Genomic DNA, 57671 nt, shown 5'->3' on the forward strand with positions numbered 1-57671 from the left:
CTCCACAGCTATAACAACTACCTGTCGCCAATAGCTATGGAGCAACAGGCAGCGTGATCACCGTAATCGGTGTCCGGCAAAACTTGACCAGAACACCTTGTGTCGCGAAAGGGGCGCAAAGCGCCCCCCGCCATCACTCAATATTCGCTCAGCGAGAACTCGGTCAGACAGAAGGTCGGCACCCCTGCCGCCTGCAGCCGGCGCGACCCATCCAGCTCGGGCAGATCAATGATCGCCGCCGCCTCGAACACCTGAGCCCCAGTGCGACGCACCAGGTTCGCCGCAGCCAGCAACGTACCGCCAGTGGCAATCAGGTCATCGAAGATCAGCACCGAATCCCCTTCGCACAGGCTGTCGGCATGCACTTCCAGGAAGGCCTCGCCGTACTCGGTCTGATACCCCTCCGACAACACGTCGGCCGGCAGCTTGCCCTGCTTGCGGAACAGGATCAGCGGCTTGTTCAACTGGTGGGCGATGATCGAGCCGATCAGGAAGCCCCGCGCGTCCATGGCGCCGATGTGGCTGAATTCAGCCTCAACGTAACGCTCGATGAACTGGTCGGCTACATAGCGCAGCCCGCGTGGCGACTGGAATAGCGGGGTAATGTCGCGGAAGATCACGCCCGGTTTGGGAAAGTCCACTACCGGGCGGATCAGGGCTTTGAGGTCGAAAGCGTCGCTGTGCATCATTGCGGGTATCCTGGGGAAAACGATTGCGCCAGTATACCTTCTTAGCGCAGCTTTCAGACCTCGATCGCACCACCGGCCAGCGCACACAGCTGGATCGGGTCGAGGATGTGCACTTCCTTGCCTTCGGCGCGAATCAGGCCATTTTGCTGGAAACGGGTGAACACCCGCGACACGGTTTCCACCGCCAGGCCCAGGTAGTTGCCGATTTCGTTGCGCGACATGCTCAGGCGGAACTGGTTGGCCGAGTAGCCACGGGCACGAAAACGCGCGGACAGGTTGACCAGGAACGTGGCGATGCGCTCGTCGGCGGTCTTTTTCGACAGCAGCAGCATCATCTGCTGGTCGTCACGAATTTCACGGCTCATCACCCGCATCAGCTGGCGGCGCAGCTGCGGCAATTGCACCGAGAGCTCATCGAGGCGCTCGAACGGGATCTCGCACACCGACGTGGTTTCCTGGGCCTGGGCCGAGACCGGGTAGGCTTCGGTATCCATGCCGGACAGGCCGACCAGTTCGCTGGGCAGGTGGAAGCCGGTGATCTGTTCTTCACCGCTGTCGCTCAGGCTGAAGGTCTTGAGGGCGCCGGAGCGCACGGCGTAGACCGAGCCGAAATTGTCACCCTGGCGGAACAGGAATTCGCCTTTCTTCAGCGGGCGTCCGCGTTTGACGATGTCATCCAGTGCGTCCATGTCTTCCAGGTTGAGTGAAAGAGGCAGGCACAGAGGCGCCAGGCTGCAATCCTTGCAATGGGCCTGGTTATGTTGGCGCAGTTTGACTGGCTCGGACATTTTGAATCGATCCTTCTCGGAAAGCACACATAAGTCGTAAGGGTAACCTACGGCATAGGGTGTAGGCCAGCGTGCGCTTTTGTGGTGCGCCCTGGCCGAACCCCAGCTGCATGACGCCGGGGGTTCATTCACGCCCATAGTGTGCCTGAGAAGGCCGCTTGTCCATGCGGTCAAACGACTCGTACAGCTAGATCACTCGCGAGAAACGCTGGCGGTTGTGCATCGCCAGGTAGGCATCGAACAGCATGCACACCGAGCGGGCAAGCAGGCGCCCGGCCGGCAGGATGCGGATGCCTTTGTCGTCGAGGCTGATCAGGCCGTCGCGCTGCAGGGTCTGCAGTTCCGGCCAGAGTTCGTTGAAGTAACCGCGAAAATCGAGGGTGAAGGCCTCCTCGATCGATTCGAAGTCCAGCTCGAAATGGCAGATCAACTGCTGGATCACCGCCCGCCGTATCCGGTCATCTTGGTTGCACAGCAGCCCGCGCTGGGTCGCCAGCTGGGCGTTGGAGAGGCTGTCCTGGTAGGTGTTCAGGTCGCTGCTGTTCTGGCAGTAGAGGTCGCCGATCTGGCTGATCGCCGACACCCCAAGGCCGATCAGGTCGCAATGACCGTGCGTGGTGTAGCCCTGGAAGTTGCGCTGCAGTGTGCCTTCCTCCTGGGCGACGGCCAGTTCGTCGTCGGGCAGGGCGAAGTGGTCCATGCCGATGTAGCGGTAGCCGGCAGCGGTGAGTTGCTCGATGGTATTGCGCAGCATCTCGAGCTTCGCCCCAGGTCCTGGCAGGTCGTTGCTGTCGATGCGCCGTTGGGGCATGAAGCGTTCGGGCAGGTGGGCGTAGTTGAACACCGACAGACGGTCGGGCTGCAGGCGGATCACTTCTTCCACCGTACGCGCGAAACCTTCCGGGGTCTGCTTGGGCAGGCCATAGATCAGGTCGAGGTTGACCGAGCGGAATTGCAGGGTGCGCGCCGCTTCGATCAGGGTGCGGGTTTGTTCCAGGCTCTGCAGACGGTTGACCGCGCGTTGCACCGCCGGGTCCAGGTCCTGCACACCGAGGCTGACGCGGTTGAAGCCCAGTTCGCGAAGCAGGCCCATGGTCGACCAGTCGGCTTCGCGCGGGTCGATCTCGATGCCGTAGTCGCCGGAGTCATCGTCCAGAAGGTTGAAGTGCTGGCGCAGGGTGGCCATCAGTTGGCGCAGTTCGACATGGCTGAGGAAGGTGGGGGTGCCCCCACCGAAATGCAGCTGCTCGACCCGTTGTTTCGGGTCCAGGTGGCAGGCGATCAGCTGGATTTCCTGCTCCAGGCGCTGCAGGTAAGGCGCGGCGCGGCCACGGTCCTTGGTGATGACTTTGTTGCAGGCGCAGTAGTAGCAGATGTTGGCGCAGAACGGCACGTGCACGTACAAGGACAGCGGGCGTACGGCCCGACGGCTTTCGCGCAGGGCGTGGAGCAGGTCGAACGATCCCACTTCGCTGTGCAGTTGCACGGCGGTGGGGTAGGAGGTGTAGCGTGGGCCGGCCAGATCGTAGCGGCGGATCAGGTCGGCATCCCAGCGTAGATCTTCGAGCATGTGGGCGGTCCCCGGAATGAGCAGCAGTGTCCGGAGTCTATGGCCGTCTGGAAGGGGCTGTTTTGATTTGTATCAAAAGGCATCGGGGCCGCTGTGCGGGCCTGGAAGCCGTTTTTTGATCTGTATCAAAAGGCATTGGGGCCGCTGTGCGGCCCATCGCCGGCAAGCCGGCTCCCACAGGGAGGGGCATGCGGCATTTGTGGGAGCTGGCTTGCCAGCGATTGGGCTGCGTAGCAGCCCCCCTCAATGCCCCATCAACCAATGTTGATGAGGGCCAGGCATCGTCCAAAGGCCAAACAGAATCACCAGCAACCCACCCGCCATCCGCACACTGCGCCGACGCAGCACAATGTTCACCCGCTCCGCCGCCAGCCCCGTGGCCAACAGTACCGGCCAGGTACCCAGCCCGAACGCCAGCATCAACGCCGCGCTATACCCCGCATTGCCCTGGCTGGCCGCCCACAGCAAGGTGCTGTACACCAGCCCGCACGGCAACCAGCCCCACAACGCCCCCAGCAGCAGGGCCCGCGGCAGGCTGGAAACCGGCAACAGGCGCGAAGCCACCGGCTGGATATGCCGCCACAAGCCCCTGCCCAGCACCTCGATGCGGGTCAAGCCGCTCCACCAGCCCGCCAGGTACAGGCCCATGGCGATCAGCAAAAGCGCGGCCACTACCCGTAACGCCAGGGCGGCCGGGCTGCTGGCCACGGCCCAGCCGGCCAGGCCCAGCAGCAGGCCTGCGCAGGCATAACTGAGGATGCGTCCAAGGTTGTAGGCCAGCAACAGTTGCGCGCGCCTGGCGCGTTGTTCGGGTGGGATGGCCAGGGTCAGCGCGCCCATCAGGCCGCCACACATGCCCAGGCAATGGCCGCCGCCGAGCAGGCCAAGGATCAGTGCCGAGCCCAGCAGGGCAAGCAGGTCAGGCACGGGGTGGTGTGTCCTTGTCTTCGGGGGTGGCTGGGTCGTCTTTCACGGCAGCCTGGTGGCGTGGGTCCTGGTCATCGAACAGGATGCTGTGGGCGGGGCTGTCGAGGTCGTCGTACTGGCCGCTGTCTACCGCCCAAAAGAAGATGTAGACGGCAACCCCGACGAGCAGCAGGGCGGCCGGGATCATGACATAGAGGGCGGGCATGCTGATTTCCTTCCGGTTTGTGCAACGCCGCTCGCCGGCAAGCCCGCGCCGGCAGGCAGGCGGGTCAGGCGCAAGGCGTTGAGCACCACGATCAGCGAACTGACCGACATGCCGATGGCCGCCCACACCGGAGTGATCCAGCCGAGCGCGGCGAACGGCAACATCAGGCCATTATACAGCGTTGCCCACAGCAGGTTTTCGACGATGTTGCGGCGGGTGCGGCGGGCCAGCTCGAACGCCTGCACCAGTGCCTGCAGGCGGTTGCTGAGCAGCACCGCGTCGGCACTGGTCTTGGCAAGGTCCGTGGCGCTGCCCATGGCGATGCTGATGTCGGCGGCGGCCAGTACCGGTACGTCGTTGACCCCGTCACCCAGCATCAGCACCTTGCGGCCAGCCGCTTGCAGCGCCTTGAGCCGGTCCAGTTTGTCGTCCGGGCGCAGGCCGCCGATGGCCTGGTCGATGCCCAGTTGCGCGGCTACCTCGGCGACCATCGGCGAGCTGTCGCCCGACAGCAGCAGCGTGCGCCAGCCACGTGCCTTGCAGGCAGCGAGCAGGGCAGGGGCGTCCTCGCGCAGGCGGTCGTCAAGGCCGAACCAGGCCAGCGGCCCCTGGCGATCACCGAGCAGCAGCCATTGCCCGCGCGGTTCCGGCACGCTGGGGATTTCGGCGCCGCTTAGGGCGCAAACGAACGTGGCCTGGCCGATGCGCAGGCGCTGGCCTTCGACCTGGCCCTCCAGGCCCAGGCCAGGCACGCTTTGCACGTCTTCGGCGGCGCTGGCGGTGCGACCGAAGGCGCGAGCGATGGGGTGTTCGGAGCGGTTTTCGAGGGCGGCAGCCAGGGCCAGGCAGCGGTCGGCGGGCAGGGTGCCGAGCGGGCGAATGCTGCGCAGGGCCAGGCGGCCTTCGGTGAGGGTGCCGGTCTTGTCGAAGATGACCGTGTCGATCTGGTTCAGGCCTTCCAGCACATGGCCGCGGGTAATCAGCAGGCCGAGCTTGTGCAAGGTGCCGGTGGCGGCGGTCAGGGCGGTGGGGGTGGCCAGCGACAAGGCGCACGGGCAGGTCGCCACCAGCATGGCCAGGACGATCCAGAACGCCCGCGACGGGTCCAGGTACCACCACCACAGGCCGATGGCCAGCGCCGCCACCAGGCTGAACAGCAGGAACCACTGCGAGGCGCGGTCGGCGATTTCCGCCAGGCGCGGTTTTTCGCTCTGCGCGCGCTCCAGCAGGCGAACGATGGCCGACAGGCGTGAGTCGTGGCCCAAGGCTTCGACTTGCACATTTAGAGTGCTTTCCACGTTCAGCGTGCCGCCGGTGACCCGCTCGCCCGTCTGGCGAGGCTGCGGTAGGTACTCGCCGGTCAGCAGCGACTCGTCGACGCTGGAACGGCCCTCGACGATACGCCCGTCGGCTGGGATCACCGCCCCAGGCAGCACCTGCACGGTGTCGCCGCGTTGCAGTTCGCCGAGCAGGATGCGCGCGGTCTGGCCGAACGCATCCAGGCGCAGGCACGAGGCCGGCAGCAGGTTGACCAGCTGCGCGGTGGCCGCCGCCGTGCGTTCGCGGGCGCGGCGCTCCAGGTAGCGGCCGGTGAGCAGGAACAGGGCGAACATGCCCACGGTGTCGAAGTACAGCTCGCCGCTGCCGGTGACGGCGGTCCAGATCCCGGCGCCGAAGGCCAGGGCGATGGCCAGCGAGACCGACACGTCCATGGTCAGGTGACGGGTGCGCAGGTCGCGGGCGGCACCCTTGAAAAATGGCGCGCAGCTGTAGAACACGATCGGAATGGTGAGAAACAGTGCGACCCAACGCAGGATGGTGTGCATCTCGGGCGACAGGTCGATGTTGAATTCCGGCCAGGTGGCCATGGTTGCCATCATCGCCTGGAACCACAGCAGCCCGGCCACACCCAGGCGGCGCAGGGCGCTGCGGTTTTCCCGGGCCAACTGCTCGGCAGCCTGGTCGGGCTGGTAGGGGTGGGCGGCGTAGCCGATCTGGCGCAGCTCGGCCAGCAGCCTGGACAGCGGCAGTTGCTGGTCGTCCCAGTTGAGCAGCAGGCGGTGGTTGGACAGGTTCAGGCGGGCCTCGGCGACGCCGGGGATGTTGCGCAAGTGTTTTTCGATCAGCCAGCCGCAGGCGGCGCAGCTGATGCCCTCGACCATCAGTGTGGCCTCGGCGCGTTCGTCGGCATGGCGGACGAAGGTCTGCTGCACGTCGCTGCGATCATACAGGGCCAGTTCGTCCTGCAGTTGCCTGGGCAGGGCCTCGGGGTTGGCGCTGCTGTCGCTGCGGTGCTGGTAGTAGTGCTCCAGGCCGCCGGCGACGATCGATTCGGCCACTGCCTGGCAGCCCGGGCAGCAGAATTGCCGTGGCTCGCCGAGGACCACGGCGGTGAAGCGGCTACCGGCAGGGACGGGCAGGGCGCAGTGGTAGCAGGGGGTGGGTTGGGTCATGTTGGAACAGTCTTATGTCGAGGGATTGCCGGGGCTGCTTTGCAGCCCTTTCGCGACACAAGGCCGCTCCTACAGGAATACGCGATCACCTGTAGGAGCGGCCTTGTGTCGCGAAAGGGGCGCAAAGCGCCCCCCAAGGTGTGTGGTTTCATTGTTGATGCTCGGCACCCTGCAGCGCCTCATCGCCCAATGCCAGGGTCACCCCATGCTCCACCTTCTCCTCCTCGAACAACCGCCACACATGTTCATCCTGACTGCCCAGCAGCTCGACGAAACGCCGCCCCTCGACCTTGTCATCCAACTGTCCCACATACCGTCCCGCCTCGGCCCGGCTGAGCAGCACCTTGCGATCCTTGTCCGGCTGGGTCGGCGAGATCAGGTTCAGTTCCAGGCTCTGTGGGTCGCTTGCGCCGGTCAGGCGCACGTCCACTTCGCCGGTCAGCTCGTCGAGGTGCACGGTGGCCTTGAGGTTGAGGGTCTGTGCCAGCAGCTCGCGATCCAGCGAGCGGTTGATGCCCTTGCCGGCCTCGTAATAGTTGTCGTTGACCAGGTTATCCGGGTTGTTCACGGCGATGCTGACCATGGTCAGGCTCAGGCACACCGAGGTGGTGAGGATGCCGATGATGATCCAGGGCCAGAGGTGCTTGTACCAGGGGCTGGCGGCGGTGGCAGGCATTGTCAGTGTTCTCTCTCAGCGGATCTGTGGGCCGATGAAACGGCTCTTGGCATTGACCTCGGAGGCGCTGTCATCGGCGCTCTTGAGGATGAAGGTGATTTCGTTGGTGGTCGAGGGCAGTTTTTCCGGGGCGACCGACAATTGCACCGGCAGGCTGACGATATCGCCGGCGGCCACGTGGATTTCCCGCTGGCCTTCGAGGCGCAGGTCGGGCAGGCCGGTGGCGTCGAGCACGTAGACGTGGTCGCGCTGGTCCTTGTTCATGACCTTGAGGCTGTACACGTTCTCGATTCGCCCCTGGGCGTTCTCGCGGTACAGCACGCGGTCCTTGCTGACGTCGAAGCCCACCAGCGAACGGGTGGCGAAGGCGGTGGCCAGGGCGCCGATCATCACCAGCAGTACCACCGCGTAGCCGATCAGGCGTGGGCGTGCCATGTGGGTTTTCTGCCCCGACAGGTTGTGCTCGGTGGTGTAGCTGATCAGGCCTTTGGGGTAGTTCATCTTTTCCATGATGCTGTCGCAGGCGTCGATGCAGGCGGCGCAGCCGATGCATTCGATCTGCAGGCCATCGCGGATGTCGATGCCGGTCGGGCACACCTGAACGCACATGGTGCAGTCGATGCAGTCGCCCAGGCCCTTGGCCTTGTAGTCCAGGTCTTTCTTGCGTGGGCCACGGGTTTCGCCGCGGCGCGGGTCGTAGGAGACGATCAGGGTGTCCTTGTCGAACATCACGCTCTGGAAGCGCGCATAGGGGCACATGTACACGCACACCTGTTCACGCAGCCAGCCGGCATTGCCATAGGTGGCGAGGGTGAAGAAGCCGACCCAGAAATACGCCCAGCCATCGGCCTGGCCGGTGAAGAATTCGATGACCAGTTCACGAATCGGCGAGAAGTAGCCGACGAAGGTCATGCCGGTAACGAAGCCGATCAGCAGCCAAAGGCTGTGCTTGGCGAACTTGCGCAGGAACTTGTTGCCGCTCATGGGGGCTCGGTCGAGCTTCATGCGCTGGTTGCGGTCACCCTCGGTGACCTTTTCGCACCACATGAAGATCCACGTCCACACGCTCTGCGGGCAGGTGTAGCCGCACCAGACGCGGCCGGCGAAGACGGTGATGAAGAACAGGCCGAAGGCGGCGACGATGAGGATGCCTGAAAGCAGGATGAAATCCTGTGGCCAGATGGTGGCGCCGAAGATGTAGAACTTGCGTTCGGGCAGGTTCCACCACACGGCCTGGTGGCCACCCCAGTTCAGCCAGACGGTGCCGAAGTACAGCAGGAACAACAGCGCCCCGCCGGCTATGCGCAGCCTGCGGAACACGCCAGTGAAGGCGCGGGTGTAGATTTTCTCGCGAGAGGCGTAGAGGTCGACGGAGTCCTTCCCTTTGCTGGCAGGCGGGGTGACGTCATGTACCGGAATTTGCTTGCTCATCATCAAGTCCCACGGCAGTGGAGAAACGCCGCGGCCAGTGCGTGCCGGCCGCAGTCTCGCGCCGTCTGCTGGCGCGCTGCGATCCATGATACGCCGGTGATGGCACACTGGGGTCGCATTGCGACCTTTTGTCGCATTGGGTTCACGATAGGAATCGTGATATGGCGGGTGTCAATTGATGCAGGTCATGAAGCGGGTGGATTCACTGCCCCTATCGCCGGCCTGCCGGCTCCCACACATGCCTCCCAGTGTTGTGGAGACCTTGTGGGAGCCGGCTTGCCGGCGATAGGGCCAGGCCTGCCTTACTCAGCCTTGGCCGGCTCAGCCTGGTTCGACAGGCTGTACACATAAGCCGCCAGCAAATGCACCTTGTCATTGCCCTGCAGCTGTTCCTGCGCCGGCATCTGCCCCTGGCGACCATAGCGAATGGTCTGCTGCAGCTGGGCAAAGCTCGAACCGTAGATGAACGCCTGCGGGTGGTTGAGGTTCGGCGCGCCCATGGCCGGGGTGCCATTACCTTCCGGCCCGTGGCAAGCCACGCAGTTGGCCGCGAAGATCTTCTGCCCGTTCTCGACGTCGGCCTTGGCGCCTTCCGGCAGGCTGCGGCCATCGAGCTTGCTGACCACGAAGGCCGCCACATCCGCCACGCCTTGCTCGCCGATCACTTCCGACCAGGCCGGCATCACCCCATGACGACCGCCCATGATGGTGGTCTTGATGGTTTCCGGCTCGCCGCCCCAGCGCCAATCCTTGTCGGTCAGGTTGGGGAAGCCGTAGGCACCCCTGGCGTCGGAACCGTGGCACACCGAGCAGTTGGAGGCAAACAACCGCGCGCCCATCTTCAGTGCTTGCGGGTCCTTGGCCACCTCTTCGATGGGCATGGCCGCGAACTTGGCGAAGATCGGCCCGAAGCGCGCATCGGCCTTGGCCATTTCCTTTTCCCACTCGTGCACGCCGGTCCAGCCGGGCTGGCCATTGCTGAACTCGGTCTGCTTTTCGGTATCCAGGTACGAGTAGCCCGGCAGCATGCCTTTCCAGTTGCCCAGGCCCGGGTATAGCACCAGGTAGCCGAGGGCGAAGATGATGGTGCCGACGAACAGCCAGAACCACCATTTGGGCAGCGGGTTGTCGTATTCCTCGATGCCATCGAAGGCATGCCCGACGGTTTCGTCGGTGACCTCTTCGCGCTGGCCCTTGCGGGTCGACAGCAGCAGCCAGGTCAACGAGAAGATGGTGCCCAGGGTCAGGACGGTGACGTACAGACTCCAGAAGGTTGTCATTGTTGTTTGCTCCCAGCAACTTTTGCTTGCGCTTGCTCGACGTGCTTTTTGGCCTCGGGATCATCCGCGAAGGGCAGTTGCGTGGCTTCGTCGAACTCCCGCTTGCGCCGTGGGTTGAACACCCACAGCGCAAGGCCCACGAAGGCCACCATCACCACCACGGTGCCCAGGCCGCGAATCATCCCGATATCCATCAGCGTCACCGTTTGCTTTTGATGATGGTGCCAAGACCTTGCAGGTACGCAACGATGGCGTCCATTTCGGTCTTGCCCTTGACCGCGTCGTGGGCGCCGGCGATGTCGGCGTCGGTGTATGGCACACCGAGTGTGCGCAGCACCTCCATCTTCTTCGCGGTGTCCTTGCCGTCGAGCTTGTGCTCGACCAGCCACGGGTAGGACGGCATCTTCGACTCCGGCACCACGTTGCGCGGGTTGTACAGGTGCGCGCGGTGCCAGTCGTCGGAGTAGCGACCGCCGACCCGGGCCAGGTCCGGACCGGTACGCTTGGAGCCCCACAGGAACGGGTGGTCCCAGACGCTTTCGCCGGCTACCGAGTAGTGGCCGTAGCGCTCGGTTTCGGCGCGGAACGGGCGGATCATCTGCGAGTGACAACCGACGCAGCCTTCACGGATGTAGATGTCACGGCCTTCAAGCTCCAGCGCGGTGCGCGGCTTCATGCCTTCGACGGGTTTGTTGGTCACGTCCTGGAAGAACAGCGGGACGATCTGGGTCAGACCCCCGATGCTCACGGCGATGACCATGAAGAAGGCCAGCAGGCCTATGTTCTTCTCGACGGCTTCATGCTTCATCAGTGCGCTCCCACGACGACGATCTTGGCGGCTTCTTCAGCCTGCGCCGGGTTGGCGGCGCGTACAGTGCGGAACACGTTGTAGGCCATCAGCAGCATGCCGGAGGCGAAGAACGCACCGCCCAGGGCCCGGACGATAAAGCCTGGGTGGCTGGCCTGCAGGGCTTCGACGAAGGAGTAGGTCAGCGTGCCGTCATCGTTGATGGCGCGCCACATCAGGCCCTGGGTGATGCCGTTGACCCACATCGAGGCGATGTACAGCACGGTGCCGATGGTGGCCAGCCAGAAGTGCGCGTTGATCAGGCCGACGCTGTGCATCTGCTCGCGGCCGTAGAGTTTCGGGATCATGTGGTAGACCGCGCCGATGGAGATCATCGCTACCCAGCCGAGGGCGCCGGCGTGGACGTGGCCGATGGTCCAGTCGGTGTAGTGCGACAGCGAGTTCACGGTCTTGATGGCCATCATCGGGCCTTCGAAGGTGGACATGCCGTAGAACGCCAGGGACACCACCAGGAACCGCAGGATCGGGTCGGTGCGCAGTTTGTGCCAGGCACCGGACAGGGTCATCATGCCGTTGATCATGCCGCCCCAGCTCGGTGCCAGGAGGATGATCGACATCACCATGCCCAGCGACTGTGCCCAGTCAGGCAGGGCGGTGTAGTGCAGGTGGTGGGGACCGGCCCAGATGTACAGGGTGATCAGCGCCCAGAAGTGCACGATCGACAGGCGATACGAGTAGATCGGCCGCTCGGCCTGCTTGGGCACGAAGTAGTACATCATCCCCAGGAAGCCGGTGGTCAGGAAGAAGCCCACGGCGTTGTGGCCGTACCACCACTGGATCATCGCGTCGGTGGCGCCGGAGTAGGCCGAGTACGACTTGAACAGGCTCACCGGCAGCGAGATGTGGTTGACGATGTGCAGCATCGCAGTAACCACGATGAAGGCGCCGTAGAACCAGTTGCCGACGTAGATGTGCTTGGTCTTGCGCTTGACGATGGTGCCGAAGAACACCAGGGCGTAGGTCACCCAGACAACGGCCAGCAGGATCGCGATCGGCCATTCCAGCTCGGCGTATTCCTTGGAGGTGGTGTAGCCCAGCGGCAGGGTGATCCCAGCGCCGACGATCACCGCCTGCCAGCCCCAGAAGGTGAAGGCGGCCATGCTGTCGGAGATCAGCCGGGTCTGGCAGGTTCGCTGCACCACGTAGTAGCTGGTGCCGAACAACGCACAGCCGCCGAAGGCGAAGATAACCAGGTTGGTGTGCAGCGGGCGCAGGCGGCCGAAGCTGGTCCAGGGCAGGTCCAGGTTCAGTTGTGGCCACACCAGCTGCGAGGCGATGAAGACGCCGAGGCCCATGCCAAGGATCCCCCAGACCACCGTCATGATGGCGAACTGGCGGACGACCTTGTAGTTATAAGCAGTCGGACTGATTGCTGTGCTCATTGCTAAGGTTCCACGGTTTTGGTGTTCTTGTTGGTTGGAAAATCGGCGCCAGTATCGTTAACCACCAGGGTTATGGCAACGCAAGGACACCTGCGCCGACCCGTGTCCGGGCCCTGTTGCCGATGTCCCGCGGCAACAAGGTGCGGACGATTGTACACAAATAAATATTTGTAATGTGTACCGTTTTTCGCCTTTTTCTGATCGATCGGTCAAGCTTTTTCTGCGGGCGGCGTCAGGCTATGCGCCGCGTCTGCTTCGCTGGATTGGCAGCGAAGCCCACTGAGGCAACAAGCTTAGTTCGGTTGGGGGGTGGTGCAAGGCGGGGAGTAGGGCGGGAGAGGGCTGGGGGCTGCTTGGCAGCCCATTCGCCTGCAAGCCGGCTCCCACAGGATTTGCAGCGCTGCGATCCCTGTGGGAGCCGGCTTGCCGGCGATTGGGCCGCAAAGCGGCCCTGGAAATGTTACTTGGCAGTCAGGCTTTCAGGTTCCTGCGACAGGCTGTACACATAAGCTGCCAGCAAATGTACCTTGTCATTGCCCTGAATCTCCGCCTGGGCCGGCATCTGCCCCTGGCGGCCATAGCGAATGGTCTGCTGCAGCTGGGCGAAGCTCGACCCATAGATGAACGCCTGCGGATGGTTCAGGTTCGGCGCCCCCATGGCCGGGGTGCCATTGCCCTCAGGTCCGTGGCAAGCCACGCAGTTGGCCGCGAAGATCTCCTTGCCCTTCGCCGCGTCAGCCTTGATCCCTTCCGGCAGGCTGCGGCCATCGAGGTTGGTCAGCACATAGGCGGACACATCAGCCACGCCCTGTTCGCCGATCACTTCAGACCAGGCCGGCATCACGCCGTGGCGGCCATTCATGATCGAGGCCTTGATGGTTTGGGCCTCGCCACCCCAGCGCCAGTCCTTGTCGGTCAGGTTGGGGAAACCATAGGCACCTTTGGCGTCCGAGCCGTGGCACACCGAGCAGTTGGACGCGAACAGGCGGCTGCCCATCTTCAGTGCCTGCGGGTCCTTGGCCACTTCCTCGATGGGCATGGCGGCGTATTTGGCGAAGATCGGGCCGAACTTGGCGTCGGCCTTGTCCATTTCCTTCTGCCACTCGTTGACGCCGGTCCAGCCGTTCTCGTAACCGGGCAGCATGCCTTTCCAGTTGCCCAGGCCCGGGTAGAGCACCAGGTAGCCGGCGCCGAACACCAGGGTGCCGACGAACAACCAGAACCACCACTTGGGCAGCGGGTTGTCGTATTCCTCGATGCCATCGAAGCTGTGCCCCATGGTCTGGTCGGTGGTGTTCTTGCTCTGGCCCTTGCGGGTCGAAAGCAACAGCCACGCCAGGCCGATCAGGCTGCCGATGGTCAGTACGCTGATGTACGTACTCCAGAAGGTGGTCATTGCCCTTTACTCCTCATCGCAGCAGTCATGGCAGCAGGTTTCTGCCCAGCGGGGGGCAGGCGGTCGTCGACGAAGGGCAGCAGGCGCGCTTCGGCGAAATCACGGTCACGGCGGCGGTTGAACACCCACAGCGTCAGGCCGATGAAGGCGATCATCACCACAAGGGTGCCCAGGCCACGGATCATGCCGATGTCCATTTCCATCGCACTCACCTCTTGTTCTTGATCGAGGTGCCCAGCACCTGCAGGTAGGCGACCAGGGCATCCATCTCGGTGTTGCCCTTGACCGCCTCGCGGGCACCGGCAATGTCGTCGTCGCTGTACGGCACACCGAGGGTGCGCAGGGTGCGCATCTTGGTGTCGGTGTGGCTGTTGTCGACCTGCTGGGCGACCAACCACGGGTAGGACGGCATCTTCGACTCCGGCACCACGTTGCGCGGGTTGTACAGGTGCGCGCGGTGCCAGTCGTCCGAGTAGCGGCCACCGACCCGGGCCAGGTCCGGGCCGGTACGCTTGGAGCCCCACAGGAACGGGTGGTCCCACACGCTTTCACCGGCCACCGAGTAGTGGCCGTAACGCTCGGTTTCGGCGCGGAACGGGCGGATCATCTGCGAGTGGCAACCGACGCAGCCTTCGCGGATGTAGATATCGCGGCCTTCCAGCTGCAGCGCGGTGTAGGGCTTCATGCCTTCGACCGGCTTGTTGGTCACGTCCTGGAAGAACAGCGGGACGATCTGGGTCAGGCCGCCGATACTGACGGCGAACACCATCAGCAAGGCCAGCAGGCCGACGTTCTTCTCGATCACTTCATGTTTCATCAGGCAGGTCTCCTCAGGCCAGTTGCGCGTTGGCAGGGGCGGCGACGGCGGCCGGGGCTCGCACGGTGCGCCAGGTGTTCCAGGCCATCAGGAACATGCCGCTGAGGAAGATCGCACCACCGACGAAGCGCACGATGAAGCCAGGGTGGCTGGCCACCAGGGTTTCGACGAACGAGTAGGTGAGCGTGCCGTCGCTGTTCACCGCCCGCCACATCAGGCCCTGGGCGATGCCGTTGACCCACATCGAGGCGATGTACAGCACGGTGCCGATGGTCGCCAGCCAGAAGTGCGCGTTGATCAGGCCGATGCTGTGCATCTGCTCTTTGCCGAACACTTTCGGGATGGTGTGGTACAGCGCACCGATCGAAATCATCGCCACCCAGCCAAGGGCGCCGGCGTGTACGTGGCCGATGGTCCAGTCGGTGTAGTGGGACAGGGCGTTGACCGTCTTGATGGCCATCATCGGGCCTTCGAAGGTGGACATGCCGTAGAACGCCAGGGACACGACCAGGAAGCGCAGGATCGGGTCGCTGCGCAACTTATGCCAGGCACCGGACAGGGTCATCATGCCGTTGATCATGCCGCCCCAGCTCGGCGCCAGCAGGATCAGCGACATCACCATGCCCAGCGACTGCGCCCAGTCGGGCAGCGCGGTGTAGTGCAGGTGGTGTGGACCTGCCCAGATGTACAGGGTGATCAGCGCCCAGAAGTGGACGATCGACAGGCGATAGGAATACACCGGGCGCTCGGCCTGCTTGGGCACGTAGTAGTACATCATCCCCAGGAAGCCTGCGGTCAGGAAGAAGCCCACCGCGTTGTGGCCATACCACCATTGCACCATGGCATCGGTCGCGCCGGCATACACCGAGTACGACTTGGTCAGGCTGACCGGCAGCTCCAGGTTGTTGATGATGTGCAGCATCGCCACGGTGAGGATGAAGGCGCCGAAGAACCAGTTGCCGACGTAGATGTGCTTGGTATTGCGCTTCATCATCGTGCCGAAGAACACGATGGCGTAGCAGACCCAGACGATGGTGATCAGGATGTCGATCGGCCATTCCAGCTCGGCGTATTCCTTGGAGCTGGTGTAGCCCAGCGGCAGGGTGATGGCTGCCAGCAGGATGACCAGCTGCCAGCCCCAGAAGGTGAACGCGGCAAGCTTGGGTGCGAACAGGGTGGTCTGGCAGGTACGTTGCACCGAATAATAGGAGGTGGCGAACAGCGCGCAGCCGCCGAAGGCGAAGATCACCGCATTGGTATGCAGGGGACGCAGGCGGCCGAAGCTGGTCCAGGGGAGGTCGAAGTTCAGGGAAGGCCAGGCGAGCTGGGCGGCAATGAAGACGCCGAGCCCCATCCCGACGATTCCCCACACCACCGTCATGATGGCGAATTGGCGGACCACCCTGTAGTTATAGGCGGTACTGCTTGTTGTGTTCATGTATGGGTTCCCATCCACGGTTATTTGGCAGGCTTTATAGCGAGGCAAGCATGATTAATGGGCAAAGTGCCTGTATTGACGGGGATCAATGGGCGAAGATCGGAAATGTCCCAGGCTTGCGCTGCGATTCCCCATCGAATCAGGGACATAGCGCACCTGCGGGGTGCCTGATCCTGGCCCATGGCGCAGGGGCGCCAATGGACAGCGAATTCATGAACGAAATGGCGCAAAGGCTGGCGGCGCTTGGGGTTGGCGTGGTGCGCTTCGAGTTCCCCTACATGGCCGAGCGCAGGGTCGGGGGCGGCAAACGGCCGCCCAATCCGCAGAAGGTGCTGCTCGAATGCTGGCGCGAGGTGTACCGGCAGGTGCGACCTTTGGTCACGGGAAAGCTGGCGATTGGCGGCAAGTCCATGGGCGGGCGCATGGCCAGCCTGCTGGCTGACGAGCTGGGTGCCGATGCATTGGTGTGCCTGGGGTATCCGTTCTATGCGGTGGGTAAACCCGAGAAGCCGCGAGTGGAGCACCTGGCGCAATTGAAGACGCCGACGTTGATCGTCCAGGGCGAGCGGGATGCGTTGGGAAATCGGGAGGCGGTGCAGGGGTACGCGCTGTCACCGTCGATCGAGGTGAGCTGGCTGGTGGCGGGGGATCATGACCTGAAGCCGCTGAAGGCGTCGGGGTTCAGCCATGCGCAGCATTTGCAGGCGGCGGCCGAGAAGGTGGCGGGGTTCCTGCAGAAATAGCGCTGGCTTCATCGCCGGCAAGCCGGCTCCCACAGGTACTGCACAGGCCTCGAAAGCGGTGCGATCCCTGTGGGAGCCGGCTTGCCGGCGATAAGGCCGGTACAGGCTACCGCTTAGTCGCGGTACTCGCACAGGTAAGCGGTATCCACCGCCACCTTCAACTGGAACTTGCTGTCGGCAGCCACATTGAACTTGTCGCCAGCGTTGAAGGTTTCCCAGTTGTCGCTACCCGGCAGCTTCACGGTCAGCGCACCGGAAACCACGTGCATGATTTCACGCTTGGCAGTGCCGAACTCGTATTCGCCCGGGGCCATCACGCCGACGGTGGCCTGACCTTCAGCACCTTCGAAGGCGATCGACTTGACGGTGCCATCGAAGTACTCGTTGACCTTGAACATGGGGCGACTCCTGAAAAGAGAGGGGGATGAAAAAGGGCTGGCCAGTATGCCCAAGCCCATTCACGCCGTCATCTGCTTTCAGGCGCCCCCGCCCTCAAAGGCCCGGCAGGCTCAAGGGCAGCAACCGTGCCGTATTGCGCGCATCCTCCAGCGCCCGGTGCTGCTGGCCGCTAAAGTGCATGCCAGCCAGGTGCAGGGCACCGTTGAGCCCGGTCGGGCGTTGCAGGTGGCGGGCCTTGGCGAAGCGCTGCTTGAGGTTGATGTGCGGCAGGTTGCGCAACAGGCTGTCGAGCTCATGCTGCTGCCATTCCTGCAACAGTTGCTGGCGGTCGTAGTCACCCCAACTGACCCAGGCCTGCAACTGCCCGCGATGGTGCCCCAGCCAGCGCTCGAAGCGCGCCCACACGTCCGGAAACGCCGCAGCGCTGTCGACGCTGGCCTGGCTGATTTTGGTCAGCTGGCGGCAGAACGGCGTCAGCTGGGGCCGCCGGCGCGGCCGCACGAAGCGCTGGAAATGGTCCACCTCGCGGCCCTCGCGGGTCACCAGGCTGGCGCCAATTTCAATGACTTCCATCTCCGTGACCGGCCAGCCACCGTCATCGGTGGTGGCTTCCAGGTCGATCACCAACCAGTGGCCCATACCAGGCTCCCTCGCCATACATGCTAGAGCAGCGTAGCCAATGTCCGGCCTCATGGCACCCTCTGGCAAAATGCCCTCATTTTGGCATTTCCAGCGGTTGTGCCGTTTTTCGAAAACGCCTAGCTTAAGCGCAACCAGGTATGAACCGTGATGAGTGCCCGTCTTGACTCCTGCACCCGGCCTGAAGGTTTTTGCCACCCTGTTGCTGTTGGCCGTTGCCTGGCTGGCGGCACCGACATGGGCTGTCGACGCCATCGAAGTGAAAATCGGTGCCGCACATTTCCCGCCCTATACCGTGCGCCCGGAGCAGGGTGCTGACACCGGGCTGTTGCCGCAACTGGTCCAGGCCTTGAACGACTTGCAGCCGGATTACCGCTTTGTGCTGGTGCCCACGTCCATTCAGCGGCGCTTCGGCGATTTGCAGCAAGGCCGTACCGACATGGCGATCTTCGAGAACCCTACCTGGGGTTGGCAGCAGATCCCGCACCAGACCGTGGACATGGGCCTGGAAGATGCCGAGGTGTTCGTCGCGAAAAAGGTCGTCGGCCGTGACCAGCACTACTTCGATGACCTGCAGGGCAAGCGCCTGGCGCTGTTCAATGGCTATCACTACGCCTTCGCCCGTTTCGACCCCGACCCTGACCACCTGCGCGCGACCTACAACGCGACCCTGACCTATTCCCATGACAGCAACCTGCTGATGGTCCAGGCCGGGCGCGCCGACATCGCCTTGGTCACGCGCTCCTACCTCAGCGATTTCCTGGTGCGCAACCCCACCAGCCTGGACACGCTGATGGCGTCCGAGCGTATCGACCAGGTCTATCACCACTACGCCTTGCTGCGCCCAGGCGCTCCCATCAGCGCCGAGCAGTTCTCCGCGCTGCTGCGCTACCTGCGCGAGACCGGCGAACTGACGCGGATCTTCCAACCCTATCGGATCACCGTCGCGGCGCCCGCCGAGTAAATTCCAAGGTCGCGGCCACGTTTTCATCCGTGAGCCTTTCTTTCACTCACCGTGAGCCAAGACCATGCCGTTCGATGCCGCTTCGCAGCCGTTGTCACTGCCTCGCTGGCACAGCCTCAGCGCCGACCAAGGCGACCGCTGGCTGAGCCTGACGCTGGAGGACCGTCCCCTGATCCAGGTGCGCCTGGTGCCGGGCGAAACCCTTGAGGTCCATATTGAAAGCCTTTGCCCCGAGCGCCCCCAGCAAGCGTTGTGGACCGCCTGCTACTGGCTGCTGTCACGCGACCCCGCCTGCCAGCGCCTGACCTGGCACCTGCCGCAGCCGCAACCCGAGGCGCTGGCCAGCGGGCTGCTGGTGATGGGCGAGAGGCCAGGCGTGTACCGGTGCGAGCGCACGCTGTTCTGGCAGTTGCCGCATCCCTGGCTGAGTCAGGCGTCGACCGCCGCCTACCCACAGCAGATGCAGCTGAGCGATGGCAAGCGCCACCCCCGCCGGGCGCCCAAGCCGCGTGGCGAGGTCTATCGCCGTTTCGATGCCCGGCTGGGCAGCTGGGTGTCGTTGCGGACGCTGGAAATCGACCAGGACCTGGCGCGATTCAACCGCTGGCAGAACAACCCGCGGGTGGAGAAGTTCTGGCAGGAGGGCGGCTCGCTGGAGCAGCACAGGGAGTATCTGGCCAAGCTCGAAGCCGACCCGCACACCCTGACCCTGATCGGCAGCTTCGACGACCAGCCGTTCGCCTACTTCGAGGCCTACTGGGCCAAGGAAGACCGCATTGCACCGTTCTACACGGCCGACGACTACGACCGTGGCGTGCACATGCTGGTGGGCGAGGAGAACCACCGCGGGCCGCACAAGGTCGCCAGCTGGCTGTCGGCGCTGGTGCACTACCTGTTCCTCGATGACCCGCGCACCCAGCGGGTGGTGGCCGAGCCGCGTGCCGACAATGGCAAGATGATCGGCTACATGCACGACCAGTGCTTCCATTGCGAGAAAGCGTTCGATTTCCCGCACAAGCGGGCAGCGCTGATGATTCTGGGGCGGGAGCGGTTCTTCGAGCGTTGCAAGCTGGCTTGAAACCGGGTCGCCTTCATCGCCGGCAAGCCGGCTCCCACAGGTACTGCACAGGCCTCAAGAACGGTGCAATCCCTGTGGGAGCCGGCTTGCCGGCGATGAAGGCGACGCCGAACCTCAGCCTTGCCGGTTAGCGGTCTTGCGGCAATGCACCAGCGCATCGCGAATCATGAAGTTGACCAAGGTCGGCGACACCCCCAGCTCCTTGGCGATGTCCTTCTGCGGCACGCCATGCAGGCGGTACATCTCGAACGCATAGCGGGTGCGCGGGGGCAGTTCGTTGAGCGCCTCGGCAATGTGCTCCAAGGCGGCAAGATTGATATGGGTGGCCTCCGGCGAGGCGTTGAGCACGACGACGTTGAGGCCTTCCTCCTCACTGCCGGAGTACTTCAGCTCCATCGCCTGCTTGCGGTAGTGATCGATGGCCAGGTTGCGCACGATCTGGAACAGGTAGCTGAGCTGGGCCTTGAACGACGAGGTGATGTGGGGGGCGGAACCGAGCCGGAAGAAGGCGTCCTGCACCACGTCTTCGGCGCGCGAGCGGCAACCGGTGATGCGTGCCGCGATCTTGACCAGAATGCTGCGGTTGTCGACGAACGCCTGGAGTAATGGTGAATCGCACTTACTTGTGGATAGCTGTTCCGCCATGGAAATCACCTTGTCTCGGAAGGGAAAGGGAGCACCCCTGGCGGGGAAGCTTCCTACGACGTGCGACAAACTATTCAGAATGATAATGATTGTCAAATACGAAAGTTAATCAGTATCCATTAGTTTCAGTTCTAAGCCGACAGCCGTGATGCAGTTCACTTTCTGCACCTTCCGGCACCGCGTTTCGCCGTTAATTTCTTCCGTTGCCCATCCGTTCCCCTGTGTACATCCGGCCGCCGCATGCTGCCCGCCGCCCTTGCGCGAGGCAGCCGGCCCGACTTACCCAGACACTGGCAGGAACACCCCATGACGGACGCCTTCGAACTCCCGCTCTCGCTGGTCCAGGCACTGGCGCAACGTGCCGCGCACACCCCGGACCGCATAGCCCTGCGCTTTCTGGCCGACGCCCCCGGCGAGCAGGCCGTGCTCAGTTACCGCGAGCTGGACCGTCGCGCGCGCACCATTGCCGCCGCCTTGCAGGCCCAAGCGGGGTTCGCCGACCGCGCCGTGCTGTTGTTCCCCAGCGGCCCGGACTATGTCGCGGCGTTCTTCGGCTGCCTGTATGCCGGTGTCATCGCCGTACCGGCCTATCCGCCGGAGTCGTCGCGCCGTCACCATCAGGAGCGCCTGCTGTCGATCATCGACGACGCCGAGCCGCGTCTGCTGCTGACCGTGGCGGCGCTGCACGACAGCTTGCAGGGCCTCGAAGCCCTGGCTGGCGACAACGCCCCCGCACTGCTGGCGGTGGACACCCTGGACCCGAGCTTGGCCGAGGCCTGGCGCGAGCCGACGCTGGCCGGCGACGACATCGCCTTCCTCCAGTACACCTCCGGCTCCACGGCGCTCCCAAAGGGCGTGCAGGTCAGCCATGGCAACCTGGTGGCCAACGAGCTGTTGATCCGCCACGGCTTTGGCATCGACCTGAACCCCGACGACGTGATCGTCAGCTGGCTGCCGCTGTACCACGACATGGGCCTGATCGGCGGCCTGCTGCAGCCAATCTTCAGCGGCGTGCCTTGTGTGCTGATGTCGCCGGGCTACTTCCTGGCCCGACCGCTGCGCTGGCTGCAGGCGATCAGCGAATACGGCGGCACCATCAGTGGCGGGCCGGACTTCGCCTACCGCCTGTGCAGCGAGCGGGTCAGCGAAGCGGCCCTGGCCGACCTCGACCTGAGCCGCTGGCGCGTGGCCTATTCCGGCTCCGAACCGATCCGCCAGGACAGCCTCGACACCTTCGCCGAAAAGTTCGCCGCCTGTGGTTTCCAGCCGAGCAGCTTCTTCGCCAGCTACGGCCTGGCCGAGGCCACCCTGTTCGTCAGCGGCAGCCGCCGCGGGCAGGGCATCGCGGCACTGGAGCTGGATGCCGAGGCCTTGGCCGCCAACCACGCCCAAGCCGGGCAGGGCAGCGTGCTGATGAGCTGTGGCTACCCGCAGCCGGGGCACGCCGTGCGCATCGTCGAGCCTCAACACCAGCAATGGCTGGACGACGACCAGGTGGGCGAGGTCTGGGCCGCTGGCCCGAGTATCGCCTTGGGTTACTGGCGCAACCCCGAGGCCACCGCCCGAACCTTCGTGGAAATGGACGGACAGACCTGGCTGCGCACCGGCGACCTCGGCTTCATGCGCGAAGGCGAAGTGTTCGTCACCGGGCGCCTGAAGGACATGCTGATCGTGCGCGGCCAGAACCTCTACCCGCAGGATCTGGAAAAGACCCTGGAACGTGAGGTCGAGCAGCTGCGCAAAGGCCGTGTGGCCGTGTTCGCCGTGGACGATCAGGGCGAGGAGGGGATCGGCGTGGCGGTGGAAATCAGCCGCAACGTGCAGAAGGCCATGCAGCCCGAGGCGCTGATCAAGACCCTGCGCCAGGTCATCGCCGATGCCTGTCGCCAGGCGCCGGCCGTGGTCCTGCTGCTCAACCCGGGCGCACTGCCCAAGACCTCCAGCGGCAAGCTGCAGCGTTCGGCCTGCCGCCTGCGCATGGATGACGGTAGCCTCGATAGCTACGCCCGTTTCCCGGCCGCTACCGAATCAACCGCGGCCACCGCAGCCGGCGATGGCCTGCAGGCACGCATTGCCGGTGTCTGGTGCGAGATCCTCAAGGTCGAGTCGGTAGCGGCCGACGATCACTTCCTGCTGCTGGGCGGCAATTCCATCGCTGCCACCCAGGTCACCGCGCGCCTGGCCGATGAGCTCGGCATTCAACTGAACCTGCGCGCCTTGTTCGAAGCGCCGACCCTTGCCGAATACAGCGTGGCCGTGGCGGCAATCATCAAAGAGGGCGGTGGCGTAAACGCGGCCATCGCATCCCTGAGCCGTGGCCTGGCGCTGCCTCAGTCATTGGCGCAGAACCGCCTGTGGCTGCTGTGGCAGCTAGAACCGCAATCCGCCGCCTACAACATCCCCGCCGGTCTGCACCTGCGCGGCGAGCTGGACGAGGCCGCACTGGAGGCGGCGTTCCAGGCGCTGGTAGCGCGCCACGAGGCGCTGCGCACGGTGTTCTGCGAAGCAGACGGTCAGGCCCTGCAGCGTATCCTGCCCGAGCAGCCGTTCAAGCTTCGCCGCCTCGACCTGCAAGGGCTGGATGCCGCAGCCGTAACCGAGCGCCGCGAAGCGGAAGCACAGCAACCGTTCGACCTGGGTCAAGGCCCGCTGCTGCGCGTGACCCTGGCGCGACTGGACGACGAAGACCATCAACTGTGGGTGACCTTGCACCACATCGTTGCCGATGGCTGGTCGCTGAACATCCTGCTCGACGAGTTCGCCAAGCTCTATGCCGCCCGTTGCCAAGGCCTTGAAGCTTTGTTGGCCCCGCTGTCGCTGGGGTATGCCGACTATGGCAACTGGCAGCGCCAGTGGTTGGCCGAAGGCGAAAGCGCGCGCCAGCTGGAATACTGGAAAGCCCGGCTGGGCGATGCATTGCCGGTGCTCGACCTTTACCCTGACCAGCCGCGTTCCAGCCAGCAGACCAACCACGCCGCACGCCTGAACCTGAAAGTGCCGGCCAAGCTCACCGAGGCGCTCAAGGGCCTGGCCCGCGAGCAACAGACCAGCCTGTTCATGGTCTTGCTGGCAGCCTGGCAAGGCCTGCTGCACCGCTACACAGGGCAGGCCGACATCCGCGTCGGCGTGCCCAACGCCAACCGCCCGCGTCAGGAAACCCAGGGCATGGTCGGCTTCTTCATCAACACCCAGGTGCTGCGCGCGCAACTGGACAGCCGCCAGCCGTTCGCCCAGCTGCTGGCGCAAGTACGGCAAACCACCCTCGACGCCCAGGCCCACCAGGACCTGCCGTTCGAGCAACTGCTCGAAGCCCTGCCCGAAGCCCGTGAGCAAGGCCTGTTCCAGGTCATGTTCAACCATCAGCAGCGCGACCTGTCGGCCCTGCGCCGCCTGCCGGGCCTGTTGGCCGAAGAGCTGCCGTGGCACAGCCGCGAAGCCAAGTTCGACCTGCAACTGCACAGCGAAGAAGACCATCAGGGCCGCCTGAGCCTGGCCTTCGACTACGCGGCCGAGCTGTTCGAGCGCGGCACCGTGGAGCGTCTGGCCCAGCACCTGCTGGCACTGCTGGCGCAAGTGTGTGCGCAACCGCAGTTGGCCTTGGGTGATGTCGACCTCCTTGATGAGCCAGGCCGCCGGCAACTGCTTGCCTGGGGCCAGGCGCCTGCACCGACGCCTCAGTGCCTGGTGGTCGAGCAGCTCAACGAACAGGCGCGCCAGACCCCGCAGCGCACGGCGCTGGCCTGGGAAGGTGGCAGCCTCGACTACGCCGAGCTGCACCAGCAGGCCAACCGCCTGGCCCATTACCTGCGCGACAAAGGCGTCGGCCCCGACACCTGTGTGGCCATCGCCGTCGAGCGTTCGCCGCAACTGCTGATCGGTTTGCTGGCCATCCTCAAGGCGGGCGGTGCCTATGTGCCGCTGGACGTCGACTACCCGGCCGAGCGTCTGGCCTACATGCTGCGCGACTGCAAGGCCAGCCTGCTGCTCAGCCACAGCGGCATGCTCGCCACCTTGCCGCAGGTCGACGGCGTCAGCGCCATCGCCCTCGACCAACTGCACCTGGACAGCTGGCCAAGCCACGCGCCGGGCCTGCACCTGCACGGCGACAACCTCGCCTACGTGATCTACACCTCCGGCTCCACCGGCCAGCCCAAGGGCGTGGGCAACACCCATGCGGCGCTGGCCGAGCGCCTGCAGTGGATGCAGGCCACCTACGCGCTGGACGACAGCGACGTGCTGATGCAAAAGGCGCCGATCAGCTTCGACGTGTCGGTGTGGGAATGCTTCTGGCCGCTGATCACCGGCTGCAAGCTGGTGCTGGCCGGCCCCGGTGAGCACCGCGACCCGCAGCGCATCGCCGCGCTGGTGCAGGCGCATGGCGTGACCACGCTGCACTTCGTGCCGCCGCTCTTGCAAGTGTTCGTCCAGGAACCCCTGGCGGCGGGCTGCACCAGCCTGCGCCGGTTGTTCTCCGGTGGCGAGGCATTGTCGGCGAGCCTGCGCGACCGCGTGCTGCAACGGCTGCCGCAGGTGCAGTTGCACAACCGCTACGGTCCGACCGAAACCGCCATCAACGTCACCCACTGGCACTGCCGAGCCGAGGACGGCGCCCGCTCGCCAATCGGCCGGCCGCTGGGCAACGTGCTCTGCCGTGTGCTGGATGATGAGCTGCAACTGGCCGCCCCGGGCGTACCGGGCGAGCTGTACCTGGGCGGCGAGGGCCTGGCTCGTGGCTACCTGGGCCGCCCAGGCCTGACCGCCGAACGCTTCGTGCCCCAGGCCGATGGCGACGGCGCGCGTTTGTACCGCAGTGGCGACCGCGCTCGCTGGCAGGTACAGGCCGATGCACTGGAATATCTTGGCCGCCTCGACCAGCAGGTGAAGGTGCGAGGTTTTCGCGTCGAACCTGAAGAAGTGCAGGCGTGCCTGCTCAGCCAGCCAGGGGTCGAACAGGCGCTGGTGCTGATCCACCAGGACGCGGTTGGCGCGCAGTTGGTCGGCTATTACAGCGGCACTGCAGCGGCAGATGCGCTGCTGGCCAATCTGGCCGAGCGCCTGCCTGCTTATATGGTGCCGGCGCAACTGATCGCCCTTGAACACCTGCCGCTGGGCCCCAGCGGCAAGGTCGATCGCAAGGGCCTGCCTGCGCCGGTCTGGCAGCAGCGCGAGCATGTCGAACCGCAGACCGCGCTGCAGCAGCAGGTCGCGGCGATCTGGCGCGAGGTGCTGAACCTGCCACGCGTCGGCTTGCACGACGACTTCTTCGCCCTGGGTGGCCATTCCCTGCTGGCCACCCAGATCGTCTCGCGCACCCGCCAGGCCTGCGATGTCGAGCTGCCGCTGAAAGTGCTGTTCGAGGCCAGCGAGCTAGGCGCCTTCTGCGCGCAGATCGCGCACATCCAGGAAGCCGGCGAGCACAACCTGCAGGGTGAGATCGCCCGCGTCGACCGCCGCCAGGCCGTGCCGTTGTCGTATTCCCAGCAGCGCATGTGGTTCCTCTGGCAGGTGGAGCCGCACAGTCCGGCGTACAACGTTGGCGGCATGGCGCGCCTGCGCGGCACGCTGCATGTCGATGCCTTCGAGCGTGCCCTGCAGGCGCTGATCGTGCGCCACGAAACCCTGCGCACCACCTTCCCGGCCATCGACGGCGTGCCTTATCAGTGCGTCGCCCAGGACGGCTCGCTGCAACTGGACTGGCAGGACTTCAGCGCCTTGCCCGACGCCACCCGCCAGCAGCGTCTGCAGCAACTGGCCGACGAGCAAGCGCACCAACCGTTCGACCTGGAGCGTGGCCCGCTGCTGCGCGCTTGGCTGGTGAAGGCCGAAGATCGCGAACATTACTTCGTGCTGACCTTGCACCACATCGTCACCGAAGGCTGGGCCATGGACATCTTTGCCCGCGAACTGGGCGAGCTGTACGAGGCCTTCGTCGACGACCGCGAGTCGCCCCTGGCGCCGCTGCCGGTGCAGTACCTGGACTACAGCCTGTGGCAACGGCAATGGCTGGAAAGCGGCGAGGGCGCCCGTCAGCTGGCCTACTGGAAAGCCCGCCTGGGCGATGAACACCCGGTGCTGGCGCTGCCCGCCGACCGACCACGCCCGGCGGTGCAGAGCCACCGTGGCGAGCTGTACCGCTTCGACCTCGACCCGGCGCTGGTCGCCCGCGTGCACGCATTCAACAGCCAGCGCGGCTTGACCCTGTTCATGACCATGACCGCCACCCTGGCCGCCTTGCTGCACCGCTACAGCGGCCAGCGCGACCTGCGCATCGGTGCGCCGGTGGCCAACCGCATCCGCCCGGAAAGCGAAGGCCTGATCGGCGCCTTCCTCAACACCCAGGTGCTGCGCTGCGAGCTGGACGGGCAGATGAGCGCCGCCGCCTTGCTCGACCAGGTGCGCCAGGCCGCCATCGAAGGCCAGTCGCACCAGGACCTGCCGTTCGAGCAACTGGTTGAAGCCCTGCAGCCGCCGCGCAGCAGCGCCTACAACCCGCTGTTCCAGGTGATGTGCAACGTGCAGCGCTGGGCCTTCCAGCAAAGCCGTGAGCTGGCCGGCATGCAGGTGGACTACCTGGTCAACGACGCCAGCGCCACCAAGTTCGACCTGTACCTGGAAGTCACCGACCTCGATGGCCGCCTGGGCTGCTGCCTGACCTATAGCCGCGACCTGTTCGACGCGCCGCGCATCGCGCGCATGGCCGAACACTGGCAGCAGTTGCTGGCCGGCCTGCTCGACGACCCGCAGCAGCGCCTGTGCGAACTGCCGATGCTGGCGGACGCCGAGCAGCAGGTATTGATCGGCCAGTTGCAGGGCGAGCACCACCATGCCCTCGACCAGACGATCCACGGCCTGTTCGCCGCCCAGGCAGCGCGCACGCCGCAAGCCGGCGCGCTGACGTTCGCAGGCGAACACCTGAGCTACGCCGAGCTGGACCAGCAGGCCAACCGCCTGGCCCGAGCGCTGCGTGAACGCGGTGTGGGCCCGCAGGTACGTGTCGGTCTGGCCCTGGAGCGCTCGCTGGAAATGGTGGTCGGCCTGCTGGCCATCCTCAAGGCCGGTGGCGCCTATGTGCCGCTGGACCCGGAATACCCGCTCGACCGCCTGCGCTACATGATCGAGGACAGCCGCATCGGCCTGCTGCTGAGCCAGCGCAGCCTGCTCGAAACCCTCGGCGAGCTACCGCCCGGCGTGCAGCGCTGGAGTCTGGAAGACGACGCCGCAAGCCTGTCCGCCTACAGCGATGCAGCGCTGGACAACCTCAACCTGCCGCAGCACCAGGCTTACCTGATCTACACCTCCGGCTCCACTGGCAAGCCAAAGGGCGTGGTGGTCAGCCACGGTGAAATCGCCATGCATTGCCAGGCGGTGATCGACGCCTTCGGCATGCGCAGCGACGACTGCGAACTGCACTTCTATTCGATCAACTTCGACGCCGCCAGCGAACGCCTGCTGGTGCCGCTGCTGTGTGGTGCGCGCGTGGTGCTGCGGGCCCAGGGCCAATGGGGCGCCGAGGACATCTGCCAACTGGTGCGCGAGCAGCAGGTGAGCATTCTCGGTTTCACCCCGAGCTACGGCAGCCAGCTGGCCCAGTACCTGGCCGGGCAGGGCGAGCAGTTGCCGGTGCGCCTGGTGATCACCGGCGGCGAAGCGCTGACCGGCGAGCACCTGCAGCGCATCCGCCAGGCCTTCGCGCCGCAGCAGTTCTTCAACGCCTACGGCCCGACCGAGACGGTGGTCATGCCGCTGGCGTGCCTTGCGCCCGACACCCTGCCCGCCGACGCCGGCAGTGTGCCGATCGGCCGGGTAATCGGCGCCCGCAGCGCCTATATCCTCGACGAAGACCTGGCGTTGCTGCCCCAAGGGGGCATCGGCGAGCTGTACGTCGGCGGCGCTGGCCTCGCCCAGGGCTACCACGACCGCCCGGGCCTGAGCGCCGAGCGCTTCGTCGCCGACCCGTTCAGCACTGACGGCGGGCGCCTGTATCGCACCGGCGACCTGGTGCGCCTGCGCGCCGACGGCCTGGTGGAGTATGTCGGCCGTGCCGACCAGCAGGTGAAAATTCGAGGCTTTCGCATCGAGCTTGGCGAAATCGAAAGCCGCCTGCAGGAACATGCCGATGTCGACGAGGCCGTGGTCCTGGCCCTCGACCTGCCAGGTGGCAAACAGCTGGTAGGTTACCTGGTGTGCAAGCAGGCCAGCGCCGACAGCGAAGCCCAGGCCTTGCTGCGTGAAGCGGTCAAGGCCGATGCCCGCCTGCACCTGCCGGATTACATGGTGCCGGCGCACCTGGTGCTGCTGGGCAGCCTGCCACTGATGGGCAACGGCAAGCTCGACCGCCGGGCCTTGCCCTTGCCTGATCTGGAGCAGGCGCGCCAGCAGTACCAGGCGCCGGCAAACGTGCTGGAGGCGCAACTGGCGCAGATCTGGCGTGATGTGCTCAACGTGTCCCGCGTGGGTGTGCAGGACAACTTCTTCGAACTGGGCGGCGATTCGATCCTGTCCATCCAGGTGGTCAGCCGTGCCCGCCAACTGGGGCTGCAGTTCACGCCGCGCGACCTGTTCCAGCACCAGACCATTCAGACGCTTGCCGCCGTGGTCACCCACAGCGAAGTGGCCAGCGGCATCGAGCAGGGTGCGCGGCAGGGCAAGACCGGACTGACGCCGATCCAGCACTGGTTCTTCGACAGCGAGGTGGTTCAGCCCCAGCACTGGAACCAGGCGGTGTTGCTGCAAGTGCGCCAATCGTTGCACAAGGCTCAGCTTGAACAGGCACTGATGGCGCTGCTGGAGCATCACGACAGCCTTCGCCTGCGCTTCACCCAGGCCAATGGCCGCTGGCAGGGCGAATTCGCCGCGCCTGCCAATGTGCAACTGCTGTGGACCGCCACGGTGGCCGACTTCGACGACTGCCAGGCGTTGTACAGCGACGTGCAACGCAGCCTCGATCTTGAGCAGGGCCCCTTGTTGCGTGCCTTGCTGGTAACGGACGGGCAGGGCGCCCAGCGTCTGCTGCTGGCGATCCACCACCTGGTGGTCGACGGTGTGTCCTGGCGCGTACTGCTCGAAGACCTGCAGGCGCTGTACCGTGGCCAGCCGCTGGCGGCCAAGACCCACGCCATGGCTGACTGGGCCGCGCGCCTGGGCAGCTACGCCGGCAGCGACTCGCTGCGTGACGAGCTTGGCTGGTGGCAAGGTCAACTGGCCAGCGTGCGCCATGAACTGCCGTGCGATCACCCGCAGGGCGGCAACCTGCATCGCCACGCCAGCACTGTGGCCATCGGCCTGGATGTCGAGCAGACCCGCCAGTTGCTGCAGCAGGCCCCGGCGGCCTATCACACCCAGGTCAACGACCTGCTGCTGACCGCCCTGGCCCGCACCCTGTGTCGCTGGAGTGGTGATCAGGAAGTGCTGGTGCAGCTCGAAGGCCATGGCCGTGACGGCCTGTTCGAAGACATGGACCTGACCCGCAGCGTCGGCTGGTTCACCAACGCCTACCCGCTGCGCCTCGACCCCCAGGCCGGCGAGGACGATGGCGCGCGCGCCGCGTCGATCAAGCGGATCAAGGAGCAACTGCGCCAGGTGCCGCACAAAGGCCAGGGTTATGGCGTGCTGCGCTACCTGGCCGACGACGCCACGCGGGAAAGCATGGCGGCGCTGCCACAGGCGCGGATCACCTTCAACTACCTGGGCCAGTTCGACCAGCAGTTCGATGCTGCCGCGCTGTTCCAGCCGCTGGATGCCCCGGCGGGCCTGGCCCACGACCTCGATGCGCCACTGCCGAACTGGCTCAGCGTCGACGGCCAGGTCTATGGCGGTGCCTTGCAACTGCGCTGGACCTACAGCCGCGAGCGTTACCACGAGCAGACCATCGCGCAACTGGCGGAGGCTTATCGCCAGGAGCTGCTGGCCCTGGTCGAGCATTGCCTGGCCGATGGCAACGGCAGTTTCACGCCGTCGGACTTCCCGCTGGCGCACCTAACCCAGGAGCAGATCGACGCGCTGCCGATCCCGGCTGCCGAGATCGAGGATGTCTACCCGCTGACACCGATGCAGGAAGGCCTGCTGTTGCACACCCTGCTGGAGCCGGGCACCGGCATCTACTACATGCAGGACCGCTACCGGATCAACAGCGCGCTCGACCCGCAGCGTTTCGCCCAGGCCTGGCAGGCCGTGGTGGCGCGTCACGAAGCCCTGCGTGCGTCGTTCAGCTGGAGTGCTGGCGAAGCGATGCTGCAGATCATCCACAAGCCGGGCAACACGCCGGTCGATTACCAGGACTGGCGCGGTCTCGACGAGGCGGCCCAGGAGCAGCGCCTGCAAGCCTTGCACAAAGAGGAGCGCGAGGCCGGTTTCGAGCTGCTGCGCGAGGCGCCGTTCCACCTGCGGCTGGTGCGGGTCGACGACGAGCGCTACTGGTTCATGATGAGCAACCACCACATCCTCATCGATGCCTGGTGCCGTTCGTTGCTGATGAACGACTTCTTCGCGCTCTACCAGGCCCTCGGCGAAGGCCGCCAGGCGCAGCTGCCGGTGCCGCCGCGCTACCGCGACTACATCGGCTGGCTGCAACGCCAGGACCTGGACGAGGCACGTGGCTGGTGGCAGGCCAACCTGGCCGGCTTCGAACGCGCCACGGCCATCCCCAGCGACCGCCCGCTGCGCAATGACCACGCAGGCGAAGGCATGGTCGTCGGCGACTGCTACACCCGTCTGGAGGCCAGCGACGGCGTGCGCCTGCGCGAACTGGCCCAGGCCCACCAGCTGACCATCAACACCTTCGCCCAGGCAGCCTGGGCACTGGTGCTGGCACGCTACAGCGGCGACCGCGACGTGGCCTTCGGCGTGACCGTGGCTGGGCGCCCGGTGAGCCTGCCGCAGATGCAGCGCACGGTCGGCCTGTTCATCAACAGCATCGCCCTGCGCGTGCAGCTGCCCGAGCCGGGCCAGCGGCGCAGTGTGCGCCAGTGGCTGCAAGGCCTGCTGGAGCGCAACATGGAACTGCGCGAGTACGAGTACCTGCCGTTGGTGGCGATTCAGGCGTGCAGCGAACTGCCCAAGGGCCAGCCGCTGTTCAACAGCCTGTTCGTGTTCGAGAACGCGCCGGTGGAAAGCGCGGTGCTCGACCATGCCCAGCACCTGAACGCCAGCTCCGACTCGGGCCGTACCCACACCAACTTCCCGCTGACGGCGGTGTGCTACCCGGGCGACGACCTTGGCCTGCACTTGTCGTTCGACCAGCGCTACTTCGACTTCCCGACCATCGAACGTCTGCTGGCCGAGTTCAAGCGCCTGCTGCTGGCGCTGGTGCAAGGCTTCGACGGCGAGGTCAGCGAGCTGCCGCTGCTCGGCGAGGCGGAACAGCGCTTCCTGCTCGACGACTGCAACCGCACCGAGCGGGCCTATGCCCTGGAGCAGAGTTATGTCGCGCTGTTCGAAGCGCAGGTCGCCGCGCACCCCGAGCGCACGGTCGCCCGTTGCCTGGAGGCATCTTATGACTACGCCGGGCTGAACCTCGCGGCCAACCGCCTGGGCCATGCTCTGGTCGCGGCCGGCGTGGCCATCGACCAGCCGGTCGCGTTGCTGGCCGAGCGTGGTTTGCCGCTGCTGGGCATGATCGTCGGCAGCTTCAAGGCCGGGGCCGGCTACTTGCCGCTGGACCCGGGCCTGCCTTCGGCGCGCCTGCAGCGCATCGTCGAGCTCAGCCGCACGCCGGTGCTGGTGTGCAGCGCGGCCTGTGCCGAGCAGGCGCGTCAGCTGCTGGACGAACTGGCGGGCGTGGCCCGGCCGCAGTTGCTGGTGTGGGAAGAGGTCCAGGGCAGCCACATCGCCAGTCACAACCCCGGCATTCACAGTGGGCCGGACAACCTTGCCTACGTGATCTATACCTCCGGCTCCACCGGCCTGCCCAAGGGCGTGATGGTCGAACAGCGCGGCATGCTCAACAACCAGCTGAGCAAGGTGCCGTACCTGGCCTTGAGCGAGCATGACGTGATCGCCCAGACCGCCTCGCAGAGCTTCGATATTTCGGTATGGCAGTTCCTTGCCGCACCGCTGTTCGGCGCCAAGGTCGAGATCGTGCCGAACGCCATCGCCCATGATCCGCAGGGCCTGCTGGCCCATGTGCAGGCCACCGGCATTACCGTGCTGGAAAGCGTGCCGTCGCTGATCCAGGGCATGCTGGCCAACGACCACCAGGCCCTGGACGGCCTGCGCTGGATGTTGCCGACCGGTGAGGCCATGCCACCGGAGCTGGCGGCGCAATGGCTGCAGCGTTACCCGGGGATTGGCCTGGTGAACGCCTACGGACCGGCGGAATGCTCGGACGATGTGGCGTTCTTCCGTGTCGACCGCGAGTCGACCCGCAGCAGTTACCTGCCGATCGGCACACCAACCGACAACAACCGCTTGTACCTGTACGGCGAGGACCAGGCCCTGGTGCCGCTGGGGGCCGTGGGCGAGTTGTGCGTTGCCGGTACTGGCGTCGGGCGTGGCTATGTCGGTGATCCGGTGCGTACTGCGCTGGCCTTCATCCCGCATCCGCACGGCGCACCAGGCGAGCGGCTGTACCGCACCGGTGACCTGGCGCGGCAGCGGCCGGACGGGGTGCTGGAGTACGTCGGGCGTATCGACCACCAGGTGAAGATCCGCGGTTACCGCATCGAGCTGGGCGAGATCGAGGCCCGTCTGCACGAGCAGCCCGAGCTGCGTGATGCCGCCGTGGGCGTGCAGGAAGGCGGCAATGGCAAGCATCTGGTTGGCTATCTGGTGGCTCACCAAGGTGTCAGCGCCGATGCCGCGCTGCTAGAGCAGGTCAAGCAACGCCTGCGTGCCGAATTGCCGGAATACATGGTGCCGCTGCACTGGGGCTGGTTCGACAGCCTGCCGCACAACGCCAACGGAAAGCTCGACCGTAAGGCCCTGCCGGCCATTGATATCGGCGGGCAGCACAGCCAGGCCTACCTGGCGCCGCGTGATGAGCTGGAAGAGGTGCTCGCCGGCATCTGGGCCGATGTGCTCAAGGCCGAGCGGGTAGGGGTGCATGACAACTTCTTCGAGCTCGGCGGGCATTCGTTGCTGGCTACGCAGATTGCATCGCGGGTGCAGAAGCAGTTGCAGCTTAATGTGCCGCTGCGGGCGATGTTCGAGTGCAGCACGGTGGAGGCGTTGGCGGCGTATGTGCGCGGGTTGCAGGACAGTGCGCTGGATGAGGAGAAGGTGGATCGGTTGAGTGATTTGATGGCGGAGTTGGAGGGGTTGTGATTGGCGGGGCGCTTTGCGCCCCATTCGCGGGACAAGCCCGCTCCCACAGGTAAACACCGCCCGCAAGAACAGTGGGGTGTCTGTGGGAGCGGGCTTGTCCCGCGAAGAGGCCGGTGAAGCATCGCGGATAAATCCGCTCCTACAGCTCGGTTTTAGGTTTGGCGCTGCCGCCTACCCCCATTTATCGCCGTGCGCCAAAGGCGAACAACCATGGCCTGACAGACCGTGGCACGTTGCAACAAATGTAGGAGCGGATTTATCCGCGATGCGCCGCGCGGGCGGCGCTCGATTTGCGCCGCACTACAAAACTCAAGACTTGCACCCTCATCCTCTATGGGTTCTCGAGTCGTTGTGGAGGCCATTGGTTCGATGTGGAAGTTAAGTATTTCGTAGTTGTAAGTGCTTAAGCATTTCATCTCGACACCTTCGCAGTAGTGCAGGTGCCCCCAAAGAGCTACGGGGCACCTGCTTTTCAATTGTTTGCATTGGTGTGATTTGAAATTGAATTTTCATAGGTACCCCCTTGTTTTTATTTGATGCGCCATTGATTGGTGTAGCAGGAGGATTAATGCGGGATGGGAGGTGAGTCAACTCATTGATTTTCGGATGGGTGAGCTGAAGTGTTGCTGTGTTTAAGTAAGAGGCTGTTGTGTGGGCAAGTGCTGTAGGAATGCTCTTACAGGGCGATAAGTTATTTGCGCTACTTCCGGTTGCGCGAAAGAATTTTCTCTTTCTTGAGTCGGAAGCGTCCGAATGTCCAAATTCTTACATCCAATAAAAACTGCTTCAAAACATGTAAACGCAATCGCCGGCAAGCCGGCTCCCACATGGACAGCGCTGGTTTCAAGCCTTGCGCCATACCTGTGGGAGCCGGCTTGCCGGCGATAGGGCGGTACGCAAACTCAATAACTCAATGGAACGGGCCGAACCCTCACCTATTCTGTAGACCCTACAAAACCCGCAGCCGAGGATCTGGCATGAAGGCACATACATACGCGGTCAAGGTGGTTTGGACAGGTAACACCGGAGAGGGGACTTCTGGGTACCAGGCTTACAAGCGCGATTTCACCGTCCAGACCCAGGGCAAACCACAGCTGCTCGGCTCGGCCGACCCTGCATTCCGTGGCGACCCAGGCCGCTGGAACCCAGAAGACCTGCTGCTCGCCTCGATCTCGGCCTGCCACAAGCTGTGGTACCTGCACCTTTGTGCAGTGAACAATGTGACCGTCGTGGAATACGTCGATGGGGCAGAGGGGCGCATGGTCGAAGGCGATGGCCAGCGCAAAGGGCATTTCGTCGATGCCGTCCTGCGGCCTCAGGTTGTGGTGAGTGCCGATTCCGATGTGGAGCTGGCCATGCGGCTGCATGACGAGGCCCATCATGAGTGCTTCATCGCCAACTCGGTCAATTTCCCGATTCGCTGCGAGGCGGTGGTCAAGGCGAAGGGGCTGTAGCGGGTGGGGGCGCTTTGCGCCCCAATCGCCGGCAAGCCGGCTCCCACATGGACAGCGCTGTTTTCAAGCCTTGCGCCATACCTGTGGGAGCCGGCTTGCCGGCGATTGGGCCGGTGCAGACTACCTAGACCTCAACGCTTGCCGAGAATCTGCCCCAGCAGCTCCGGCCTTGGCGCCCCTTGCTGGCTCTGCAGGTTCCCCTGCTCATCCTGATAGAAAATCGCCGGCGTCGCCTGCAACCCCATCTCATCCATCAACGCCAGATTCGCCTCAAGCTTCTTCTGCACCGCCTCCGGCACCTTGTCCAACGCCTTCAGCGTGCTCGCCCGGCCGGCCTTCTCATGCTGCTGCAGCGCCTTGGCCGGGTCTTTCGCGGCCAGCAGCGCCGCCGACTTGCCCGGGCTGTCCTCGCGGATGATGCCAACCATGATATGCCGCAGCTGCACCTTGCCCGACTCCACCCACGGCCGCGCCTGCTGCCAGAACATGTTGCAGTACTGGCAGTTCGGGTCGCTGAACAGGTACACCTTGCGCGGTGCATCGGCCTTGCCATCGGCGATCCAGCTGGTGTTTTCAAGCTTCGCCCAGATGGCCTTGGACATCGGCCCGTACACCAGCTTCTCCAGTGGCTCTGCACTCATGTCGTTGCCCTGTTCGTCGAACAGGCTACCGACCAGCACATGCTTGCCATCCGGCGTGAGGTAGAAGGCGATGCCGTTGTTCTGGTATTCGGCGGCGTAGCCGCGCAGGCCGTCGGGTGCATCGAAGCTGCCCTTGATCACGGCACCTTTGGCTTGCAGTTGCTGGATCGCCTTCGGCAACTCTTCGGCTTGCGCCAGTGGGGCGGCCAGCAGGGCCAGGGAGAGGGGCAGCAGTGCAGTCAATCGCATGTCAATTTCCTTGTGCGGCAGGGGCGGGCGCGGCGGCCCGTTGGAAGGGTTCCAGGGCGTGACGCAGGCTGGCCCGGGACAGCTCGCCGAGGTGGCTGCCGATCAGGCGGCCGTCGGCGTCGTAGAACAAGGTGGTCGGCAACGCCATCGAGCCGACCCGCTGGGCCAGCACACCGGCGCCATCGAACAGCACATGGGTCAGGCTCAGGCCGGTGGTGGCGAGGAAGGTGCTGACGTTCTCCGGCGTTTCACCCTGGTTGACGAACAGGAAGGTCACGTGGGGGTATTCGCCCTGGGCCTGCTGCAACACCGGCATCTCGCGCCGGCACGGCGGGCACCAGGTGGCCCAGATATTGATCACCAGCGGCTTGCCGCGGTAGCTGTGCAGGGCCACCGACTGTCCACCGGCATTGCGCAGGCTCAGCTCGGGCAGCTCGGTGCCCTTGCTGTACAGGTGGCCGCCCAGGCTGGCCAGGCCCCAGAACAGCGCGCCACTGAACAACGCCCAGCCCAATGGGCGGCGCAGCCCGGGATGGCGCCAGCCTTGCCAGAGGGCGGCGAGGACGATGCCGACCAGCCCCGACCAGAACAGGAAACCGCCATCGCGGATATCGATTACCTGCAGCAGGTCGTCACGGTACATCGGCCAGTAGGCCACGACGAAGCCCAGGCGGGCGCACAGCAATCCGATCAGGAACAGGTTGAACAGCGCCGACTCCGGGCTTTCACCGCCACGCCGGGCGGCCCACCATCCGACCAGGCTGGCCACGCCCAGGGCGGCGAGCATCAACAGGTGGTTGAGGGCCATGGTCAATGGCCCCAGCGTGACGGTCAGCATCAGCCTTGGCTCCTGGTCTGGGTCCAGTGTTGCAGGAACGCGGCGGCGTCCACTTCACCGGTGATGCGCCGCGCACGGCGTTCCTCGCCTTCCGGGCCGAGCCAGATGATGCTCGGCGGGCCGGGTACCTGGTAACGCTGCAGCAGCTCGCGGCTGGCCGGCGCGTCGGCGGTCACGTCCAGGCGCACCAGGTGCACGTCGGCCAGGCTGGCCTGCACCTCGTTGCGGGCGAACACCTGCTTTTCCATGACCTTGCACGACACGCACCAGTCGGCATAGTAGTCCAGCATCACCCACTGGCCGCGGGCCTTGGCGGCGTCCAGCTCGCGTTGCAGGTCTTGCGGGCTGCTGACCGTGACGAATGCGTCTTCGCCGTGCTGCGTGGCAGCCGGCGCGGCGCCGCCGCCAGCGAATGGCCGCAACGGTTGCCACAGGTCATCGCCACCGGCTGCGGCGCCGACCAGCAGCAAGCCACCCCACAGCGCTCCCAGCAGCGGCACCGCGCGCAGCGCAGGCAAACGCTGCAGGGCAGGCCAGGTGGCCCAGCCCAGGGCGATCAGCCAGGCGCCGCTCAAGGCCAGCAGCAGCGGGGCGCTCAGCAGGCCGCGCACGGTGTACAGGGCCATGGCCAGGAACACGAAGCCGAACACCCCTTTGACGCGGTTCATCCAGGCGCCAGGGCGCGGCAGGTATCGGTTGCCCAGGGTCACCAGCAACAGCAGCGGCACGCCCATGCCCAGGCCCAGGCTGAACAGCACCAGCCCACCCTGCAGCACATCACCGCTCTGGGCGATGTACAGCAGCGCACCGGCCAGCGGGGCGGTCATGCACGGGCCCATCAGCAATCCGGACAACGCGCCCAGCAACGCGGCGCCAAACAGGTTGCCGCCCTGGGTGCCTTGCCCGGCACGGTCCAGGCGGTCGCGCAAGGCGGCAGGCAGTTGCAGCTCGAAAGCGCCGAACATCGGCAAGGCCAGCAGCACGAACAATGCCGCCAGGCTGCCCAGCAGCCAGGGCTGTTGCAGCCAGGCCTGGAGGCTCGCGCCCAGCAGGGCGGCGACCACGCCCAGTGCCGCGTATACCAGTGCCATGCTCAAGACGTAGACGCCCGCCAGCACCCAGCCACGCCGCGCGCTGGCGCCGTTGCCCAGGACGATGCCGGCGAGGATCGGCAGCATCGGCAGCGAGCAGGGGGTGAACGCCAGCAGCAGGCCAAGGCCGAAGAACGCCAGCAGGCTCCAGGCCAGGCTCGCGCTCTGCAAGCCGCTGGCCAGGGCCTGATCGCTGGCCTGATCGGCGACTGGCGCGGCCTTGCCACCCAGCTCGATCACGGTGGTCTGGGGCGGGTAGCACAGGCCCGCGTCGGCGCAACCCTGCCAACCCAGGCGCAGTTGGCCCTGGGCGTTGGCCGGCAGCAGCAGTTCGAGTTGGTCGCGGTACACCGCGCTGTCGCCGAAGTACTCGTCGTGGTGGTTGAGGGCAGGCGGCAGTTGCGGCTGCTGGTCGGCGGGCAGGCCGTCGAACTTCAGGCGCTTCTGGTACAGGTAATACCCCTGCTTGATCTGGAAGAACAAGCGCATCTGGCCGTCGGCCTGGCGGTCGTGGGTCAGCACGAAGGCCTGGTCCACCGGCAAGAAGTCGGGTTTGACGTCGAAGGGGTTGGCTTGCAGTGGGCCGGCCAGCAGCAATGTCAGGAAGAGCAGGAAAACGCGCATGTCTTCGCCTTGGCAGTACGTGAAGTGGGGCCATGCTGGCGTGGGTCGATTAACCCAAGGTTAACCCGCTTCCTACAAATGGCGCCGGTCGATTCAGACATACCGCGACATACTGTCCGCTTGACTTTGCCAAAGCGGCTTTTTCCTGATATAAAACTGACTTTATAGTCAGCTTTCAGGCTTTTCCCCCCTCCCGATTTTCCCTGCATCTAGAATCAAGAAATCAAAAGATGGGCAGACCTCTATTTCTGCCCAGAGGATCCAGCATGTCCAACCGTGATATATCCCGACGCTCCTTCCTGCAAGGTGGGTTGATCGCCGGTGTCGGCGTGACCATGGCGCCGCTTGGCAGCCAGGCATTTGCCGCCCTGATGGAAGACCGTGTCACCACCTCGCCGCAGAAGTGGATGAACCACGACGGCAAGGCGCGTTTCCGTAACGACGCCTTGTCCAAGGTGTGTGGCAACAAGGTCTTCGCCCGCGACATCCGCGCCAAGGACATGCCCGGCTGGCCCGCCCAGCAAGGCCACGCGATGTTGCTCAAGATCACCAAGGCCGACCGCATCTACGCCGGCTACGACCTCGACTGGCTGGGCGCCGACCTGCAGCCGGACCGCATCGTCACGGCCGCCGACCTGCAAAAGGATGGCATCGCCTGGCCTGAAGCCCACTCGCCCGACCCGCTGCTGCCCCCGGGCAAGGTGCCGATGTTCATCGGCCATCCGGTGGCGATCCTGATCTGGCACGACTTCGAGCGCTACCGCCAGGCCAAGCGCCAGCTGCAGTTCAACGACAAGGCGATCCGCTACGGCGCCCAGGCGCCGCTGTACCAGCGCGACCCCTATGGCAGCTTCCGTTTCGTGCGCGTCGGTGGCGCCACGCCGTTCGACGACGACGAGTTCTCCAGCCTGAAGAACTCCATGCTGTTCCCGACCATCCTCAACCGCAAACCGGTGTGGTCGAAGGAGCCCAACCAGCATGGCGACCTGACCGAGCAGGGCCTGTTCTACGCCAAGCGCATGGGCGAGCAGCTGGACAACCCGCCGCAGGACTGGCTGGTGTTCGACGAGCGCTACAAGACTCCGTCCATCGAACCGGCGGCGCTGGAGCCAGACAACGGCAACGGCTGGTACGACCCGACCAGCGGCACGCTGCACTTCGTGGTCGCCACCCAGTGCCCGTTCGAAGCGGCGCAGGAATGCGTGCACATGATCAAGCCGTCGCGCTTCGGCCTGCAGCACCTGAACATGCACCCTGGCTACACCGTGGGTTACGGCTCCAAGGACAACAACATCTTCGTGTTCTACGCCGCGGTTGCCGCGCTGTATGGCGCCGGTGTGCCGATTCGCCTGGCCAACGATCGCTACGAGCAGTTCCAGAGCGGCATCAAGCGCCACGCCTTCGACATCCGCTACCAACTGGCCGTGGACAAGAAGGACAACACCTTCAAGATCTTCCGCGCCGACATGAGCTGTGACGGCGGTGGCCGGATCAACTACAGCCCGTCGGTGGCCGCAGTCGGCGCCACGGCTGCCCAGTCGATCTACTACATGCCGCAGAACGACCTGTCGGTCACTGCCTACCACTCGCGTGGCGTCGAGGCCGGCTCCATGCGCGGCTACGGCACCCTGCAGAGCATGGCGGCCACCGAGATGATGGTCGACGAGATCGCCGACCGGCTGGGCGTCGATGCCATCGAGCTGCGCCGCGCCAACGCGTTGAAGTCGGGCATGAAGAACACCCAGGGCGCGGTACCGGCCGGCGCCTTGCGCCTGTACGAGATCCTCGACAAGGCCGCCGCCCACGAGTGGTGGCGCAACCGCGCCGCGCGCAAGCAGGCGATGGACGCCAAGGACCCGGATCACTGGTACGGCGTAGGTTTTGCCATCACCCAGAAAGACTTCGGCACCGGCGCCGAAGCGCCGATGGCCAGCATCGAATTCACCCCGGATGGCCGCATCAGCCTGCGCCATATCGGCACCGAGCTGGGTACCGGCATGTCCACTTCCCAGGCCCTGGTGGTCAGCGACTTCCTCGGCCGCTCGGCCGACGAGGTAAAAACCGCCGTCACCGAATGGCCGGAACTGCAACTGAGCACCAGCGGCAACCCGTACCTGATCAGCCAGGCCGAACAAGACGCCGCGCTGCGCAACCCGCGCTGGGTCGCCAAGCTGGCCTCGCCTTCGTCGGCGACCAACTCGGCCTTCTACTTCAGCCACGCCACCCGGGAAGCGGCGCGCGTGCTGTTCAACCACGGCCTGTGGCCTGCCGCCATGGCGCTGTGGAGCAAAGGCCCGTTCGGTGGCCAGGCCAACCCGCTGGTGGTGCGCCGCGAGAACGCGGTGTGGGTCAACGGCGAGCTGACCGGCAACGGCCTGTCGCCTATCCCGTTCGCCGATTTGGCGAAGAAAGCCCACGAAATGGGCCTGGTGACTGGCGTCAGCGTGCACGGTTTCAACCGCTGGAGCTGGGCTGAAGCCGACTTCGTCATCGACGGCGTGCGCGAGCGCTTCCCGCTCGATGCCATGGCGGTGAAGTATGGCGACGGCGCGCCCAACGCCAAGAAAGCCCAGATGAGCAGCGACGGCTACCACCTGCTCGACCGGCAGAACGCCGGCTACCCGGCGACCCAGCTGAACAACGCCATGGTTACCTACTACAGCCCGGTGGCGACCATCGTCGAAGTGAAAGTCAACAAAGGCACCCGTGAAGTGCAGGTGCTCAACCACCACAGCTGGGTCGAGTGTGGCCGCGTGCTGGTGCCGGAACTGGTCAAGGGCCAGCTCGAAGGCGGTATCGCCATGGGCATCGGCCATGCGCTGACCGAAGAGATGCCCCTGCATGAAGGTGGCCCAGGGGAGGGCGACTGGAACTTCAACCGGTATCGCTTACCGTTCGCCAAGGATGTGGCGGTCTGGCAGCAGACGTCCGAGATCCTGCCGCCGCTGTCGCCGACCGACCCGTCCAAAGGCATTGCCGAAGTGGTGATGATCCCGGTGGTCGGTGCCATCGGCAACGCCGTGGCCCATGCCATTGGCAAACGTGTACGCGATCTTCCGATTACTCCAGCCCGTATCAAGGAGGCCCTCAATGGCTAACCGTTCGCTTCAACTGACCCTCAACGGTCAACCGGTCGGCCCGGTCGAGGTCCCCGATGACCTGTCGATGAACGACTACCTGCACGAACACCAGAACCTCACCGGTTCCCGCCTGGGCTGCGGCCAGGGCATCTGCCACGCCTGCGTGGTGATCGTCGACAACCCCGACGGCACCAGCGAAGAAGTGCGCACCTGCATCACCGGCGTCCATTACTTCGCCGGCAAGAAAGTGCGCACCATCGAAGGTCACGCCAAGCAGGACGAGGCCGGCAACATGACGCTGAACCCGATCCAGCAGAAGTTCGTCGACCTGTTCGCTTTCCAGTGCAGCTACTGCGCACCGGGCTTCGTCAACGCCGCCACCGTGCTGGTGGAAAAGGCCCAGCGTCAGCCCTTGAAGAAAAGCGAAGTGGAAGACAGCATCGAGGCCAGCCTCGGTCACCACATCTGCCGTTGTACCGGTTACGTGCGTTACTACGACGCCACGCGCACGGTGCTCAATGATCTTGGCCTGGTCAAGGAGGGTTGAGCATGGGCTTCGTTCGTTCCGGCCTGGCGCTGGCGCTTGGTCTTGCCTTCTCGCTGGCTGCCCAGGCGTCCGATGACGCGCAGGTCAAACGGGGTCAATACCTGGCCCGCGCCGCCGACTGCATGGCGTGCCACACCGCCGAGGGCGGCGCACCGTTTGCCGGTGGCCTGCCGATCCATTCGCCGTTCGGCACCATCTACGGCAGCAACATTACCCCGGACAAGCAGTACGGCATCGGCAACTACAGCGCCGACGAATTCTTCGCGGCCGTCACCGAAGGCAAACGCAAGGATGGCGCCAACCTGTACCCGGCCATGCCGTACACCTCGTACCACCTGATCAGCCGGGAAGACTCCGACGCGATCCTGGCGTACCTGATGACCATCCCGCCGATCAACCGCCCGGCGCCGGAGACCAAGCTGAGCTTCCCGTTCAACGTGCGCACGGGCCTGTCTGGCTGGAATATGCTCTACGGCAAGAGCGTCCAGCTGCAGCCCACCGAGGGCAAGAGCCCGGCCTGGCAGCGCGGTCAGTACATGGTCGAAGTCATGGGCCACTGCGGCGAATGCCACACCCCGCGCAACCCGATCGGTGCGCTGCAACAGGACAAGCGCCTGACCGGCGGCCTGCTCAATGGCTACCTGGCGCCGAGCCTGCTGGCCCAGGACCTGGCCGACCGAGGCTGGACCCAGCCGGACCTGACCACCTTCCTCAAGCATGGCATCAGTGCCCAGGGCAGCATGTTCAACGAGATGTTCCCGGTGGTGCACCTCAGTACCCAGCACCTGGAGGACGCTGACCTGGCGGCCATGGCTACCTATCTGCTGGGCGACCAGCCGCCGGCGGCCAAAGTCATCAAGGAAGTGCCGTTGGAGCAGCTGACCGACAGCGCCAAGCGCGGCCGGCAGCAGTACCTCAACGTCTGCGCCGGTTGCCACGGCGTCGACGGCGAGGGCAAGCCGCACATCGCGGTGGCCATGCAGGGCAACACCGTGCTGCGCCAGGGCGACTCGCGCAACCTGGTCAAGGCCATTGTTGACGGCATCCGTGAGCAGCAGTTCACTGGCTTCGAGCGCATGCAGCCGATGCCAGGCTTTGCCGACAAGCTCGATGACCAGCAACTGACGGACATGGTCAACTACCTGCGCCAGGCCTGGGGTGGATTGCCCGGTGACCTGAGCGTGCAGCAGCTCGCCGAGCTGAAGGCGGAGTAAACGGTGCAGCATCTCGATCTACAGGTCATACGCCAGGCGTTGCAGTGGTCCTGCAACGGCCAGCGGGTCTGGTTGTGCACGGTGCTTGCCACCTACGGCTCGGCGCCCCGTGCGCCGGGCTCGATGCTGGCGGTGAACGACAGCGGGCAGTGGGTTGGCTCGCTGTCGGGCGGCTGCGTGGAAGATGATTTTCTCGAGCGCGTGGCCTTGGGCGAGTTTCCGGAGCCGGTGGCCATCGTGCGCTATGGCGACGGTAGCGACCGGCGCTCGAACATTCGCCTGCCGTGTGGCGGGGTGCTCGAGGTGCTGGTGGAGAACCTGTCGGCGGATTGCGAGGTGCAGGCGCATTTGCGTGCGCTGGAAAGCGCCTTGCAGGGCCAGCGTCGCTTGCTGCGCGAGGTGAGTTTGCCGCAAGGCGATCGCCGGCTCAGCGATGACACGGCCCAAGGGCCACGGGTCGTGCGTGAAGCCAGCCGTGTGTACTTGCGGATCGGTGCTGCCCAGCGTCTGCTGCTGGCGGGGTATTCCAGCGTCGCCCATTACTGCGCCGAGTTCGGCAAGGGCATGGGCTTCGAGGTCATCCTGTGCGACCCGCGCGAAGAGGTGCTCGACGGCGTGGTGCTGAACGGCATCGAAGTGCGCCGGGAGCTGCCCTCGGAATTCATCGCCAACGGCGGTTGCCATGCCGACACGGCCGTGGTGGCGCTGACCCATGATCCGAAGATCGACGATCTGGCCATGCTCGAAGCGGTGCGCACCGAAGCGTTCTACATCGGTGTGATGGGCTCCCGGGCTACCTCCGACAAGCGTCGCGAACGCCTGCACCGGATTGGCGGCCTGAGCGCCGACGAGCTGGCACGTATCCATGCACCGATCGGCCTGAACCTGGGCAGCAAGACACCGGCGGAGATCGCCCTGGCGGTGCTCGCCGATATCCTGCGCCAGCACAACGGCATCGAGCGGGCAGCGCTGTGAGTGTGGTGGCGCTGGTGCTGGCGGCCGGCAGCAGCGTGCGCTTCGGCGGCGACAAACGCCGGGCCACGCTGGACGACGGGCGCAGCTTGCTGGTGCATAGCGTCGAACGTGCCTGTTCGGTGTTCCGCGATGTGCGCGTGGTACTGCGTGATGGCGAGCGGGGCGAAGATCTCGGGCTGCCGAGCGAATGCCGGATCATTGCCAGCCCGGACGCCGGGTTGGGGATGGGGCATAGCCTGGCGGCTGGGGCGGCTTCGCTGGTCGACAGTGATGCACAGGCGGTGGCGATTCTGTTGGGCGATATGCCTTGGATATCGCCGGCAACCTTTGGCCAGCTTGTATTGGCTGCGGGTGCATCCACCATCGTCTTGCCACAGCATGACGGGCAGCAGGGGCATCCCGTGTTGTTCGGGCGCGATTTCTGGCCGGCGCTTTCACGCCTCACGGGTGATGAAGGGGCAAGGTCGGTAGTGAAGGCGCACCCCGCGAGTTGCATCAGGCTTGAAGTGCAGGACGCCGGGATATTGCAGGATGTGGATCGGCCTGAAGCGGTTTACCGCTGAGGGCGTTCGTTCTGCCTATTCAGCTTCTTCTTCCTCATCATCGAGTTCATACGGCTCAAGCTCAGCCATCTGCGAGAGCAGAATCAAATGCACTTCGGCATCGAGTCGCTGAAGACGATCCAGCGTGGCAGAGCCTCCCAGCACCAGGGCAGGCACGAAACCGTACATCTCGTTAGCTTGCAAATCGCCCAATGTTTCCCGGGCCTCGTCGAAAAGACCCAGACCGATGTTTTCGGTCATGGCCCACATGAGCAGGCTCTGGATCTTGTTGTCCCGTTCTTCGCTAGTTGAGCTTGGGGCACTCAAGAAGTACCGGGAATGGTAGGCCGCAATGGTCAGCATCGAGCCGGTGTTTTCACCCCACAGGTACAACTCGCCGAACGCGCTGCGGGCGATTAGGTGATAGGTATCGTGGGTGGTGCCGCCGAGCCAGGAATCGACTACGGATTCGTATTCACCTGGGTTTACCAGCCAGAAAAGCCCGCCGCCGTAGCCGCACCAGCCGTGTTCTTTCCAGTAGTCGAGGAGTTGGTTGGGGAGTTTGCCTTTGTAGTGTTCGAGGGCGGAATCCGGAACGGGCTGGTGACCGATGGGGTTGCCGAAGGTTTCGAGGAAGATGGAGAAGACTACGTTCATTGGTTAATTCCTTTTTGGTTTTTGTGTGGATAAAGAATCTGCAATAGTGAGTGCTGATTGTATGTGAATGCCAGGCGCCTAACGGCATTTGATTTATGTGTTGCTAGAAGTCGGAGAATGAGTAGGGTTCAAGAGTTGAGAGTTGAGAAAGGAATGTCAGGTGTTCCACTGCCTTAACTCTCTCAATGCGCTCAAGCTTGCTTGTTTCGCCGAACGCTAGCGCCGGAACAAATCCATATATTTCGTCGTGTTCAAGTCTGCCCAGTTTATTTTTTGCTGGCTCGAAGAAATCTCCAAAATCGTTGGCTTCCCGATCCATTAGTAGGAAAAATTTCTGCACTTCATTTTCGTGTTCGAGTGTTGTGAGCTGACGGGTTCTGCCGCAATAGTTTGCCCTGTAGGGTGAGATTTCTAATGAGGCTCCGGAGTTCTAGCCGTATAAATATAGGTCGCCAAAAGCACCTCGCGCTATTATGTGATATGTATCCCGCCCCTCTAGTGTTGTGCCCTCTATGAATGCGGCAGCAACGCCTTCGTAAACTTGCGGGTTGACGGTCCAAAATATTCCCTCGCCATAACCGCACCAGCCGTGTTCTTCCCAAAATTCGAGTAGTTGGTCAGGTAATTTGCCTCGATAGCGCTCTATGCTTGAGGCCGGGACCTCTTGGCGGTAAATAGGGTTGCCAATAGTTTCGGTGAATATTGCGTATCCCTCATCCATGGTTGAAGTGTCCTCTTGTTAGCGCCTGTGCAGCTTTCAACAAGGCAGCCATAGCCTTGAGGTTTGATCATCCCTGTCCAGTTGCCGCTTTCAAAGGTCGGACATTGTATACGGCTCGAGTGATGTGATCTGAGAAAGCAGAATTAAATGCTCTACGGTCTTTACTTTTTCGATATATTGGAGGTCTGCCTGGCCGCCAAGTGATAGGGCAGGAACAAAGCCATACATTTCATCATCACGAAGTGTGCCTAACTTGTTTTTGGAGGGATCGAACAAATCGTCAAAATCGTTATAGTCTTTTTCAAAGGTTAGGAGGAAATTTTGCACTTCTCTATCTGTGTCAGGCGGTGAGATATTTTGGTTTGAAATAGAGTATCGAGAGACTGGAGCATCGATTGAGAGAGAGAAGCCAGTTTTTTCCCCGAAAAGGTATAAGTCGCCAAAGGCGCTTCGTGCTACGAGATGGAAAGTGTCCAGGGCCTCTAGCGCTGTATTCTCGATCCAGGATGCAACTACCGCCTCATATTCTTGAGGGTTCACAAGCCAGAGAATGCCTTCGCCGACCCCGCACCAGCCGTACTCTTTCCAATATGAGAGCAAGAGTGGGGGGAGCTTTCCCTTGTAACGTTCAATGCTTGACGGAGGTACTTCGCGCCTTGCCATGATGGGGCCGTTTTTTTCTAGGAATCTTGCAAGGATTTCGTCCATCATTTGCCTCGCTAGTGATTAGCATTTGTGAAGTTTCACATTCATTAATGTTGATTCTGAATCTGTTTTCGGTACTTTCTTTGCAGCTGATGTCAGGTCGTTTATTTTGCTTTTCCATTGCGGGCCAATGGTAGAGTTTACTTGTTTGTCTCCAAAGCCAGAAATGACATCCTTGCCTCCGGCAATCAAATCCGGGTTGTGCAGGGCAGCAATTGAAGCCATGGTCTCTTTCGTTTGTTGGATGGCAATTTTTTCTGCCTCTAGTGCAGGCATGACTTTTGATAGCTCGGATTGAAGTCTTGCTTGAAGCTCGCGCTGTAGTTTCATCCTTGCCCTTCTTGCAACTCGAGGGTCACGCTTCACTGGATTTGCCACGTTTTCCAGGAACTCCTCAACCGTCAGTCGGTTCAACCCATCCTGCTGTCCTTTGAGTTGCCGTTCAAATTCGCCATGTTTGGAGCCTGGCAATTTATCCGCCTTGAAGCACGCCACCGTATGCAGAGGCATGCTACCGGGCTTGCCCTTCGAAGGCTCCTTGTCTTTCCCGTTAGGCCGATTCGGCTGCTGAGGCTGCGCATCATCCATCGCCCCCTTGCGCCGTTCCGGCACCTGCAAATCCGGCCGCTTCTTCAACCCCTCCTCATGCTTGAGCATCCACTGCCCGAGCCGCGCGCCCTTGCTGCTGGCCGCCATCTCCTGCGCCAGCACTCGGGCATCGCCGCGCCCGCGGGTGAGGTACGAGACGATCGCCCCCAACAGCAGCACCACGACTTCCACATGACCCAAGGCAATCTGGTGAGCAGCACTGGAAATCGCATACGGATCGTCCCGCCCGAACGGGTTGAATCCCTCGTCCCGCGTGCCCTCCCAGGCGATGCGGATGCCATCGAGGTAGTACTCGCCGATGCGGGGCAGGCCTTCGATGAAGAACTCGGCAATGGAGGCAAGCCCCAGTACGCCCAGTATCCAGCCACTGACCTTGAGGCCCATCGCCGCCCCTGCAGCCCCGAGGGGGAGGGCGCCAGCACCACCGCCAAAGGCGCCGAGGCCTGCGCCCAGCAAGCCACCGGTAATGGCGCTGCCGGCGACGATCATCGCCATCTGCTTCACAACGTCGATCAGTTCATCGACGATGCTGTTGATGTCGAGCTCGGCAAAGCGTTGCCGCAGCAGGTGCGCCGCTTGCCATTCGGCGTGGATAAAGGCTTTGCGCACGCTGTCCACGCGGCGCAGGTTGAGGGCCAGTGAGGCAACCGGTTCGTTGCTGTAGGTCCGAAAATGGGCGCCTCCCTGATAGCCCATGCGATCGGTAACGCGTGATTCGATCTCGAGCCACGAGGGCACGAGGTAATCCAGATACATGTGGTGTCTCCCTGACATCGCGTACAGGGGGAAATCTCACCACATATGAATCAAAGAAATTTCCCTAAAGAATGTAGGAAATTTCCCAAAGTTCGCCGAAACACGCTTAAAAGCTTCGATCCTGAGGTGATGCCTTTTCAGTCAATGCCAGGGCGAAGATCTCACACCAACCGCCGAACCAGGCCCATAATCCCCAGTTAATCCCTCCATAGTGCAATGCCACCCACACCATTCCGGGAGCTCTTGACCATGCACGTTCTGCTCTGCGAGGACGACGACCTGATCGCCAGCGGCATCTGCGCCGGCCTCACCGCCCAGGGCCTGACCGTCGACCGCGTGGCCAACGCCGGCGCTGCCCGGGCCATGCTCCAGGCGGCGCAGTTCGATGTGATGATTCTCGACCTCGGCCTGCCCGACGAAGACGGCCTCAAGCTGCTGCGCCGCCTGCGCCAGCAGGGCATCGACCTGCCGGTGCTGGTGCTCACCGCCCGCGATGCGGTGACCGACCGGGTCGACGGCCTGCAGGCCGGTGCCGACGACTACCTGCTCAAGCCCTTCGACCTGCGCGAGCTGGCCGCGCGCCTTCACACCTTACTGCGGCGTGTCGCCGGGCGGGCGGTGAACGTGATCGAGCATGGCCCGCTGCGCTATGACCCCAGCAGCTGCGAAGCGACCTTGGCCGGCCAGTCGGTCGACCTGTCGCGGCGCGAGCAGGCCCTGCTCCAGGCCCTGCTGCAGAACCCTGGTCGGGTGCTGTCCAGCGAGCAGCTCAAGGACTGCGTGTATGGCTTTAGCGACGAGGTCGAGAGCAACGCTTTGAACGTCCACATCCACCACCTGCGCCGCAAGCTCGGCAACAGCATCGTCGAGACCGTGCGTGGCCTGGGCTACCGACTGGGGCCGGCGCAGGCGCCGGAGGACAGCGCATCATGAGCCTGCGGGTACGCCTGAGCCTGATCCTGGGCAGCGCCTTCATCATCATCTGGGTGCTGGCCGCCGCCTGGATGCTGCGCGACCTGCGCCAGCAGATGATGTTCTCCCTCGATCAGCGCCTGGTCGCCTCGGCGCGCATGGTCGCCGGGCTGATCGACCAGTTGCCGCCGCTGACCGCCAAGGGCGAGGAAGCGCATTTCTCGGCCGACCAGTTCAGCGTGCCCGATGGCATGGCCTGCCAGGTCACCTCGCTGCGTGGCGAGATCCTGGCCAGCAACCACAAGCACGACGGCGCCATGGACGACCAGCAGAGCGGCTTCCGCGACCAGACCATCGACGGCGCGCTGTGGCGCACCTTCACCTACAACCACGGCGATGTGCGCATCACCACCGCCGACCGCCACATGGAGCGCGAAGCGCTCAACCAGTCCATTCTGCTGGCGGCCTCGGCGCCGGTGCTGATGGCCTTGCTGGGCAGCCTGGGGCTGGTGTGGATTGGCCTGGGCAAGGGCCTGGAGCCGCTCAACCGCATGCGCGATGCCCTGCGACGACGGCGGGCCGACAGTGTCGAGCCCCTGCAGGTGTCCGGCCTGCCGAGTGAACTGCAACCCTTGCTCGAAACCCAGAACCAGCTGTTCCTGCGCATCGGCCAGGCGTTGGAGCGCGAGCGCCGCCTGACTGACGATGCCGCGCACGAACTGCGCAGCCCGCTGACGGCGATCAAGACCCACTTGCAGGTGGCCCGCATGACCGACGGCGCGGTGCGAGAGCAGGCGCTGGAGCATGCCGAGCAGGGCGCCGACCGTATGCACCGCACGCTGGAGCAGTTGCTGATGCTGGCACGGGTCGAAGGCAGCCTGTCGTTCGAAGACGGCGTGCAGTGCAGCGCTGAGCAGGTCGCGCGGCAGGCGGTGCAGGATGCCGGTGGCGGCGACAACCGGCGCATCGTGCTGCGCTTGCCGGAAGAGGCCACGCAGATCTACCTGGGCATGCCCGCGCCGCTGGCAGTGGCGGCCTTGCGCAACCTGCTGGACAACGCCCTGCGCCATGGCGGTGACAGTGAGGTGGAGCTGGAGGTGCAGATGGCGGCGGGGCAGGTGGGCTTCATGGTCCGCGACCATGGGCCGGGGATTGCCGAAGGTGATCTGCAGCACCTGACCGAGCGATTCTGGCGCCATGGGCAGAGTGGCGGGTGCGGGTTGGGGTTGGCGATTGTGCAGGCGATTGTGCAGCGCTGTGCGGGCAGCCTGAAGTTCGACAGCCGTAGTGATGGGTTGCGGGTGTTGTTGCAGGTGCCGGCGCGGTCGGGGCACTGATTTTCTTCGCCTGTACTGGCCCTATCGCTGGCAAGCCAGCTCCTACAGGTACCCCACTGCTCTTGAGAACAGTGGGGTACCTGTGTTCGGGACACTGATTTTCTTCACCTGTATTGGCCCTATCGCTGGCAAGCCAGCTCCCGCAGGTACCCCACTACCCTTGAGGACAGTGGTGTACCTGTGGGAGCCGGCTTGCCGGCGATAGGGACATCAGCCGTAAGATATTTCTGAACTTGAAACCAAATGCTTCAGGATTCGCTAGCTTGGGAATTATCCTACGAGCGCTGCTGAAGTTTCGCTGTTGTCGGGGAAATGCCTCACGGATAACGTTCTCGGGTCGCTCCGGCGACCGGGCATGAGAACCCGACATTAGCTAGCAGCACCTTTATGGTGGCCGTACGTGGGCGGGCTTTCGCCTGGCCGAGTGTTTGCTAGCTTCTATCGGCTTTCTCACACCCGCGTACGGCTGCCACCTTCAATCCATGAGAAAGATTCAGGTGGTAGTTCCCTTTGTCTGTGAAGCTGGAATTACACCATGAAGAAGATCGTTCCCGATCCTCCCCGCCGTAAACCCATCACTACCCCATTCTTCACCGTCCAATCCGACATGTACCCACCCGACGCCCTGGCCCACGTCAGCGAGCTGCTACGCGGCGTCATCGAAACCCTCGACGAACACTGCCGCGCCCGCGCTGGCGAATCTGGCCTGAGCATGCTGGGCAATGCCATGCATGCCAGCGAGATCGCGTTTGCGTTGGTGGAGCATGTGCACGCTCGGCTGTATGGCCAACAGGCTCAGAGGTGATGACATGGCGGACGAACCCAAAGTCCTCACCACCGCCGGCGTGGAGACGTTCCTCGATGTCGGTAACCCACCCATCGACCTGTTACGCGTCCAGCCAGGCATTCCGATCGATGATGCCTATGAGCAAGTTTCGATACTCCTGGGCTACATCAAGCACCTGGTGCGCGAGGGCGACATGGAAGATGACCACAAGCTGCTCGGCGCAGCGGATTACCTGAGTGCCTTGGCCAAGGCGTTGATGAACGATATCGAGATGGCCAAGAACCGGTTGCATTGACCTTTAGGGCCCTATCGCTGGCAAGCCAGCTCCCACAGGTACCCCACTGCCCTTGAGAACAGTGGTGTACCTGTGGGAGCTGGCTTGCCAGCGATAGGGCCAGTAGCCACAAGAAATATCTGAACCTGAAACCAATTCGCGAGACAAGCCCGTTCCCGCACCCTACCTAGAATGTCTTGCTGGCACTGGCAACCACAGCAGGTCCACACAAGTCGTCGTAACCGGTAAAGCTCTGGCACTCGGTCTTGGACAAATCGGTATCAACGTAGCTAAGTCCCCATGTCACCCCGACCAGATCACGGCTCAGCTTGATCTCCCAGTTGCGGTAACTGGATCGGCCGTTGCCATCGTTACTGAAAAAGACATCATCCTTGTAGTCGACGTATTCGTAGCGGGCTTCGAAACCGACCTCTGCCGGCAACAGGGTGCGATAGCCGATCAGGAACGAGGCCAGGTCCTCGTCTTTGCCTGCGGGGTGAATGAGGTGTTCTTCAGCTTCGTCCCAGACCTCCGGCCCCAAGGCGTTATGGACATATTTGGCACCCACCAGCACGCCGTAGACATCCAGCAGTGCCTGCACATCGCTCTGGTTGAAGTCGCTTTCGCGGGGGTAGTCGTACTTGGTGTAGTACGTGTCGAGGCTGATGTCATCGGTCATTTGCCAGTAGTAGCCCGCGTAATACTCGATTTCCTGGCGAGTGCGAGTGTCGAGACCGAAGTCGACATTCGAGGTCCACACCCCGGCGTACAGGCCGCTGGCGTGGCTGAGCACGATATTCAACTGCGCGGCGGGGTCGCCGAGGGTTTGCGAAAGGCCACTGGAGCGGTAATCGCTGACCAGCGTAGGCGTCACATCTAGGCGAAACTGATCATTCAGCTCGAATGCCTGAACACGGCTCAGCGGCACCAGCACAAGGCCAGCCATGAGCAGGGCGGGTAACGTGCGCATACGGATCTTCCTGTTCTTATTGGTGTTGGCAGATGCGGCAATGCTGCGCCGAGCTCCGTGCAATGCACGGAGCTCGGCGTTGGTACCCGTCGTATCAGGACTCGGGGGCGTATACCTGCTTACCCGCGAAGTAGGTCTTCAGCACTTGGGTGTCGAACAGTTCATCGTCGCTGACCTTGAACACATCGCGGTCCAGAACAATCAGGTCAGCTTGCTTGCCGGGCGCCAGGGAGCCGATCTGCCGGTCCAGGCGCAGGGCTTTGGCGGCGTTGAGGGTGTAGGCGTAGAACATGATTTCGCGGTCGATGCTTTCGCCGCTGTTGAGAACGCCCAGCGGGCCTTTGCGGGTGCTGGCCTGGGCGATGGCGTTCCACGGGTTGGGGCTCGATACCGGCCAGTCGCTGCCACCGGCAATCACGGCGCCAGCTTTATGCAAGGACTGGGCGGGGTACATGTAGCGGTAGGCAGAGTCGCTGATATAGGGCTTCACCAGTTCCTCGGTATAGGACTCGGCAGTGGCCCAGAGCAGTTGCATGTCGGCAATCACCCCGAGCTGACTGAAGCGTGGGAAGTCCTTTGGGTCAATCAGCTGAATGTGGCCAATGCTGTGCGGCGGCGGGGTGGGGTTGAGCTTGCGGGCATACGCGAAGCCATTGAGTGCTTCACGCACGGCACGGTCGCCGACGGCATGCACATGCACGATCCAGTCATGCTTTTCTGCGGCTGTGACCAATTTGCCGAAGTTCGCCGGGTCGATCAGCAGTTCACCCTTTTTCTGACTGTTCTTGTAGGGCTCAAGTACTGCGGCGCTCTGGCCGGGGAATTCCAGGATGCCGTCCGCGAAGACCTTCAGGCCGGGGAATGTCAGGTTCGGCACACCTTGAAACTGCTGCATGACCTTGGCCAACGCCTCGAGCTCGGCGGGCTTGCTTTTCGGGTAGGCAATCAGCAGGGCGGCAACGTGGGCATTCAGTTCGCCCAGCTCCGACAGCTTACGGTAGAGCGGTAGCACACCAACGTTCTGCTCGGTCGGGCGCAGTTCGAACAGCGAGTCGCCGGCACCGGCATTGGAGGCCGCGTCCATCCAGGCGGTAACGCCATATTGGTTGTTGATCTTCACCGCTTGGCGGGTAGCCTCCAGCATCGTGTCTTCGCTGTGCTCGGGCAGCTGACTGCGCACGCGGTCCCAGCCATTTTCGGCGAGGTAACCCGTGGGTGTGAAATCGGCCTCATGGGCAATGTAGTTCCGCTCCTTCTCCGGGAGGCCTTTGACCAAGGCAGCGTCGATTTTCAGGCGTTTGAGCATGGCCTGGTTGGCCCAGCCGGTGTGCCCGTCGATACCGTTCAGAACCAGTGGCTGTTCGGCCCAGTGGCCTTGGTTGAAGCGCTGCCCGAGCGCCCGGTCCTGCTCCCAGTAGGCCGAGCTGACGCCGGCAATGCTGATCACGTCGGCGCGACGGGCGCGCCCGGCCTTGTCCTCGGCAATGATCCACTGTTCTAGTTCAGGTAACGGTTTGACTTCGTCGAGCAGGTTCGAGCCCAGGCCATCGAGGGCGGCCATGATCGGGTGGCTGTGACCGTCGATCATGCCAGGCATCAGCACCTTGCCGCCCAGGTCGACAACCTCGGTCGAGGTGCCTGCGAGGGCCTTGATCTCGGCATCGCTCCCCACTTTGAGGATCTTGCCGTTTTCCACGGCGACGGCCTGCGCCAGTGCTTGACCCGGCTCTGCAGTGAACACCTTGCCATTGAAAAACAGCAGATCGGGTGCGGCCATGGCTTCCATTGAGGCAAAAGCCATGGCACTGACCAAAACGTTCGAGATAAATCGTTGCATCGCGGCGGCCTATAGTTTTTATTGGACTCCACGCGAGACTAACGAATGGTGCAAGCGGGCAGAATATCGCCGGCAAGCAAAACCTTTTTGCCAAACAGGAAAAACTGCATGGATACGCTTGGCGCCCTGAGCATGTTTGTCGCCACCGCCGAGCATGGCAGTTTCAGCCGGGCGGCCGAGCAGTTGGGCAAGACGCCCTCGGCACTGACCAAGGCGGTCAGCCACCTGGAGGCCGACCTTGGCGCGAAGCTGTTCGAGCGCAGCACCCGACGCACCGTGCTGACCGAGGCTGGCCGGCTCTACCTGGAAACCGCCCGCCAGGTGTTGCAGCGCCTGCATGAGGTGGGTGAGGAGATTGGCCAGTTGCAGCACGGTCTGCATGGCAACCTGAGGCTGACTGCGCCGCTGGCCTTTGGACGGGCCTTTCTCGATCAGGCCTGTGCGGGCTTTCTTGTCGCCCATCCGCAGATCAAGCTGCGCGTAGACCTCAGCGATACCTTCGTCGACCTTGGCGATGGGAGCTATGACCTGGCCCTGCGTGAAGGGCGAAGTGACCTGCCAGGACTGATCGTCAAACCCTTGGGGGAAAACCGCATTGTCCTGTGTGCCAGCCCGGCGTACCTGGCGGCCCAGCCGATGACGGTGAGCCCGGAAACCTTCGACCATCACCAGTGGCTGATCTACCGCCATCCGGCGCTGGACCCGAGCTACTGGTGGGTATCCTTGGACGGCGTGCGCATGCGCGTCCCGCAACCGCAGGCGCGCCTGCTGAGCGACAACTACGACCTGCTGCTGGCCAATACCCTGCTGGGCCTGGGCCTGCACGCGTGTCCGTTGTGGAGCGTGCAGCCCTACCTGGAGAGCGGTCAGTTGCTGCAGGTAATGAACGCGTACGACTTCGACCCGGACGCTTTCGGCCCGCTGATCCTCGCCGTTTACCCCAGCCATCGCCGAGCGACGCGCAAGGTACAGGCGTTCATTGACTACCTGGCGGGCTTTCTCGAAGCCCGCGGTTTGACGTTCTCAAGCCACCCGTGAACGCGGGCTGGCCCAAGAAAGGGCCGCCCAAGCCCAGCAAAAATCCCACGGCAAGCGCTAAATCCTCCCCGCACCCAAGCGTTTCCCAAGCGACCACTACCCGCACATTCGCTTGCTTGCGAGGATTCACCCATGTCGATCGCTTCCAGCCTTGCCCAGGCCCTGCCGGCCAGCGCGCCGCAACCGCTGTACGAGTTCACCGACTCGCCCTTGCTGCAACGCCAGCAGCAACAGGAATCCAACGCCCGCAGCTACCCCCGGCGCATCCCGCTGGCGCTCAAACGTGCCCGTGGCATCCATGTCGAGGACGTCGAGGGCCGCCAGTTCATCGACTGCCTGGCCGGCGCCGGCACCCTGGCCCTGGGTCACAACCACCCGGTGGTGATCGAGGCGATCCAGCGCGTGCTGGCCGACGAATTGCCCCTGCATACCCTGGACCTGACCACGCCGGTAAAAGACCGCTTCGTCCAGGACCTGTTCGGCGTGTTGCCCGAGGCGCTGCGCCGCGAGGCCAAGGTGCAGTTCTGCGGCCCGACCGGCACCGATGCCGTGGAAGCGGCGCTCAAACTGGTGCGCAGCGCCACCGGGCGCAGCACCGTGCTGGCCTTCCAGGGCGCCTACCACGGCATGAGCCAGGGTGCGCTGAGCCTGATGGGCAGCCACGGTCCCAAGCAACCGCTGGGCGCGTTGCTCGGCAATGGCGTGCAGTTCATGCCGTACCCCTACGATTACCGTTGCCCGTTCGGCCTGGGCGGTGAAGCCGGGGTCAAGGCCAGCCTGCATTACCTGGAAAACCTGCTGCTCGACCCGGAAAGCGGGGTGCCGCTGCCGGCGGCCGTCATCCTCGAAGTGGTGCAGGGCGAGGGCGGCGTGATCCCCGCCGACATCGCCTGGCTGCAAGGCGTGCGGCGCATCACCGAACAGGCCGGCGTGGCGCTGATCGTCGACGAGATCCAGAGCGGCTTCGCCCGCACCGGGCGGATGTTCGCCTTCGAGCACGCCGGCATCGTGCCGGACGTGGTCACCCTGTCCAAGGCCATTGGTGGCAGCCTGCCGCTGGCGGTGGTGGTCTACCGTGACTGGCTCGATACCTGGAAGCCGGGCGCCCACGCCGGCACCTTCCGTGGCAACCAGATGGCCATGGCCGCAGGCTCCGCGGTGATCAACTACCTGGTCGAGCATCGCCTGGCCGAACACGCCGAAGCCATGGGCCAGCGTCTGCGCGGGCACCTGCTGAACGTGCAACGCCAGTACCCGCAGCTCGGTGACATCCGTGGCCGCGGCCTGATGCTGGGGGTGGAACTGGTCGACCCGAGCGGCCCGCTCGATGCACTGGGGCACCCGCCGGCCAATCGCGAGCTGGCGCCGAAGGTGCAGCGCGAATGCCTCAAGCGCGGGCTTATCCTCGAACTGGGCGGCCGGCACGGCGCGGTGGTGCGCTTCCTGCCGCCGCTGATCATCACCGCACCGCAGATCGATGAGGTAGCCCAGCGCTTCGCCGAGGCGCTGGCTGCTGCAGTCTGATCCTTCGGGGCCGCGTCGCGGCCCTCTCTGAATCCTTCCTTGCAGAGGCGGCACGCGTGCCGCCTCTCATCCCTGCGCGGCCGTCCGCTCACCGCGATCCCCCCATCCGCCAGCGTTAATTTTTTTCAGGTTGTATCCGTTTCGTAGGGATAGCCGGGCACTGCCCGTGGTACCTCACTCGTACGGAAAGCAAGCCGATGAATCCCGAAAAGTCCCTGCAACTGGCCCGCCGTTTCATTGAATTGCCGCTGGACAAGCGCCGCCTGTTCCTTGAGACCCTGGCCCGCGAGGGCATCGACTTTTCCCAGTTCCCGATCCCCGCCGATGTAGCGGCCGAAGACCGCCTGGCGCCGTCCTACGCCCAGCAGCGCATGTGGGTGCTGTGGCAGCTGGACCCGCAAGGCGGTGCGTACAACCTGCCGGGCGCGGTGCGGCTCAAGGGCGCGCTCGACGAGGCAGCCCTGCAGCAGGCGTTCGAGTGCCTGCTCGAACGCCACCAGAGCCTGGCCTGCGTGTTCCAGCAGCAGCCCGACGAGCGCCTGCACCAGATACACCGCCCGGCGCCGCCGCAGATCCAGCACCTGGACCTGCGCACGCTGAGCGAAGCGGCCCGCGAGGCACGGGTACAGGCCGAGGTCGAG

At 64.1% G+C, this 57671-nt stretch carries 44 protein-coding genes and 1 pseudogene (1 of these 45 running past the window's edge); 17 read left to right on the forward strand and 28 right to left on the reverse strand.

Annotated elements, in window-relative coordinates:
• Positions 1-137: 137 nt before the first annotated feature.
• The 16 genes from ACIPZB_RS18925 to ccoN (ACIPZB_RS19000) all read right to left on the reverse strand — a co-directional run bounded on the left by ACIPZB_RS18925 (position 138) and on the right by ccoN (ACIPZB_RS19000) (position 15920).
• Complete coding sequence (locus tag ACIPZB_RS18925) at positions 138-686, reverse strand: adenine phosphoribosyltransferase (protein WP_009683910.1); 549 nt, start codon at positions 684-686, stop codon at positions 138-140.
• Between the two features lie 56 nt (positions 687-742).
• Positions 743-1477: a Crp/Fnr family transcriptional regulator FnrA gene (gene fnrA, locus ACIPZB_RS18930; RefSeq protein WP_008093497.1), complete on the reverse strand. Its 735-nt coding sequence runs from the start codon at positions 1475-1477 to the stop codon at positions 743-745.
• 187 nt (positions 1478-1664) lie between these two features.
• On the reverse strand, positions 1665-3047 hold the full coding sequence (gene hemN, locus ACIPZB_RS18935; RefSeq protein ID WP_400642072.1) for an oxygen-independent coproporphyrinogen III oxidase: 1383 nt from the start codon (positions 3045-3047) through the stop codon (positions 1665-1667).
• Between the two features lie 243 nt (positions 3048-3290).
• Positions 3291-3974, reverse strand: a complete 684-nt coding sequence (locus tag ACIPZB_RS18940) for a sulfite exporter TauE/SafE family protein (RefSeq protein ID WP_400642073.1) — start codon at positions 3972-3974, stop codon at positions 3291-3293.
• Positions 3967-4179 carry a cbb3-type cytochrome oxidase assembly protein CcoS gene (ccoS, locus tag ACIPZB_RS18945; protein WP_008093492.1) on the reverse strand — a complete coding sequence of 71 codons (213 nt, stop codon included), beginning with the start codon at positions 4177-4179 and terminating at the stop codon, positions 3967-3969. The genes ACIPZB_RS18940 and ccoS overlap by 8 nt, the downstream gene beginning before the upstream one ends.
• Positions 4158-6632 carry a heavy metal translocating P-type ATPase gene (locus tag ACIPZB_RS18950; protein ID WP_400642074.1) on the reverse strand — a complete coding sequence of 825 codons (2475 nt, stop codon included), beginning with the start codon at positions 6630-6632 and terminating at the stop codon, positions 4158-4160. Before ACIPZB_RS18950 ends, ccoS begins: the two co-directional genes overlap by 22 nt.
• A gap of 148 nt (positions 6633-6780) precedes the next feature.
• Positions 6781-7308: a FixH family protein gene (locus tag ACIPZB_RS18955; protein ID WP_400642075.1), complete on the reverse strand. Its 528-nt coding sequence runs from the start codon at positions 7306-7308 to the stop codon at positions 6781-6783.
• Between the two features lie 15 nt (positions 7309-7323).
• Positions 7324-8739 carry a cytochrome c oxidase accessory protein CcoG gene (ccoG, locus tag ACIPZB_RS18960; RefSeq protein ID WP_400642076.1) on the reverse strand — a complete coding sequence of 472 codons (1416 nt, stop codon included), beginning with the start codon at positions 8737-8739 and terminating at the stop codon, positions 7324-7326.
• A 302-nt stretch (positions 8740-9041) separates the two neighbouring features.
• Positions 9042-10019, reverse strand: a complete 978-nt coding sequence (gene ccoP, locus ACIPZB_RS18965; protein ID WP_400642077.1) for a cytochrome-c oxidase, cbb3-type subunit III — start codon at positions 10017-10019, stop codon at positions 9042-9044.
• Positions 10016-10213 (reverse strand): cbb3-type cytochrome oxidase subunit 3, encoded by a 198-nt coding sequence (locus ACIPZB_RS18970; protein WP_400642078.1) that lies wholly within the window; start codon positions 10211-10213, stop codon positions 10016-10018. Before ACIPZB_RS18970 ends, ccoP (ACIPZB_RS18965) begins: the two co-directional genes overlap by 4 nt.
• Before the next feature lie 5 nt (positions 10214-10218).
• On the reverse strand, positions 10219-10827 hold the full coding sequence (gene ccoO / locus ACIPZB_RS18975) for a cytochrome-c oxidase, cbb3-type subunit II (RefSeq protein ID WP_008093485.1): 609 nt from the start codon (positions 10825-10827) through the stop codon (positions 10219-10221).
• On the reverse strand, positions 10827-12269 hold the full coding sequence (gene ccoN, locus ACIPZB_RS18980; RefSeq protein WP_400642079.1) for a cytochrome-c oxidase, cbb3-type subunit I: 1443 nt from the start codon (positions 12267-12269) through the stop codon (positions 10827-10829). Before ccoN (ACIPZB_RS18980) ends, ccoO (ACIPZB_RS18975) begins: the two co-directional genes overlap by 1 nt.
• Before the next feature lie 460 nt (positions 12270-12729).
• On the reverse strand, positions 12730-13665 hold the full coding sequence (ccoP, locus tag ACIPZB_RS18985; protein ID WP_400642080.1) for a cytochrome-c oxidase, cbb3-type subunit III: 936 nt from the start codon (positions 13663-13665) through the stop codon (positions 12730-12732).
• Positions 13662-13868, reverse strand: coding sequence for a cbb3-type cytochrome oxidase subunit 3 (locus ACIPZB_RS18990; protein ID WP_400642081.1), 207 nt, complete (start codon positions 13866-13868; stop codon positions 13662-13664). Before ACIPZB_RS18990 ends, ccoP (ACIPZB_RS18985) begins: the two co-directional genes overlap by 4 nt.
• 5 nt (positions 13869-13873) lie before the next feature.
• Positions 13874-14482 carry a cytochrome-c oxidase, cbb3-type subunit II gene (gene ccoO / locus ACIPZB_RS18995; protein WP_400642082.1) on the reverse strand — a complete coding sequence of 203 codons (609 nt, stop codon included), beginning with the start codon at positions 14480-14482 and terminating at the stop codon, positions 13874-13876.
• 13 nt (positions 14483-14495) lie between these two features.
• Positions 14496-15920, reverse strand: coding sequence for a cytochrome-c oxidase, cbb3-type subunit I (gene ccoN, locus ACIPZB_RS19000; protein WP_400642083.1), 1425 nt, complete (start codon positions 15918-15920; stop codon positions 14496-14498).
• Positions 15921-15970: 50 nt separating this feature from the next.
• On the opposite strand from ccoN (ACIPZB_RS19000), the gene ACIPZB_RS19005 reads away from it, so the two are divergent.
• On the forward strand, positions 15971-16663 hold the full coding sequence (locus tag ACIPZB_RS19005) for an alpha/beta family hydrolase (protein WP_400642084.1): 693 nt from the start codon (positions 15971-15973) through the stop codon (positions 16661-16663).
• Positions 16664-16776: 113 nt separating this feature from the next.
• On the opposite strand, the gene ACIPZB_RS19010 is transcribed toward ACIPZB_RS19005, so the two are convergent.
• Both ACIPZB_RS19010 and ACIPZB_RS19015 read right to left on the reverse strand, forming a co-directional pair.
• A complete protein-coding gene (locus tag ACIPZB_RS19010; RefSeq protein ID WP_008093478.1) occupies positions 16777-17061 on the reverse strand; it encodes a pyrimidine/purine nucleoside phosphorylase in 285 nt (94 codons plus the stop codon).
• A 94-nt stretch (positions 17062-17155) separates the two neighbouring features.
• Entirely contained in the window at positions 17156-17701 is a 546-nt protein-coding gene (locus tag ACIPZB_RS19015; protein ID WP_400642085.1) for an exonuclease domain-containing protein, read from the reverse strand.
• A 163-nt stretch (positions 17702-17864) separates the two neighbouring features.
• On the opposite strand from ACIPZB_RS19015, the gene ACIPZB_RS19020 reads away from it, so the two are divergent.
• Positions 17865-18665 (forward strand): substrate-binding periplasmic protein, encoded by an 801-nt coding sequence (locus tag ACIPZB_RS19020; protein WP_400642086.1) that lies wholly within the window; start codon positions 17865-17867, stop codon positions 18663-18665.
• A gap of 64 nt (positions 18666-18729) precedes the next feature.
• Positions 18730-19743 (forward strand): GNAT family N-acetyltransferase, encoded by a 1014-nt coding sequence (locus tag ACIPZB_RS19025; RefSeq protein ID WP_400642087.1) that lies wholly within the window; start codon positions 18730-18732, stop codon positions 19741-19743.
• 114 nt (positions 19744-19857) lie between these two features.
• Here ACIPZB_RS19025 and ACIPZB_RS19030 read toward each other — a convergent pair whose 3' ends face one another.
• Complete coding sequence (locus ACIPZB_RS19030) at positions 19858-20388, reverse strand: RNA polymerase factor sigma-70 (RefSeq protein WP_008093474.1); 531 nt, start codon at positions 20386-20388, stop codon at positions 19858-19860.
• Between the two features lie 306 nt (positions 20389-20694).
• Here ACIPZB_RS19030 and ACIPZB_RS19035 point away from each other — a divergent pair, with 306 nt between their 5' ends.
• Positions 20695-33648 carry a non-ribosomal peptide synthetase gene (locus ACIPZB_RS19035; protein WP_400642088.1) on the forward strand — a complete coding sequence of 4318 codons (12954 nt, stop codon included), beginning with the start codon at positions 20695-20697 and terminating at the stop codon, positions 33646-33648.
• A gap of 977 nt (positions 33649-34625) precedes the next feature.
• Positions 34626-35102, forward strand: a complete 477-nt coding sequence (locus ACIPZB_RS19040) for an OsmC family protein (protein ID WP_400642089.1) — start codon at positions 34626-34628, stop codon at positions 35100-35102.
• A gap of 131 nt (positions 35103-35233) precedes the next feature.
• Here ACIPZB_RS19040 and dsbG read toward each other — a convergent pair whose 3' ends face one another.
• The 3 genes from dsbG to dsbD are packed head-to-tail and all read right to left on the reverse strand — an operon-like array spanning position 35234 to position 38545.
• Positions 35234-35992, reverse strand: coding sequence for a thiol:disulfide interchange protein DsbG (gene dsbG / locus ACIPZB_RS19045; RefSeq protein WP_008097056.1), 759 nt, complete (start codon positions 35990-35992; stop codon positions 35234-35236).
• A 1-nt stretch (position 35993) separates the two neighbouring features.
• The gene (locus tag ACIPZB_RS19050) at positions 35994-36830 is read right to left on the reverse strand and encodes a prolipoprotein diacylglyceryl transferase family protein (RefSeq protein WP_400642090.1); all 837 of its coding nucleotides are present in this window, start codon (positions 36828-36830) and stop codon (positions 35994-35996) included.
• A complete protein-coding gene (gene dsbD, locus ACIPZB_RS19055; protein WP_400642091.1) occupies positions 36830-38545 on the reverse strand; it encodes a protein-disulfide reductase DsbD in 1716 nt (571 codons plus the stop codon). Before dsbD ends, ACIPZB_RS19050 begins: the two co-directional genes overlap by 1 nt.
• 266 nt (positions 38546-38811) lie before the next feature.
• Between dsbD and ACIPZB_RS19060 the strand changes: the two genes are divergently transcribed.
• The 5 genes from ACIPZB_RS19060 to ACIPZB_RS19080 are packed head-to-tail and all read left to right on the forward strand — an operon-like array spanning position 38812 to position 44924.
• A complete protein-coding gene (locus ACIPZB_RS19060) occupies positions 38812-41643 on the forward strand; it encodes a xanthine dehydrogenase family protein molybdopterin-binding subunit (RefSeq protein WP_400642092.1) in 2832 nt (943 codons plus the stop codon).
• Positions 41636-42172, forward strand: a complete 537-nt coding sequence (locus ACIPZB_RS19065; protein WP_008097052.1) for a (2Fe-2S)-binding protein — start codon at positions 41636-41638, stop codon at positions 42170-42172. Before ACIPZB_RS19060 ends, ACIPZB_RS19065 begins: the two co-directional genes overlap by 8 nt.
• A gap of 2 nt (positions 42173-42174) precedes the next feature.
• Positions 42175-43386 (forward strand): cytochrome c, encoded by a 1212-nt coding sequence (locus ACIPZB_RS19070; protein ID WP_400642093.1) that lies wholly within the window; start codon positions 42175-42177, stop codon positions 43384-43386.
• Positions 43387-43389: 3 nt separating this feature from the next.
• A complete protein-coding gene (locus tag ACIPZB_RS19075; protein WP_400642094.1) occupies positions 43390-44361 on the forward strand; it encodes an XdhC family protein in 972 nt (323 codons plus the stop codon).
• Complete coding sequence (locus ACIPZB_RS19080) at positions 44358-44924, forward strand: NTP transferase domain-containing protein (protein WP_400642095.1); 567 nt, start codon at positions 44358-44360, stop codon at positions 44922-44924. The genes ACIPZB_RS19075 and ACIPZB_RS19080 overlap by 4 nt, the downstream gene beginning before the upstream one ends.
• A gap of 15 nt (positions 44925-44939) precedes the next feature.
• Here the strand turns inward: ACIPZB_RS19080 and ACIPZB_RS19085 are convergent, their stop codons facing one another.
• From ACIPZB_RS19085 to ACIPZB_RS19100, 4 genes and pseudogenes are all read right to left on the reverse strand, one after another.
• The gene (locus ACIPZB_RS19085; RefSeq protein WP_400642096.1) at positions 44940-45560 is read right to left on the reverse strand and encodes a GAD-like domain-containing protein; all 621 of its coding nucleotides are present in this window, start codon (positions 45558-45560) and stop codon (positions 44940-44942) included.
• A gap of 103 nt (positions 45561-45663) precedes the next feature.
• Positions 45664-46281, reverse strand: a pseudogene (locus ACIPZB_RS19090) (GAD-like domain-containing protein).
• A 90-nt stretch (positions 46282-46371) separates the two neighbouring features.
• Entirely contained in the window at positions 46372-46989 is a 618-nt protein-coding gene (locus tag ACIPZB_RS19095) for a GAD-like domain-containing protein (protein WP_400642097.1), read from the reverse strand.
• 18 nt (positions 46990-47007) lie between these two features.
• Positions 47008-48351: a DUF6861 domain-containing protein gene (locus ACIPZB_RS19100; protein WP_400642098.1), complete on the reverse strand. Its 1344-nt coding sequence runs from the start codon at positions 48349-48351 to the stop codon at positions 47008-47010.
• Positions 48352-48600: 249 nt separating this feature from the next.
• Between ACIPZB_RS19100 and ACIPZB_RS19105 the strand changes: the two genes are divergently transcribed.
• From ACIPZB_RS19105 to ACIPZB_RS19120, 4 genes are all read left to right on the forward strand, one after another.
• Complete coding sequence (locus ACIPZB_RS19105; RefSeq protein ID WP_400642099.1) at positions 48601-49284, forward strand: response regulator; 684 nt, start codon at positions 48601-48603, stop codon at positions 49282-49284.
• A complete protein-coding gene (locus ACIPZB_RS19110; protein WP_400642100.1) occupies positions 49281-50600 on the forward strand; it encodes an ATP-binding protein in 1320 nt (439 codons plus the stop codon). The genes ACIPZB_RS19105 and ACIPZB_RS19110 overlap by 4 nt, the downstream gene beginning before the upstream one ends.
• Positions 50601-51135: 535 nt before the next feature.
• Positions 51136-51405, forward strand: coding sequence for a hypothetical protein (locus tag ACIPZB_RS19115; RefSeq protein WP_400642101.1), 270 nt, complete (start codon positions 51136-51138; stop codon positions 51403-51405).
• A gap of 4 nt (positions 51406-51409) precedes the next feature.
• Entirely contained in the window at positions 51410-51682 is a 273-nt protein-coding gene (locus tag ACIPZB_RS19120; RefSeq protein ID WP_400642102.1) for a DUF3077 domain-containing protein, read from the forward strand.
• 166 nt (positions 51683-51848) lie between these two features.
• Here the strand turns inward: ACIPZB_RS19120 and ACIPZB_RS19125 are convergent, their stop codons facing one another.
• Positions 51849-52631, reverse strand: coding sequence for a TorF family putative porin (locus tag ACIPZB_RS19125; protein ID WP_400642103.1), 783 nt, complete (start codon positions 52629-52631; stop codon positions 51849-51851).
• A gap of 94 nt (positions 52632-52725) precedes the next feature.
• Entirely contained in the window at positions 52726-54468 is a 1743-nt protein-coding gene (locus tag ACIPZB_RS19130) for an amidohydrolase (protein ID WP_400642104.1), read from the reverse strand.
• A gap of 108 nt (positions 54469-54576) precedes the next feature.
• Here ACIPZB_RS19130 and ACIPZB_RS19135 point away from each other — a divergent pair, with 108 nt between their 5' ends.
• The 3 genes from ACIPZB_RS19135 to ACIPZB_RS19145 all read left to right on the forward strand — a co-directional run.
• On the forward strand, positions 54577-55506 hold the full coding sequence (locus tag ACIPZB_RS19135; protein WP_400642105.1) for a LysR family transcriptional regulator: 930 nt from the start codon (positions 54577-54579) through the stop codon (positions 55504-55506).
• Between the two features lie 132 nt (positions 55507-55638).
• Complete coding sequence (locus ACIPZB_RS19140; protein WP_400642106.1) at positions 55639-57030, forward strand: aspartate aminotransferase family protein; 1392 nt, start codon at positions 55639-55641, stop codon at positions 57028-57030.
• Between the two features lie 197 nt (positions 57031-57227).
• On the forward strand, positions 57228-57671 hold the start of the coding sequence (locus tag ACIPZB_RS19145; RefSeq protein WP_400642107.1) for an amino acid adenylation domain-containing protein. Its footprint extends 9756 nt past the window's final position; the window shows 444 of its 10200 coding nt (coding positions 1-444); the start codon lies at positions 57228-57230; its stop codon lies off the right edge, out of view.

Source organism: Pseudomonas sp. NPDC089396 (assembly GCF_044749545.1).
GTDB lineage: Bacteria > Pseudomonadota > Gammaproteobacteria > Pseudomonadales > Pseudomonadaceae > Aquipseudomonas.

Excerpts from the sequence above, each read along its gene's own strand:
- ACIPZB_RS18925 (WP_009683910.1), bottom strand. The coding sequence starts at position 686 with ATGCACAGCGACGCTTTCGACCTCAAAGCCCTGATCCGCCCGGTAGTG.
- fnrA (WP_008093497.1), bottom strand. The coding sequence starts at position 1,477 with ATGTCCGAGCCAGTCAAACTGCGCCAACATAACCAGGCCCATTGCAAG.
- hemN (WP_400642072.1), bottom strand. The coding sequence starts at position 3,047 with ATGCTCGAAGATCTACGCTGGGATGCCGACCTGATCCGCCGCTACGAT.
- ccoS (WP_008093492.1), bottom strand. The coding sequence starts at position 4,179 with ATGCCCGCCCTCTATGTCATGATCCCGGCCGCCCTGCTGCTCGTCGGG.
- ACIPZB_RS18950 (WP_400642074.1), bottom strand. The coding sequence starts at position 6,632 with ATGACCCAACCCACCCCCTGCTACCACTGCGCCCTGCCCGTCCCTGCC.
- ACIPZB_RS18955 (WP_400642075.1), bottom strand. The coding sequence starts at position 7,308 with ATGCCTGCCACCGCCGCCAGCCCCTGGTACAAGCACCTCTGGCCCTGG.
- ccoG (WP_400642076.1), bottom strand. The coding sequence starts at position 8,739 with ATGAGCAAGCAAATTCCGGTACATGACGTCACCCCGCCTGCCAGCAAA.
- ccoP (WP_400642077.1), bottom strand. The coding sequence starts at position 10,019 with ATGACAACCTTCTGGAGTCTGTACGTCACCGTCCTGACCCTGGGCACC.
- ACIPZB_RS18970 (WP_400642078.1), bottom strand. The coding sequence starts at position 10,213 with ATGGATATCGGGATGATTCGCGGCCTGGGCACCGTGGTGGTGATGGTG.
- ccoO (WP_008093485.1), bottom strand. The coding sequence starts at position 10,827 with ATGAAGCATGAAGCCGTCGAGAAGAACATAGGCCTGCTGGCCTTCTTC.
- ccoN (WP_400642079.1), bottom strand. The coding sequence starts at position 12,269 with ATGAGCACAGCAATCAGTCCGACTGCTTATAACTACAAGGTCGTCCGC.
- ccoP (WP_400642080.1), bottom strand. The coding sequence starts at position 13,665 with ATGACCACCTTCTGGAGTACGTACATCAGCGTACTGACCATCGGCAGC.
- ACIPZB_RS18990 (WP_400642081.1), bottom strand. The coding sequence starts at position 13,868 with ATGGAAATGGACATCGGCATGATCCGTGGCCTGGGCACCCTTGTGGTG.
- ccoO (WP_400642082.1), bottom strand. The coding sequence starts at position 14,482 with ATGAAACATGAAGTGATCGAGAAGAACGTCGGCCTGCTGGCCTTGCTG.
- ccoN (WP_400642083.1), bottom strand. The coding sequence starts at position 15,920 with ATGAACACAACAAGCAGTACCGCCTATAACTACAGGGTGGTCCGCCAA.
- ACIPZB_RS19005 (WP_400642084.1), top strand. The coding sequence starts at position 15,971 with ATGATTAATGGGCAAAGTGCCTGTATTGACGGGGATCAATGGGCGAAG.
- ACIPZB_RS19010 (WP_008093478.1), bottom strand. The coding sequence starts at position 17,061 with ATGTTCAAGGTCAACGAGTACTTCGATGGCACCGTCAAGTCGATCGCC.
- ACIPZB_RS19015 (WP_400642085.1), bottom strand. The coding sequence starts at position 17,701 with ATGGGCCACTGGTTGGTGATCGACCTGGAAGCCACCACCGATGACGGT.
- ACIPZB_RS19025 (WP_400642087.1), top strand. The coding sequence starts at position 18,730 with ATGCCGTTCGATGCCGCTTCGCAGCCGTTGTCACTGCCTCGCTGGCAC.
- ACIPZB_RS19030 (WP_008093474.1), bottom strand. The coding sequence starts at position 20,388 with ATGGCGGAACAGCTATCCACAAGTAAGTGCGATTCACCATTACTCCAG.
- ACIPZB_RS19035 (WP_400642088.1), top strand. The coding sequence starts at position 20,695 with ATGACGGACGCCTTCGAACTCCCGCTCTCGCTGGTCCAGGCACTGGCG.
- ACIPZB_RS19040 (WP_400642089.1), top strand. The coding sequence starts at position 34,626 with ATGAAGGCACATACATACGCGGTCAAGGTGGTTTGGACAGGTAACACC.
- dsbG (WP_008097056.1), bottom strand. The coding sequence starts at position 35,992 with ATGCGATTGACTGCACTGCTGCCCCTCTCCCTGGCCCTGCTGGCCGCC.
- ACIPZB_RS19050 (WP_400642090.1), bottom strand. The coding sequence starts at position 36,830 with ATGCTGACCGTCACGCTGGGGCCATTGACCATGGCCCTCAACCACCTG.
- dsbD (WP_400642091.1), bottom strand. The coding sequence starts at position 38,545 with ATGCGCGTTTTCCTGCTCTTCCTGACATTGCTGCTGGCCGGCCCACTG.
- ACIPZB_RS19060 (WP_400642092.1), top strand. The coding sequence starts at position 38,812 with ATGTCCAACCGTGATATATCCCGACGCTCCTTCCTGCAAGGTGGGTTG.
- ACIPZB_RS19065 (WP_008097052.1), top strand. The coding sequence starts at position 41,636 with ATGGCTAACCGTTCGCTTCAACTGACCCTCAACGGTCAACCGGTCGGC.
- ACIPZB_RS19070 (WP_400642093.1), top strand. The coding sequence starts at position 42,175 with ATGGGCTTCGTTCGTTCCGGCCTGGCGCTGGCGCTTGGTCTTGCCTTC.
- ACIPZB_RS19085 (WP_400642096.1), bottom strand. The coding sequence starts at position 45,560 with ATGAACGTAGTCTTCTCCATCTTCCTCGAAACCTTCGGCAACCCCATC.
- ACIPZB_RS19095 (WP_400642097.1), bottom strand. The coding sequence starts at position 46,989 with ATGGACGAAATCCTTGCAAGATTCCTAGAAAAAAACGGCCCCATCATG.
- ACIPZB_RS19100 (WP_400642098.1), bottom strand. The coding sequence starts at position 48,351 with ATGTATCTGGATTACCTCGTGCCCTCGTGGCTCGAGATCGAATCACGC.
- ACIPZB_RS19105 (WP_400642099.1), top strand. The coding sequence starts at position 48,601 with ATGCACGTTCTGCTCTGCGAGGACGACGACCTGATCGCCAGCGGCATC.
- ACIPZB_RS19110 (WP_400642100.1), top strand. The coding sequence starts at position 49,281 with ATGAGCCTGCGGGTACGCCTGAGCCTGATCCTGGGCAGCGCCTTCATC.
- ACIPZB_RS19115 (WP_400642101.1), top strand. The coding sequence starts at position 51,136 with ATGAAGAAGATCGTTCCCGATCCTCCCCGCCGTAAACCCATCACTACC.
- ACIPZB_RS19120 (WP_400642102.1), top strand. The coding sequence starts at position 51,410 with ATGGCGGACGAACCCAAAGTCCTCACCACCGCCGGCGTGGAGACGTTC.
- ACIPZB_RS19125 (WP_400642103.1), bottom strand. The coding sequence starts at position 52,631 with ATGCGCACGTTACCCGCCCTGCTCATGGCTGGCCTTGTGCTGGTGCCG.
- ACIPZB_RS19130 (WP_400642104.1), bottom strand. The coding sequence starts at position 54,468 with ATGCAACGATTTATCTCGAACGTTTTGGTCAGTGCCATGGCTTTTGCC.
- ACIPZB_RS19135 (WP_400642105.1), top strand. The coding sequence starts at position 54,577 with ATGGATACGCTTGGCGCCCTGAGCATGTTTGTCGCCACCGCCGAGCAT.
- ACIPZB_RS19140 (WP_400642106.1), top strand. The coding sequence starts at position 55,639 with ATGTCGATCGCTTCCAGCCTTGCCCAGGCCCTGCCGGCCAGCGCGCCG.